General features: G+C 61.7%; 51 protein-coding genes and 2 pseudogenes (2 of these 53 cut by a window edge). 27 read left to right on the forward strand and 26 right to left on the reverse strand.

Annotated features, from left to right (window positions below):
- Window positions 1-355, forward strand: the 3' portion of a protein-coding gene (locus WFR25_RS13360; protein ID WP_056366771.1) for an ISNCY family transposase. Its footprint begins 1064 nt before the window's first position; 355 of the gene's 1419 nt are visible here — the last part of the coding sequence; its start codon lies beyond the left edge, outside the window; the stop codon is at window positions 353-355.
- Between the two features lie 200 nt (window positions 356-555).
- On the opposite strand, the gene WFR25_RS13365 is transcribed toward WFR25_RS13360, so the two are convergent.
- From WFR25_RS13365 to WFR25_RS13385, 5 genes and pseudogenes are all read right to left on the reverse strand, one after another.
- The gene (locus tag WFR25_RS13365; RefSeq protein WP_336971497.1) at window positions 556-1248 is read right to left on the reverse strand and encodes a TetR/AcrR family transcriptional regulator; all 693 of its coding nucleotides are present in this window, start codon (window positions 1246-1248) and stop codon (window positions 556-558) included.
- A gap of 47 nt (window positions 1249-1295) precedes the next feature.
- Complete coding sequence (locus WFR25_RS26615) at window positions 1296-1829, reverse strand: hypothetical protein (protein WP_419723207.1); 534 nt, start codon at window positions 1827-1829, stop codon at window positions 1296-1298.
- Window positions 1830-1961: 132 nt separating this feature from the next.
- Window positions 1962-2527 (reverse strand): annotated as a pseudogene (locus tag WFR25_RS26620) (thiamine pyrophosphate-dependent enzyme); the annotation flags it as partial.
- Window positions 2508-2786 (reverse strand): hypothetical protein, encoded by a 279-nt coding sequence (locus WFR25_RS13380; RefSeq protein ID WP_336971500.1) that lies wholly within the window; start codon window positions 2784-2786, stop codon window positions 2508-2510. The gene WFR25_RS13380 and the pseudogene WFR25_RS26620, both read right to left, overlap by 20 nt.
- Window positions 2787-2887: 101 nt before the next feature.
- Window positions 2888-3577, reverse strand: coding sequence for a histidine phosphatase family protein (locus tag WFR25_RS13385; protein ID WP_336971501.1), 690 nt, complete (start codon window positions 3575-3577; stop codon window positions 2888-2890).
- Window positions 3578-3770: 193 nt separating this feature from the next.
- On the opposite strand from WFR25_RS13385, the gene WFR25_RS13390 reads away from it, so the two are divergent.
- Genes WFR25_RS13390 through WFR25_RS13400 form a run of 3 tightly spaced genes read left to right on the forward strand, consistent with a single transcriptional unit; the run spans window position 3771 to window position 7987 of the window.
- Entirely contained in the window at window positions 3771-5057 is a 1287-nt protein-coding gene (locus tag WFR25_RS13390; RefSeq protein ID WP_336971502.1) for a cytochrome P450, read from the forward strand.
- Window positions 5054-6334: a cytochrome P450 gene (locus WFR25_RS13395; protein ID WP_336971503.1), complete on the forward strand. Its 1281-nt coding sequence runs from the start codon at window positions 5054-5056 to the stop codon at window positions 6332-6334. The genes WFR25_RS13390 and WFR25_RS13395 overlap by 4 nt, the downstream gene beginning before the upstream one ends.
- 15 nt (window positions 6335-6349) lie before the next feature.
- Window positions 6350-7987, forward strand: coding sequence for a GMC family oxidoreductase (locus WFR25_RS13400; protein ID WP_336971505.1), 1638 nt, complete (start codon window positions 6350-6352; stop codon window positions 7985-7987).
- Window positions 7988-8215: 228 nt separating this feature from the next.
- On the opposite strand, the gene WFR25_RS13405 is transcribed toward WFR25_RS13400, so the two are convergent.
- From WFR25_RS13405 to WFR25_RS13425, 5 genes are all read right to left on the reverse strand, one after another.
- Window positions 8216-8485, reverse strand: a complete 270-nt coding sequence (locus WFR25_RS13405) for a cytochrome C oxidase subunit IV family protein (protein WP_336971506.1) — start codon at window positions 8483-8485, stop codon at window positions 8216-8218.
- Entirely contained in the window at window positions 8478-9047 is a 570-nt protein-coding gene (locus WFR25_RS13410) for a cytochrome c oxidase subunit 3 (protein ID WP_336971507.1), read from the reverse strand. Before WFR25_RS13410 ends, WFR25_RS13405 begins: the two co-directional genes overlap by 8 nt.
- A complete protein-coding gene (locus WFR25_RS13415; protein ID WP_336971508.1) occupies window positions 9040-9765 on the reverse strand; it encodes a hypothetical protein in 726 nt (241 codons plus the stop codon). Before WFR25_RS13415 ends, WFR25_RS13410 begins: the two co-directional genes overlap by 8 nt.
- Window positions 9766-9788: 23 nt before the next feature.
- Complete coding sequence (locus tag WFR25_RS13420) at window positions 9789-10949, reverse strand: phosphotransferase (protein WP_336971509.1); 1161 nt, start codon at window positions 10947-10949, stop codon at window positions 9789-9791.
- 368 nt (window positions 10950-11317) lie between these two features.
- Window positions 11318-11674, reverse strand: a complete 357-nt coding sequence (locus WFR25_RS13425) for a phytoene desaturase family protein (protein ID WP_336971510.1) — start codon at window positions 11672-11674, stop codon at window positions 11318-11320.
- 72 nt (window positions 11675-11746) lie between these two features.
- Here WFR25_RS13425 and WFR25_RS13430 point away from each other — a divergent pair, with 72 nt between their 5' ends.
- Window positions 11747-11965 carry a hypothetical protein gene (locus WFR25_RS13430; protein WP_336971511.1) on the forward strand — a complete coding sequence of 73 codons (219 nt, stop codon included), beginning with the start codon at window positions 11747-11749 and terminating at the stop codon, window positions 11963-11965.
- Between the two features lie 71 nt (window positions 11966-12036).
- Here WFR25_RS13430 and WFR25_RS13435 read toward each other — a convergent pair whose 3' ends face one another.
- The 6 genes and pseudogenes from WFR25_RS13435 to WFR25_RS13455 all read right to left on the reverse strand — a co-directional run bounded on the left by WFR25_RS13435 (window position 12037) and on the right by WFR25_RS13455 (window position 20378).
- The gene (locus tag WFR25_RS13435) at window positions 12037-12228 is read right to left on the reverse strand and encodes a hypothetical protein (RefSeq protein WP_336971514.1); all 192 of its coding nucleotides are present in this window, start codon (window positions 12226-12228) and stop codon (window positions 12037-12039) included.
- Window positions 12229-12745: 517 nt separating this feature from the next.
- The gene (locus WFR25_RS13440; protein ID WP_419723208.1) at window positions 12746-14080 is read right to left on the reverse strand and encodes an oligogalacturonate lyase family protein; all 1335 of its coding nucleotides are present in this window, start codon (window positions 14078-14080) and stop codon (window positions 12746-12748) included.
- A 14-nt stretch (window positions 14081-14094) separates the two neighbouring features.
- Window positions 14095-15369 (reverse strand): exo-rhamnogalacturonan lyase family protein, encoded by a 1275-nt coding sequence (locus WFR25_RS26625; protein WP_419723209.1) that lies wholly within the window; start codon window positions 15367-15369, stop codon window positions 14095-14097.
- 3 nt (window positions 15370-15372) lie between these two features.
- Window positions 15373-16818: pseudogene (locus tag WFR25_RS26630) on the reverse strand (exo-rhamnogalacturonan lyase family protein); the annotation flags it as partial.
- A gap of 28 nt (window positions 16819-16846) precedes the next feature.
- The gene (locus tag WFR25_RS13450; RefSeq protein ID WP_336971519.1) at window positions 16847-17527 is read right to left on the reverse strand and encodes a DUF6250 domain-containing protein; all 681 of its coding nucleotides are present in this window, start codon (window positions 17525-17527) and stop codon (window positions 16847-16849) included.
- A 121-nt stretch (window positions 17528-17648) separates the two neighbouring features.
- Window positions 17649-20378, reverse strand: a complete 2730-nt coding sequence (locus WFR25_RS13455) for a TonB-dependent receptor (RefSeq protein WP_336971520.1) — start codon at window positions 20376-20378, stop codon at window positions 17649-17651.
- Window positions 20379-20915: 537 nt separating this feature from the next.
- Between WFR25_RS13455 and WFR25_RS13460 the strand changes: the two genes are divergently transcribed.
- The 9 genes from WFR25_RS13460 (at window position 20916) to WFR25_RS13500 (ending at window position 32024) form a co-directional block, all read left to right on the forward strand.
- On the forward strand, window positions 20916-22172 hold the full coding sequence (locus WFR25_RS13460) for a rhamnogalacturonan acetylesterase (RefSeq protein WP_336971522.1): 1257 nt from the start codon (window positions 20916-20918) through the stop codon (window positions 22170-22172).
- A gap of 8 nt (window positions 22173-22180) precedes the next feature.
- Entirely contained in the window at window positions 22181-23707 is a 1527-nt protein-coding gene (locus WFR25_RS13465) for a rhamnogalacturonidase (RefSeq protein WP_336971524.1), read from the forward strand.
- Between the two features lie 60 nt (window positions 23708-23767).
- Window positions 23768-24082, forward strand: coding sequence for an L-rhamnose mutarotase (locus WFR25_RS13470; protein ID WP_336971526.1), 315 nt, complete (start codon window positions 23768-23770; stop codon window positions 24080-24082).
- 11 nt (window positions 24083-24093) lie between these two features.
- Window positions 24094-27111: a glycoside hydrolase family 35 protein gene (locus tag WFR25_RS13475; protein ID WP_336971527.1), complete on the forward strand. Its 3018-nt coding sequence runs from the start codon at window positions 24094-24096 to the stop codon at window positions 27109-27111.
- Window positions 27112-28227 (forward strand): beta-galactosidase BglB, encoded by a 1116-nt coding sequence (gene bglB / locus WFR25_RS13480; RefSeq protein WP_336971528.1) that lies wholly within the window; start codon window positions 27112-27114, stop codon window positions 28225-28227.
- 82 nt (window positions 28228-28309) lie between these two features.
- A complete protein-coding gene (locus WFR25_RS13485; RefSeq protein ID WP_336971529.1) occupies window positions 28310-29845 on the forward strand; it encodes an MFS transporter in 1536 nt (511 codons plus the stop codon).
- The gene (locus WFR25_RS13490) at window positions 29842-30525 is read left to right on the forward strand and encodes a glycoside hydrolase family protein (protein WP_336971532.1); all 684 of its coding nucleotides are present in this window, start codon (window positions 29842-29844) and stop codon (window positions 30523-30525) included. The genes WFR25_RS13485 and WFR25_RS13490 overlap by 4 nt, the downstream gene beginning before the upstream one ends.
- The gene (locus WFR25_RS13495) at window positions 30525-30812 is read left to right on the forward strand and encodes a glycoside hydrolase family protein (RefSeq protein WP_336971533.1); all 288 of its coding nucleotides are present in this window, start codon (window positions 30525-30527) and stop codon (window positions 30810-30812) included. The genes WFR25_RS13490 and WFR25_RS13495 overlap by 1 nt, the downstream gene beginning before the upstream one ends.
- Before the next feature lie 24 nt (window positions 30813-30836).
- Window positions 30837-32024: an SGNH/GDSL hydrolase family protein gene (locus WFR25_RS13500; RefSeq protein WP_336971535.1), complete on the forward strand. Its 1188-nt coding sequence runs from the start codon at window positions 30837-30839 to the stop codon at window positions 32022-32024.
- A gap of 3 nt (window positions 32025-32027) precedes the next feature.
- Here WFR25_RS13500 and WFR25_RS13505 read toward each other — a convergent pair whose 3' ends face one another.
- The 7 genes from WFR25_RS13505 to rhmD all read right to left on the reverse strand — a co-directional run bounded on the left by WFR25_RS13505 (window position 32028) and on the right by rhmD (window position 38770).
- Complete coding sequence (locus WFR25_RS13505; RefSeq protein ID WP_336971536.1) at window positions 32028-32873, reverse strand: alpha/beta hydrolase; 846 nt, start codon at window positions 32871-32873, stop codon at window positions 32028-32030.
- A 2-nt stretch (window positions 32874-32875) separates the two neighbouring features.
- Window positions 32876-33940, reverse strand: coding sequence for a glycoside hydrolase family 43 protein (locus WFR25_RS13510; protein ID WP_336971538.1), 1065 nt, complete (start codon window positions 33938-33940; stop codon window positions 32876-32878).
- On the reverse strand, window positions 33918-34976 hold the full coding sequence (gene rhaT / locus WFR25_RS13515; RefSeq protein WP_336971541.1) for an L-rhamnose/proton symporter RhaT: 1059 nt from the start codon (window positions 34974-34976) through the stop codon (window positions 33918-33920). The genes WFR25_RS13510 and rhaT overlap by 23 nt, the downstream gene beginning before the upstream one ends.
- Window positions 34973-35887: an amidohydrolase family protein gene (locus tag WFR25_RS13520; RefSeq protein ID WP_336971542.1), complete on the reverse strand. Its 915-nt coding sequence runs from the start codon at window positions 35885-35887 to the stop codon at window positions 34973-34975. Before WFR25_RS13520 ends, rhaT begins: the two co-directional genes overlap by 4 nt.
- A gap of 76 nt (window positions 35888-35963) precedes the next feature.
- Window positions 35964-36713, reverse strand: coding sequence for an SDR family NAD(P)-dependent oxidoreductase (locus WFR25_RS13525; RefSeq protein ID WP_336971544.1), 750 nt, complete (start codon window positions 36711-36713; stop codon window positions 35964-35966).
- A complete protein-coding gene (locus WFR25_RS13530) occupies window positions 36710-37564 on the reverse strand; it encodes a 2,4-didehydro-3-deoxy-L-rhamnonate hydrolase (protein ID WP_336971545.1) in 855 nt (284 codons plus the stop codon). The genes WFR25_RS13525 and WFR25_RS13530 overlap by 4 nt, the downstream gene beginning before the upstream one ends.
- 12 nt (window positions 37565-37576) lie before the next feature.
- Window positions 37577-38770 (reverse strand): L-rhamnonate dehydratase, encoded by a 1194-nt coding sequence (rhmD, locus tag WFR25_RS13535; RefSeq protein ID WP_336971549.1) that lies wholly within the window; start codon window positions 38768-38770, stop codon window positions 37577-37579.
- Between the two features lie 185 nt (window positions 38771-38955).
- Between rhmD and WFR25_RS13540 the strand changes: the two genes are divergently transcribed.
- The 11 genes from WFR25_RS13540 to WFR25_RS13590 all read left to right on the forward strand — a co-directional run bounded on the left by WFR25_RS13540 (window position 38956) and on the right by WFR25_RS13590 (window position 48865).
- Entirely contained in the window at window positions 38956-39783 is an 828-nt protein-coding gene (locus WFR25_RS13540) for an IclR family transcriptional regulator (protein WP_336971552.1), read from the forward strand.
- Window positions 39784-39804: 21 nt separating this feature from the next.
- Entirely contained in the window at window positions 39805-40569 is a 765-nt protein-coding gene (locus WFR25_RS13545; RefSeq protein WP_336971554.1) for an L-rhamnose 1-dehydrogenase Lra1, read from the forward strand.
- On the forward strand, window positions 40566-41546 hold the full coding sequence (locus WFR25_RS13550) for an alpha/beta hydrolase (protein WP_336971556.1): 981 nt from the start codon (window positions 40566-40568) through the stop codon (window positions 41544-41546). The genes WFR25_RS13545 and WFR25_RS13550 overlap by 4 nt, the downstream gene beginning before the upstream one ends.
- Window position 41547: 1 nt before the next feature.
- The gene (locus WFR25_RS13555; protein WP_336971558.1) at window positions 41548-42312 is read left to right on the forward strand and encodes a (Fe-S)-binding protein; all 765 of its coding nucleotides are present in this window, start codon (window positions 41548-41550) and stop codon (window positions 42310-42312) included.
- Window positions 42309-43703 (forward strand): lactate utilization protein B, encoded by a 1395-nt coding sequence (locus tag WFR25_RS13560; protein ID WP_336971559.1) that lies wholly within the window; start codon window positions 42309-42311, stop codon window positions 43701-43703. The genes WFR25_RS13555 and WFR25_RS13560 overlap by 4 nt, the downstream gene beginning before the upstream one ends.
- Window positions 43700-44329, forward strand: coding sequence for a LutC/YkgG family protein (locus WFR25_RS13565; RefSeq protein WP_336971560.1), 630 nt, complete (start codon window positions 43700-43702; stop codon window positions 44327-44329). Before WFR25_RS13560 ends, WFR25_RS13565 begins: the two co-directional genes overlap by 4 nt.
- A gap of 106 nt (window positions 44330-44435) precedes the next feature.
- The gene (locus WFR25_RS13570) at window positions 44436-45371 is read left to right on the forward strand and encodes a 2-dehydro-3-deoxygalactonokinase (RefSeq protein WP_336971562.1); all 936 of its coding nucleotides are present in this window, start codon (window positions 44436-44438) and stop codon (window positions 45369-45371) included.
- Window positions 45368-46003 carry a 2-dehydro-3-deoxy-6-phosphogalactonate aldolase gene (locus tag WFR25_RS13575; RefSeq protein WP_336971564.1) on the forward strand — a complete coding sequence of 212 codons (636 nt, stop codon included), beginning with the start codon at window positions 45368-45370 and terminating at the stop codon, window positions 46001-46003. Before WFR25_RS13570 ends, WFR25_RS13575 begins: the two co-directional genes overlap by 4 nt.
- Window positions 46004-46057: 54 nt before the next feature.
- Window positions 46058-46897 (forward strand): 5-dehydro-4-deoxy-D-glucuronate isomerase, encoded by an 840-nt coding sequence (kduI, locus tag WFR25_RS13580; protein ID WP_336969288.1) that lies wholly within the window; start codon window positions 46058-46060, stop codon window positions 46895-46897.
- 175 nt (window positions 46898-47072) lie between these two features.
- Window positions 47073-47828: a 2-dehydro-3-deoxy-D-gluconate 5-dehydrogenase KduD gene (gene kduD, locus WFR25_RS13585; protein ID WP_336969291.1), complete on the forward strand. Its 756-nt coding sequence runs from the start codon at window positions 47073-47075 to the stop codon at window positions 47826-47828.
- Between the two features lie 17 nt (window positions 47829-47845).
- Window positions 47846-48865: a sugar kinase gene (locus WFR25_RS13590; protein WP_336969294.1), complete on the forward strand. Its 1020-nt coding sequence runs from the start codon at window positions 47846-47848 to the stop codon at window positions 48863-48865.
- Between the two features lie 41 nt (window positions 48866-48906).
- Here the strand turns inward: WFR25_RS13590 and WFR25_RS13595 are convergent, their stop codons facing one another.
- Window positions 48907-50472, reverse strand: a complete 1566-nt coding sequence (locus WFR25_RS13595) for an alpha-N-arabinofuranosidase (protein ID WP_336971566.1) — start codon at window positions 50470-50472, stop codon at window positions 48907-48909.
- A gap of 204 nt (window positions 50473-50676) precedes the next feature.
- Here WFR25_RS13595 and WFR25_RS13600 point away from each other — a divergent pair, with 204 nt between their 5' ends.
- Window positions 50677-51906 carry a glycosyl hydrolase 53 family protein gene (locus tag WFR25_RS13600; protein WP_336971567.1) on the forward strand — a complete coding sequence of 410 codons (1230 nt, stop codon included), beginning with the start codon at window positions 50677-50679 and terminating at the stop codon, window positions 51904-51906.
- Window positions 51903-52871 carry a glycoside hydrolase family 43 protein gene (locus WFR25_RS13605; RefSeq protein WP_336971568.1) on the forward strand — a complete coding sequence of 323 codons (969 nt, stop codon included), beginning with the start codon at window positions 51903-51905 and terminating at the stop codon, window positions 52869-52871. The genes WFR25_RS13600 and WFR25_RS13605 overlap by 4 nt, the downstream gene beginning before the upstream one ends.
- Here WFR25_RS13605 and WFR25_RS13610 read toward each other — a convergent pair.
- Together WFR25_RS13610 and glgX are read right to left on the reverse strand one after the other, a co-directional pair.
- A complete protein-coding gene (locus tag WFR25_RS13610; protein WP_336971569.1) occupies window positions 52868-55831 on the reverse strand; it encodes a TonB-dependent receptor in 2964 nt (987 codons plus the stop codon). The genes WFR25_RS13605 and WFR25_RS13610 overlap by 4 nt on opposite strands.
- Window positions 55832-56007: 176 nt before the next feature.
- Window positions 56008-57671, reverse strand: partial view of a glycogen debranching protein GlgX gene (glgX, locus tag WFR25_RS13615; RefSeq protein WP_336971570.1) — the 3' portion only. Its footprint extends 226 nt past the window's final position; only the last 1664 of its 1890 coding nucleotides appear in the window; its start codon lies beyond the right edge, outside the window; it ends in the stop codon at window positions 56008-56010.

A 57671-nucleotide genomic window follows, 5' to 3' on the forward strand; every position in this document is an offset into this window, starting at 1 on the left:
GGTCTGCGAATATCCCGACGGTCGACTGGAGATCGAGCATGAGGGCCATGTCCTGCCCTATCGTCAGTTCGACAAGATGCGGCAGGTGAACCAGCCTGCCATTGTCGAGAACAAGCATCTGGACGCAGCGTTGCTGCTGGCCCGGCAGATGCAGGCGATCATGCCGCATCATCGCAAACGCAACAATGACGCCCCTGCCCGCCGTGACCAACCCATGCATCTGTTCCCCGAGCCGGAACCACCCGCGAAGATCGATCGCCGCAAACTGGGCGGCTCGAAGCTCAAGCGCGGTCCCAGGCTCAGTGATGAGGCGTTGCACGAACGCGGCACGCTCAGGTTCGTGCAGAGGACATGACCGGGCCCACTGCAGGGCAGCGGGTCCATGGCCACTACCCCAAGATCAGCGCATCAGCAGGGTCTGCGCTGCGCTATCCCGAGGGCTCCACGCAGCCCCTGCTTTCCTCAACGTGTGACATTTCTATATGGCAGAAATTGTGACTTCTCTAAATGGCAGGAACATAATCCGTATTCCGGGATTATGGCAAGAAACCCCCTCTAAATCGACGCACCAGCCACATTGCCCAGCCCCGCCACCATCCGCGTCGACAATGTGGCTTTCAGCCGATCCCGAAACGCCCGGTCATCTGGTGGTGCCGCCGCGATCCGGCCCAACAGCGGACGGGTCGCCACACTGACGACGATCGCGCCATTGAGGGCCACGAACAGATAGTCGATGTCCGCATGCCCTCCATAGGTCGCGATATAGTCGGCTAGTATGGGTCGCAGCCGATCGTGGATCGGCTTTGCCAGCCGCGTATAACTGTCTTCCGACCGTTCATTCTCCAGCACAACCTCACGCAGGATGAAGGCGGCCAGTTCCGGAGCATCGCACAGTAAGTCGATGATCTGTCCGATCACCATGTCCAGCCGCCCTGCCGCATTCGTGTCCGGTTGGATCTCCATTGGCAGCCCTTCCAGCCCACTGACCAGCCGCTGCGACAACCGATCGACCACCGCTTGCCACAACTGTAGCTTTGATCCGAAATGATGCGCGATCATCGCCGCATCTACACCGGCTTCAGTTGCGATCTGCCGCACACCCACCGCGGCAAACCCCTTGGCTGCAAATTGTACCGTCGCTATGTCTATCAGCGTTTCGAATACCGAAGCGCCGTCTGTATTTTCCGCCCGCGGCCGCCCACGCCGCCGCGGTGGCCGGGATTCTACAGGCGCATCTCTTTCATTCATGCCGAGTATTTTTCATCAGGTGATGAATTTAATCAAGCCAAAGTGCCTTAATTATGCGTTATCGAGGCAATTACTGTCCCCACCGGCAGCACGATGTCGTCGACGTCGGGCAAGCGCATCGCCGATCCCCACAAGTTGAAATCTTCGAAGAACAGCACCGGATCGTCGTCGCGGATCGATGCTTTCAGCAATGCCTTGGCATCCTGCGCATCGGACGGCACCACGATTTTCAATCCGGGGATGCCCATGAACATTGCATAAGGCCGATCGCTATGCTGAGCCGCGCTGCCGCCATTGTAGAACATGCAGGCACGGATCACCATCGGCACCGAGGTCTGCCCGCCATAGATGTAGCGGGAATTGGCCGCGATGCTTATGATCTGATCGCAGGCCTGATAGAGAAAAGGCGAGATGGTTATGTCGACCACCGGCCGCATTCCTACCATCGCCGCCCCTGCCGCCGTGCCGACTACTCCGGCCTCCGCCAACGGCACGTCCAGCACCCGTTCGGCCCCAAACTCCTCCAGTAGACCACCCGATGACCCGTAAAGATTCTGCGTCAGGAAATTGACCCGCGGCATCAAAACCCCTCCGTCGTGCGATGATCGAGCGGCAAGATCGGATCGACAAAACACATGGTGGAAGGCTTCGGCCGGATCGGGATGAGGGCTTTCAAGACCAAAGCGCACGGCTGCGGCGACCTCTCCCCTTACCTGCCCGGCAATGGCGTCCAGCACTTCGATTGCAAAACTTCCTCCCGCGATCAACCGTTCGCGAAACAATGTCAGCGGGTCGCGGGTACGCCAAAGTTCGATTTCCTCGGCCGACCGATAGTTTAGATGGTTGAGGCCAATCGCATGCTCATCGAAGCGATAGGTTTTGGCCTCGATCAGACTTGGCCCCCACCCGCCCGTGCCCGCGCAACTGCCACCGCTGTGATATCATAGACCGCCATCACATCCTGCCCGTCAACGACATGACCGGGCATGGCATAGCCCGCCGCACGCACCGCAATGTCGGGGACGGAAACCGTCTCGCTCGCCGGGGTCGATATGGCATAGCCATTATTCTCGCAGAAATAGACGACCGGCAACTTCCAGATCGACGCAATATTGAGCGCCTCATGGAACGTGCCCTCGCTCGAAGCTCCATCACCAAAAAAGCAGAGCGCCACCCATTTGCTAGCCCAACGCCCGAATCCGGCATCATAACAGGCATAACTGGCGCTGACGGTGGAGGCCGCTGGCGCGCCACATCGATCAATGCAGCGCGCGCACATCCTTACGCGACAGCGTCGTCTTCACGCTGCCGTCCTCTACCGACAGCGTATCGCCTGGAATAACAACCATCTTGCTACCCAGGATCAGTTGCACACCGGTCACATTGTCGTTGGCGATAAGAACGCGGTCCACTTTACCCAGCGTCGCGCCATCCGAGGAAATGACTTTCGCATTGCGGGGAATATCCAGCGGTGCGGCAATGACGCCCCCGGCAGACAGGAGAGCAAGGGTAGCGGCAAGAAGAATATGGTGTTTCATACAGAGTCTCTCCATCAAGATTTGAAGCGACCCATGCTATAAATGGTATGCTAGCACAATATTAATTTGCAAGCCGTGAAATATAGACAGCCTCCTGCTGCTCACACCAACAGATGCGCTACTTCGTTGAAGCTGCGCAGCTTCCACTCCCCGTTCCGGCCGATGATGAGCCGCGAAATCGACGCATTTTCCGTGGCCATGAACGCGAAGGAGCGACTGCCCGTTGCCTGGCGACAGATTTCCGCAATTGTCGCGGCATGGCTGAAAACTACGGCCGTTTCGCCTGCGTCGACAATGGCACACACCTCACCCAAGCCCCGCCTGACACGCTCGGCGAAATGCATGCTGCTTTCAGCATTGGGAATGACGTCCCAGCTTTCCTCAACGAACATGCGGGAGACGAGCGGGTGCCCGGCGGTGGCATGATCGTAGAAACTATGTTCCCAATCACCCAGATGCACTTCGCGAAGATTTTCAATGCATTGCGGCGCGATGCCCGCCACTCGTGCCAGTGGAGCCGCCGTCTGCTGCGTGCGCTGCAATGGGGTAACGGTAATGGCCGTGATGGCCTCGCGTTCAAGCGCACGGGCCACGGCCTCGGCCTGTCGCTCTCCATCCTCGGTCAGCGGCGGATTGCTGATCGTCAGTTCGCCCAGTTCTACGACATGGGTTGTAGCTCCCGTGCTCGAACCATGACGGACCAGGATGACCTGACGCGCATCGGCGGGCAGGACAAAGCGCTGCTGCGCGCCTTGCGCCCGAAGGTGATGTTCGTCGTGTGCAGGATTCATGGGACGGGCGCCTTTAGGATGATATTGGCAGAGAAACTAACAATCAAACATATGGTATTGCAGCATACCATAGTCAACGCTAAGCTCTCTTCCGATAAGTGACCGCCAAGAGCGCGGTTCGGCATGAAGGTGGGCACGACCGGGTTATGCCTCGGACATATGCCTTCTTCAACGACTGACAGGAGAGGCCAAGATGCGCGCACAAACCGCCGCCCACACCTTTTACGATCGCGATACGCTGGCCAATCCGTTTCCTATGATGGCACAGATGCGCGTCGAAAGGCCGATCACGCGCACGGTCGATCCAGCCGGTCGCGAGATATTGATCGTCACCGACATCAAACTGATTGAACAGGTCGCGCGGCGGACCGAGGATTTCTCCAACCGCTTCGGCCATTTGCTGATGGCCGGCGGCGGCGCCGATCCGGAGGTCGCGAACATCCTGGCCAGCGCGCCGCTGGAAGCGACGCTCCTCCTCACCACCGACGACCCCGACCACAAGCGATATCGGGCGTTGGTGAACGCGGTGTTCGCGACGGGCCGGGTCGCGTATATGGAGGAAACGATCGGCCGATTGATCGATGAGTTGATCGACGACTTCATCGCGGATGGTACCGTGGATTTTGTCGATCGCTTCGCCGTCCTGCTGCCCACCTACATCATCGCCGACATATTGGGCCTGCCTCGCGACAAATATGACAAGGTCAAACTATGGTCGGATGCGGTCATCACCGTCGTCGGGCGCATGGGCACGCGCGAGCAGGAAGTGGAAGCTGCGTGGCTGATGGTCGAGTTCCGCCGTTACATCAAGGACATGGTCGCCGCCCGCCGGATCGAACCACGCGATGACCTGATCTCCAATCTCGTCACCATCCGTCTCGACGGGGTTGCTCCGCTGACCGATGACGAAGCGGCAGCCCTTGCCTTTGAAACGTCGGTCGCCGGGAATGAGACGACACGTAACACGCTGATGAGCGGCATGGTGCAATTGCTGCGGCACCCCGAGCAGTTGCAGGCGCTGATCGACGATCCATCGCTCATCGACAATGCGATCGAGGAAATCCTGCGCTACGAAACCCCAGCATCGTCCATGTGGCGGATCGCGCGGCACGACACGGAGTTGGGTGGCGTCGCCATTCCCGCTGGTGCGACCCTGCTGCTGCGCTATGATGGCGGCAATCGCGATCCCCAGCGGTTCGAGAAACCCGATCGTTTCGACATAAGGCGGAAAAATGCCCGCACGCACATCGCTTTCGGTGCGCCCAGCATGCATCGCTGTCTGGGCCAGATGCTGGCTCGCAAGGAACTGGCGCTGGCCTTCCCTCGCCTTCTGTCGCGTCTGAAAAATATCCGCATCGGTGCGGGCAGCCAGACCGACTATCTGCCGAGCCTGCTGTTCCATTGCATCGGCGGGCTGTCTCTGGATTTCGACCCCGGCGAACGCATTCTTGGTTCCTCTGGCGAAAAGGCCGTTGCATGACCGCGCGGCAGGGCGAAATCGCCACCTTCAACCCCTTCGATCCGGCGCATCTGTCCGATCCGGGGCCGGGTTGGTCGCTGATGCGGCGGGAGGCGCCCGTCATACGACTGCCCATCCCCAGCCCGGTTCCCGTCTTCGTCGTCTCACGCAAGAAGGATGTCGAGGCAATCGCGCGGGACACCGCTCTCTTCTCCAGCAATCCGGTTCCGTCCGTCTGGCGCTGGGGCCAGTTTGAACCCGCCATTGCGGACATATTCGCAACCAGCGGCTACAAGGTGGTCTATACGCTCCAGACCAGCGACCCGCCATCATCGCTGCAATATCGCCGCATCGCCGAAGCCGCCCTGACCCGCAAGCGCGTTGTCGACCTGGAGCCGGAGATCGACGCCATCATCGGCCGGTTGATGGCTGCCCTGCCCTCGGGCGAACGGGTCAATTTCGTCGAAGCCTTCTCGGTGCCGCTGACGCTCCAGCTCATCTGCATGATCCTGGGCCTGCCCTATTCGGACGCGACCTTCATCAAGCATTTCTCGGATGAGTTCACCTTTCTCGTCGATCCCACCCATTCGACCGAGCGGGCGATGGAGGCCACGCACACGGTGGTCGAGGGCTATCATTATCTCGCCGAGCATATGCACCGCTATCAGAGTGCGCCCGCAGATACGCTGCTGAGCGCCATCGCCCATGCCGATATTGATGGGCGTCCGCTGTCGATCGAGGAAAAACTGTCGATGGCGCATGTTCTGACCATCGCGGGCAACGAGACGACGCGTAACGCATTATCCTCAGCCATGTATGTGCTGGCGACCCGGCCCGACCTCTGGGCCGCGTTGAAAGCCGACCCGGCGCGTATCCCCGATTATGTCGAGGAAATCCTGCGCGTCCACGCCCCGGCCGTGACGACCCCGCGCACGACCACGGCCGACACGGAAATCGATGGCGTCACTATTCCCAAAGGGTCGGCGGTCTTCCTGCTCTGGGCCTCGGCAGGCCAGGACGAAACAGCGTTTGGGGACGCGCAGGTCATTGACCTCGATCGCAAGAACAAGCGATCCCACATCACCTTCGGCATGGGCATCCACCATTGCGTCGGCAGCTTTCTGGCGCGGGCCGAACTGGTGGCCGCCGTCCGTCACTGGATCGCCGATTTCGAAACCGTGGAACTGGCCGTCCCGCAGGCGGATGTCCGATACGATCCCCTCTTCGCCTTCCATGCGCTGAGCGACCTGCCGCTGCGCGTCACCCGAACCAGCGACAAGCAAACCGTCGCGGCCTGAGCAGAAAGACAAAGCATGACCGCCAGCTACGACTATATCATCATCGGCGCAGGGTCCGCAGGCTGCGTGCTCGCCAACCGCCTATCGCAAAACCCGGCGCATAAGGTGCTACTGCTGGAGGCCGGCGGAGAGAATAAGACCTTCCTCGTCAACATGCCCAAGGGCATCGGCAAGCTCGTCACTGACCCCGATTATGCCTGGACCTATCCCGTCGGCCCTGCCGAAGCGCCATCAGAAGTCTGGCAGCGCGGCCGTGGCCTGGGCGGTTCCTCCGCTATCAACGGCATGATCTATGTGCGCGGACAACCACAGGATTTCGACATCTGGGAGCGCGAAGCCGGGTCCAGCTGGTCATGGGCGCAGATGAAGCAAAGCTATCGCGCGATCGAGGACCATGAACTCGGTGATGACGGCGTGCGCGGGGTCGGCGGTCCGGTCCATATCTGCACCAACAAGCTGCGCTATCCACTTGCCGAAAAGGCGATCGAGGCCGGCGTCCAGATGGGACTGCCCCATCATCACGAAGACCTCAACCGCGAGGATCAGGAAGGCGTCGGCTATTATTGCTACAATATCAAGGACGGGCGGCGGCAAAGTTCCGCCATCGCCTTCCTCGATCCGGTACGCCACCGCCCCAATCTGTACGTAGTCACGAATGTCTATGTCGACCGCATCCGGTTCGACGGCAAGCGGGCGGCCGGGGTCGAATGCCGCGTCGCTGGCCACCCCGTCACCTATGCCTGCCACGGCGAAATCATCCTGAGTGCGGGCACCATCGGCTCGCCCAAGCTGTTGCAACTGTCGGGCATCGGTCCCGCCGCCTTGCTGCGTCAGCACGGGATAGAGGTGATCCACGACAGCCCCGATGTTGGTCGCCGCATCCTCGAACATCTTGGCATGATCGCCAGCTATCGCCTTAAGGGCGGCGAAAAGGGCATCAACCATCGCCTGCGTGGCTTGGGCCTTGCCGCCAGCGTCGCGCAATATCTGATGTTCAAGACCGGCCCGCTTTCCAACGGCGCCATGGAAGTCGGCGCCTTCATCAAGACTAATCCGGACGAACCTCGCCCCAATGCTCAATTGTATATCAGCGGCTGGACGCTCGACATCCCCGAGGAAAAGGACAAGGATACAGTCGCGCCGATGCAGGCGGTCGAGCGCGAACCGGGCGTGAGCTTTACTGCCCAGTTGATCGGCCTCGACAGCGAAGGCACGCTGGAAATCAGTGATGCCGATCCCGATGCGCCGCTCTCCATCACGCCCAACTGGCTGTCGAGCGACCATGACCAGCGCGCTGCGATCGAACTGGTCCGCTATATCCGGGCCTATGTTCAGCAGCCCGCGCTCGCGCCCTATGTCGGGATCGAAGTGTCCCCCGGCGCTGCTCATGTAACCGATGGGCAGATTCTGGCCATCATCCGTCAGATCGCGCTGTGCGGCACCCATGCGGTCCGCAGCTGCCGTATGGGCCGCGACGAACAGTCGGTGGTGGACGAACGCGCCCGCGTGCGCGGTGTCCATGGCCTGCGCGTCGTCGACTGCTCGATCATGCCGGGGTTGATTTCGGGCAACACCAACGGTCCCGCCATGGCGACCGGCTGGCGCGCAGCCGAACTGATCCTGGAGGATGCAGCCCTGCGCAACGCGGCGTGACAGCAGGCGATATAGAGGGGGAAGCACAGCATGAAATCGCAGATCTTTGATAATGAGTTAAGGGGTTAAGGGGTTAAGGGGTTAATCGAACGGCGTGACGATAGCGCCATTGTCGATGACGATTTCAGCACCAGTGATGAAACGCGACGCGGGCGCGCTGCCGGGATTGCTCGACTTCTTCCTGATGCGCGTGCCGAACGTCTATAAATTCGGCTATAACTTCAACTTCTAGGCGAAGACGCCATACCAGAGCGTCAGAATCGCGGCCCCGAGCGCAAGCACCCACAGTTCCAATGGTGCCCGCAATGCCAGGGGCGCCTCTGAAACCTCCATGAAGTACAGGATGACGACACGGATTTTGACGAGGGCGATGATAATGACGATGGCCGTCACAATGCCTGCCTGATCAAGCCATTGGACGCCACTTTCGAAAGAGAGCAGTGTCAGCACCAACAGTACGGCCCACCAGAATATGAGCCGCCGATCCCCCCTATCCATGGCTACCCGCCAGATAGAAGAGCGCAAAGAGCATAATCCAGAGCAGATCGACGAGGTGCCAGAAGATGGCGCCACATTCGATGATCATTGTACGGGTCGTTGAAGGGGGACGACCCATTGCAACGGCAGCCATATAGATCAGCCCTGCGGACCCGATCAGTACATGGGCGAGGTGGATGCCCGTAAACGCGAAATAGTATATGTAGAAATCATTGGTCAACGGCGTGATGCCGTGACCAATCTTCTCGCCATATTCGACGGCTTTGAGCGCTGTAAAAATCGCTCCGCACACAAGGGCGCACCGGAACAGTGTCGCCCCGCCTGGCCGGTCATCGCGTACCCGGCGGACGCCAAGAGCAACGAACAAGCTACTCGTGAGCAGGATGATGGTGTTGGCCAGGCCGATGCCGCCATTCAGCGTCTCATGGGACCGCGCGAACATTTCAGGCTGCTGCCCACGATAATGAGTGAAAATCAGGAAGAAGAGCGAGAAGACCAGCAGGTCGCCGCCAATGAGAACCCAGATCCCGGCTTCGCCCGGAACACGTTTGGCCTCAGCCATCGCTGGCGCTCATCGCCTCTTGCTGCCGGATCGCGCGAAGCAAGACCACCAACGTCATCGTCATCCAGATGCCAAAAATGGAAAAAGGTATCCAGTAGGTCAGAAGCCCGTTCCAGGCGAATGGCCCGGTGCGCGGCAGAAGGGCAAAGGCGCCGATCTCGAACATCAGGGCCGTCCAGACGACATAATAGCCGTACCAGCGCGGGAAGGGATTGAGCGGATGACCGCGCCGCGACAATGCCAGATAGGCGATCGGCACCATGTTGAAAATGAAGAACTGGTCGGTCGTCACCAGCGTCAAATTGGCCAGTTCATGCATCAACAGCGTGATTTCCGGCGGCCGATCAGGGCTGAACGCCGCCACGCCCCAGAACAGGGGTGGCAGCACTAGGAAGATCGTCATCATCATCCCGCCGCCGAACTGCAATATCGACCAGATCGGAATGCCCTTCTCCAGCCGTACGGATTGGGCGACGAGCACGACATAGATGGGGATTGCGAAGGCCGCGCACCATGAACAGATGACCGCACCAATCCGGATCGACAGGCTGTTTGCCTGATAGAAAGCGGCGACCTGCGCAGCCGTATCCGTTGCCGGATTGAGCGGCAGCAGGCGGATCAGCAGCCAGTAGGACAGGCCGAAAGCGATCATCATCACCCAGCCCCACCATAGCATGAAGCGTTGCGCCCTAGGACTGATCGTCGGATAAGTCATCATTTCCCCCTTTCACCAGCCGTCCTTCAGTTGAAAGCGGTGGCCGAACCGGCGTCGTCCATTGCGGTGCTGATCCGCGTGAGGAATTCAATCGTCGTGTCGCGCGGCTGCATGTCCGGCAGCCCCTCGGGTGGGCAGAGTGTCACAAGCCACCAACTCAGCGCCGTCCACAATTGCTGCCGACAGTGTAGCCAGGCTTCGTCCATCGACACTTTCGGTCCACCATGACGCGCCAGTTCTTCCAGATAATAGGAGATAAGGTCCCGTTCCCACTTCCGGCGATCCTCGATCGTCAGCGCGGTCGCGATCGTATAGATCAGATCGCGCGACCAATGCCCGATATTCGAGCACTGCCAGTCGCTCAGGCCCATTTCGCCGTTCCCGGCGACGTACCAGTTTTTCAGATGCACATCGCCATGGGTGATCGTGCGCGGAAACTCCGCGTGACGAGCCACCGACTGCATCATACGATCCCACATCCCGTCTTCACCCGTCGCATAGATGGATGCCGGCAGGACGTCGCGCGCCTCATGGAAGGCTTTTCGCACGCCCGATTCCAACCCGAAGTCGCAGGACCGACGATAGAAATTCTCCCAGGTCGGCATCTGGTCCAGGTTTCGCTTCACTTCAGCCTCGGCGTAGCCCGAGGCGTGAAGCCGGGCGAGCAGTCGCATCTGGCTCTCAGCCCTTTCCCGGCTCATAGCTGTCCTGTCGTCGCAGAAGGACTGCACTGTGTCGGTCAGATCGCCCAAAATGATGAGTGAATTGCACGATATCTCATTCCATGCCGCAAAATGGGCAACGGGCACTTCCATCTGCACATGGGGTCGGAAAAGATTGTAGAAATTAACCTCGCCCTTGGCGCCGCCAGATACGCCCAGCACCATGCGATTGGCGAGATCATGGGAAGCCTTGCAGAATATATGCTCAGGCAGGCCAGCGGCGGCACCAGCCGCGTTATAGCCGACCGTGATGCGACGCCGATTAGATGATCCATTGTCCGGTGGACCAAGCACAAGGGACGTGACCCTGGCACCGCTGACGCCGCTACACAGCGCCTCCGTCAACCACTCCTCCGTCAACTCCTCATAGCTGCGTGGCAGATCGGCGACGGTGGAAACCTTCTTGAAACCGCGCTCCTGGTCGGCGGCAAAGGCGGTCTGAATCTGTTCCAGAACCTCGGACATCGGCTCTCCTTACTGTTGTCGGCTCTGTCTGGCCGCGCTCCTTCGCGCCTATAGGATGCTTAAATATAATTCGCAAGCATACTGTATGCATTTTTGATGCGATACGAGGGTGCCGATCAAGCCTTCCGATCCTTGCGGAACAGCAGTGAGGCTATGAACAGCATCGTTTTCAGGTCCAGCAACTTGAATGCCTTGCGTGCTTCACCTGGTGTCAGGACGGCCCGAACCGGCGCGTACCCATGATTTCCCCGTGAATGATCAACTCGCTTCCCTCGCGCTCGATCTTCTCGACGGTCATCAGATTCTCATAGTCTTTGGTCAGAAGTTGCATGATTGCGGTTCCTCTCAAAATGTATCGCGTCGGCGGCTCACCAGCTCACGAAGCCCTTCTGGTACGGGATGCCGAAATCCTTGTAGATCTTCATCGCCGACGCCCGTCCGCCCAGCGTCGCCAGCCCGCCCGGATGGGTGGTGCAACCCGTCAGGAACAACCCCTCGATCCCCGGAATTTTATATTGCGACAATTCCGGCGTCGGTCGCGCGCCCATCAATTGGTTGGCCGTCATCGCGACGCCCATGATATAACCCTTTTTCATGATCCGGTTGTGCGCGGCATGATCCGGCGGGCATTCGATGAGGCGGCCGAGTATTTTTGAGTGGTCGATATTCTTCGTGAACTTGCTGAACCAATCGAACAGGGCATCACCGGCCTTTTGCTTGTCCACCGCCCAGCCATCCTTCGTCTCGAAAGGCGCAAAGCAGCGAATTGCTACCGGCACCTACCACGACAATATCATGTGACATTCGACATCTCTCTGTTCTTGTTGATCCACGAACACGCGCCGCCCAACGTCGGCAGGCCCCATGGAAAGAAGGCTACACTCGCCGCCGGCCTCGCGCCCGACACAGAACTTTCCGTCAGCAAGCCAGAAGAAGCCATCGATTGGAGACAAGCACTCATGACAAGCATTATTCAACAAGTGTTGAATTTGGTCAAGTGGTTCGCTTGCATATGACATCCTTGCAGATGCCCACAATCTCTATGATGCCGTTGTCATTTTCGCCCTTGCGCCGCTGGACGGCATATTCAGCTTGGCACGGGCGAATGAACCCAGGATGGAAGCGCTCGAGTTCCGTCCTTCGCATAGACGGGATTGCGGCATTCCTCCAATATGTCCAACCGATCGCCGCGCGGCGCCCAGCCCAGTTCTTCACGTGGTCGGGGCAGCGCTGCCGACTGTAACTGCACAGCGCGAAACCGGCCATGAAGGGGTTCCATATCTGCTGTCCCCCCCAATCGTCACGCTGCGCGTCGCTATGCCCAACGTGTCTGAGACAGCCCCGGCCATGACGCCATGGGACACCTCTCCCGACACGGAGAAATAAAGCGCTCCGGCTCGCCCCTTGGAAGCAGCCCGACCGCTGCGTACCAATTAGGTGGGGCGTTCGCTTTAAAAGAGATGGACGTAGGCGATGTAAGAAACGAATATCGCCGACATTGCGATGCAACACCGGTTTGCATATTCATCAATCTTTGACATGGCCTCTCCTCACGGTCTTGTGCCGTTACAGCCAGATAGCATTTCTCCGCTTCACCCGCCACAAAAATGATGTGCAAGCATATCATTCGCATTGCATCCAGCACTGAGGTAAAAGCGGACGAGCGAATGTGGATTGTGCGACCGTCGCATATCAACCAGAAAAAAGCTGCTTCCCAATGAGAAGAGGGCGCGGACCGTTTTGGTCCACACCCTCTTTCTGCACATCGCGTCGCTGTTGTTAAGGATGCATCTACATCAGTTGACCGCCGCTACGCCCTTGTTCACTTCCACAGCATAAATGTGGTTCTCCCCCTCCATGTTGGAGCGGAAGATCATCCATTTGTTATCCGGGGTGAAGGTGATGTTGGGTTCCAGGCGATAATCATGTTTTCGCATGTCGACGATCTTGTCCGCCTCGAATGTGCCGGGTGAGATCAGATGCTCGCTGTCGTCGGCATGGATACCGGCGACGTCGGGCACATCCTTGGGCGTAAAGAGGTAGAGATATTTACCATCAGGGGCATGGGCGACCATCTCACTGTCCCCGCCGTCGCCGGAAAAACGCTTCAGATCGGGCGACTGATAATAATGGACCGACCACATATTGCGATCGACATGGTACCATTTGCGCTTGCCGGTCGACAGTTCGTAGCCCGCCAGCCAGAAATCCTCGCCGCGTGGGGTTTGCAGATCGTACCAGATCCACTTGCCATCGGGCGAGAAGAACTCGTGGCCCGCAATTTCCATGTTCATCGTGCGCTTGTGGATCAGCATATTCTGGCTGCCGTCGGTGCGAACGGTCCAGATGCGATCAACCTTGTGCCATGGCCCTTCATGGCAATACATGATGAGCGTGGGATCGGTCGGTGAGAACTGGACATGGTTCAGCCAGTCGGTCGAGGCCACGACGACCTTGCGTGCGCCGGTGCGGATGTCGATGGTGAAGATCTCCATCGGAATTTTCGCCTCCAGCCGTTCGTTGAGGCGCACTTCCTTGGCCTCCGCAAAGCTCAATGGCTTTCCGTCCGGGCCATTGGCTGCATAGCTCGCCTGACCGAATTGCTGGCGGATTTCGGGACCGCCCTGCTTTTGTGTGCCGTCGGGCTGGAGAGGCTTGTCGCTCGCCGCCCATTGGCCCAGCAACAGCGTCTCGTCCGCGTTGATCGAACCGATCGAGCCACGGGCAACCGTTGCAATCTTGCGGACCTTACCGCTGTCGATGTCGGCAGCGAAGATGGTGGTCGCCCCTCCCCCGTCATTGCGGCCGTGGCTGGCGTAATAAGCCGTGCGCGTCTTGCGCCCAGTGAAGAGCAGTTGCAGATCCTTGCCCTTGACCAGCGGCGTCACGTTCCAGTCGGTCAGTGTCACCACTGAAATGCCATTGGGGACGGAGATGACCATCTTGTCACCCTGCGGCGTATAGCTGTTCTGGTGGAAATAGAGGCTGGCGCTGCCCGCTTCCCTGCTAATCCGCAGGATGCGGTGGCCGGTCAACTGATCCACCCACTGCTTTGCCGGTTCTGCGTGGAGCGCGGGTGTGGAGAGGGTCGTGGCGGTCAGGGCCAATGTGGCCAGGAAAGCATATTTCATGCGTGCTACTTTCGTCATGCCCCTGCCCCGTCGCCAAGGGCGTCCGGGATCAGGGCGAGATTTTCGATGGCGGCAAGGCCCCACTGTGCTGCCGCATTGGTCGAGACGTTTGGCCATTCGATGACCCGACCGTTGAGTCCCGCTCCCTTCACCTCGATCCGGGGATCGCCGGTAGAGAGGCCAAGCCCCGCTTCGCCGGAGAGGAATTCCTTCCATGCGCGTTGGGCCATCGCCTTGTCGCCCGTTTCACGGGCCAGAAACGCGGTGAGGCGCGAATGCCCCTCCTGAAGATTTCGACGGCCATAAGGAAGGTTGAACTGCACTTTCCACTCTTCAGGTGAGGCGTTGAACCAGCGGCAATAGTCGAGCCAGGCCGTGCGGTAGCGGGGTACGTCCAGCAGTTGGAACAATTCCGCATTCACTTCCACCGCGCCGAAAACGGCGTTGAGGTGCGAGATGGATATCTTGTCCCCCGGCCCCGTGAAACGCCCGGATTTCAGGTCATAGGGCGCGCTGCCTGCCAACCAGCCATATTTGAGCCGACCGATACTATCCATGCCCGCGATCAGCCGATCACGCCAGCGCGTGTCGCCTGTGCGCTCCCATTCCGTGAGCCAGGCCGAGGCGACCGAACACCACATGGTGCCAAAGCTGAGGTCGATGACGCCATCGGGCAGAATCTTCTTTTCCGCGCCCGGCACCTTGCGGCCGATTTCGACCGTCTGGAGCGTGTGATCGGAGGGGAGCAGCGTGCGCATCAGGTCGCCGACCCGCTCATCGCCGCCGGTGAGATAATAGAAGGCGCGGCGATACATGACGTTGCTGACGCGTGGTTGTTTGCTGCTGTCGCTCCAGTGTTGGACGCCGTGGCGGGTGCCCATGCCGACGAAGCGGCCCATATGATAGACGTCGACCTCTCCGGTATGCCGCGTCATCGCCTCGGCAAAGCGGAAGGCGGTGGCGTTCCCGGTCCGCAATACACTGTACCAGAGCCAAAGGTCGGGCGAGAGTTCGCTATTGTCCCACGCATAACCACCAATGTCGTAGCGCCACTGGTGCCGGTCGCTGTCATAGGTGTGCATGACGTCGCCATGGTTCCAGAAGCCATACCAGCTACGCCGATCGACCTCGCCCGCATAAAAATCGACGAGGTTAGCGTTCTGATCCTCGATCCGTGCTTTGAGCGGCGTCGAGCGATCGGGGAGCGCCCACGGACCCAATACCTGCGCCATGTGGATGCGTTCCGGCGTCACCATCAGTTGCGGCGGCGTGGCGTTCGCCTTCGCCATCGCTGCCAGCCTATCGGCGTCCGGCGTGGCATCAAGCGCCCAGAGGGTCAGTTCGCTGGTGCGGGCGACGCCGGTGGAACTGTCCCAGCCGGGCTCATAATCCTCATAGGTGATGTCCAGTCCTTCATTCTGGGCATCATATTCCTCCATTCCCATGACGTCGCGATAGGGGCGCATGTCCATCGGCGGCGCGTCCGGCGACCAGAGCCAGGCGGTGAGCGCAGCTTCGTCCGTATCGGCACGGCGGATGTTGATCTGCCCCGGATGCCGCTCCCAGAAATAGCGGGTGGCGAGCGCGACGCCGCCCTGCGGCCCGCCGATATAGCCAAGGCCCAGCGAGCGGATGCCAGCGGTGGAGTCGATCCATGCCTGCCCGTCCTGCGTGCGCTTGACGATGGTGAAGCCATCGGCGGTCGGCTGGCTGAGGGTGAAGTCACCCCAGGTCGGGATGCGATCAATCAGGCCCCGGACATTGGGAGATACCGCCTCCATCGGCACCGTGCGGCCTGCAATCTGGGCCTCGCGAACGGCTTTGCCCGGATCGCGACGCAGGCCGGTCAGCGGGCGCACCGCTTCGGCAAAAAGATGGCCTTCGGTAGTGGCGAGCCGCACATGGCGATCGTGGGGCGCGCCAGTCATCGGCACGGCGGCTTCCAGACCAATGCCGCTGACGAAATCCTTCGCTGGGTCGCCATCGAAGATGAAGCTGTGAACGACGCGCAGATGATCGCCACCCGCAAAGGCGTAGAGGCGGATGGTGAAGGGCAACCACTGGCGGCCTGCGCCCGCATGCACGCCCTCAATCTTCACGACTGCGCGGACGGGGCCTTTTTGCTCCACGGTCGCTTTGTCGATGCGACCGGTGAAGGCGGTACGCTTGCCCCCCTGCGGTGCATCGTCAACCTGGGCGACCAGCGTGAGCGCGCCCATGATACGGCGGCTACCGCGCGTGGCGGACCGGATAATGGCATTGCCGGAGCGGCCGATCGTCCATTGCAGGCGGCCAATGGTGATGCTGATCGCATCGGTAGTTTCGCGGATAAGTACGGGCGTATCCGGACGAGCGGGCGCGCCTGGGGCGACGCTGTAGCTACCCGCGCTGTCGGCGACTGCGGGAAGCGCATGGGCGGTCCATTTGGCGGAGCCGTCGGGCCAAGTGGCAAGGGTCCAGTGCTGTGAGGGAACGGCCTTGCCATCCGCGTCGCGCACCGTAAGCGCCTTTCCACCCTTCAGCATGCCACGCGGCCATGGCACACCGAAGGTCTGACCAAGCGATAGCGAGGGCGCGGCGTCATCGATCCAGCGAACCGGTGTCTGCGGCAACGGTCCACCACGTACAGCGGCTGCGCGCGCTGACGCTGGCAGTAGCGCAATCGCGCCGCCCAGCAGCCCGAGGCGCAGGCTGTCGCGACGGTTAATCCCACTGTTGACCGGGGTTTCCTTGTTCATCGCTGGCTCTCCCTTTTTGCTTTTCTGGTTAGATACTGGTGATGGTGAGGTTGCGGACCTGGATATGGCTCTGCGTGGTGCGAATGCCGAAATGGCCGCTTCGATAGGGGGTTGGGTCGTTCATCTCGAACAGCAGCGCGCCGTCGCGCTCCACGGTGATGCGGTGGCCATCGGCGATCAGGGCGAGGTGGAACCAGCGGTTGGGTTCCAACATATCGGCTTTTGCCGGACGGTCATGCTCGGGCAGCAAAGGGCGATCACCGGGACGACCGACATAGCGACGCATCCGTGTGGTCGTATTCCGGTTGCCGCCAATGCCAATATAATAAGTACGGAGTGTGTCATACTCCTCGAACTTGCCGCTGCGCGGACGAGCGAGGGCCGAGCCGCCGGGCGCGGCGGGATCGGTTGCCATCCAGAAGGCATTCACGTCGCTTACTTCATCATGCGGGCCGCCCGCAGAAACAACGCGGACGTCATAGGCAATGGCGACCCGACCTTTGAGGGATGTTTTGTACCAGAGCGTCAGCCCCCTGGGCGCGACGATGTCAAGCACCCCGCCCTGCGCGGTGACGGTCGCGGCGCCATCGGCCTCCAGTTGCCATTGGCCAAGACCGTCGCGAAAATCGTCACCCCTTGGCCGGGACCGCGCCTGAGCGGCGACAGGCATGGCGGCGAGTGAAGCGATCAACAGGCGTCTGTTCAACATCCCTTGGGCGAAGTCCTGTGGCCAAAAGGAAGCTGCGAAGCCGGTTAGACAGTGAATGTCGGGCCGAACTTCGCAGCCGCAGGAAATTCGGTCCGACACCGCCGGACCGAGGGAGGAACGATTAGAGCTTGAAGCGGATGCCGCCATAGACGCGGCGACCATAGGTTTCGATGATCGTGCGGCGATACACGCTGTTGGCATTTTCCTTGCGGGTGGCATCGAGCAGGTTGACGCCTTCAAGGAACAACGAGAGACCCGGCATCAGCGTGACGTTGAGCGAGGCATCGAACTGACCGAAGGCCTCGCCGAACTCTGGATTGCCGCCCCGGCCTGATGCCGCGATCAGATATTTGGATCGCCAGTTATACGACCCACGCAGGCTAACCACGTCATCCTCATAATAAGCGGAGAGGTTATAGCTGTGCCGCGACAGCCCTTGGAACGGCAGCGATTCCTTCGTGAAGGTGTCGACGCCGTTATAACCGCTATCCTTCTGGAAGGTGTAGTTGGCGATCACCCCCATATTTTTGATGACCGGCGCATTGATGAAATCAAACGCGATCTGCGTTCCGGCCTCCACGCCGTTGATCGTCACCTTCTGGTCGTTCGAGACGGGGAAAGTGATCGCATAGACCGTTCCGGTCGCGGGGTCCTGATATCGTTCAACGGTATTTTCGATGAATGAGCTGATTTCCTTTCGGAAATACGTCACCGATGCGAAGCTGGTCTTGTTGATGTAATATTCCAGGCCTGCGTCATATTGCCGCGCTCGATATGGTTGCAGATCGGGATTGCCACGCGACCCGGTCAGACCGACGACATCGAGCGTAAAGCGCGGCGCAAGCTGTTGCGGCAGTGGGCGTGCCATCACTTCGGTAGCGGTCAGGCGCGCTTGAAGCTTGTTGGGGATTAGTTCTGCTTTTAGATTGATCGACGGCAGGAACTCGGTGCTCTTGCTGCCGAACGCGACCGGGCTGATCACCAGCCCCGCGCTCTGGAAGCCCGACGTATCGACCTTCGTATTGACAACGCGTGCGCCAAACACGCCGCTGACAGGGATGGCGCCGACATCAAAGGCAAAGGCGGCCTGTGCAAAGCCGGCAATGTTCCGCTCCTTCACCTGCCACGTATCCGTGTAGGTCTGGCAAGTGCCATCCGCGCTGGTCGGGCAACCACCCGGCGCGAAGGGATCGGGGATGCCGACCGCATCGGCAACACCCTGGGTCATGTTCAGCCAGCCCGTGTAGCCGTTGCTGAAACCCAGATCGCCGGTGTTGAAGAAGGGCGAGGTGCCCAGCGCTGCGTTGCCGCCGACGATACCCTGAATCTGGTTGCGGACGGCAAGGTTGCTGAACCCGTCAAGCGTCGTCGTGCGATTGTAGAGTCGGCTCTTGACGGTCAGGTCGCGATATTGCGCGCCGACCTTGAACGACGTGAACGGGCCGCCATCCGGCGCGTATTCGGCATCCAGCTTCGCCATCTTCTCTGCCTGGTCATCGTAACGGGGACGACGCTGCACGGTAAGTTGGTTGATGCCGGCCGTGGTGGTCGGATCGTTCGGCAGGATGATCTGCGGCGCCTGCTGGCCGTTCGCATAATCGACGATCAGGCTGGACATGCCCAGAACAGAGGCGGTTGCGTTGATCTCGTTATTATAGGCCTTGGCCTTCGAATAGGAGATTTTCGGGGTCAACGTCAACTTGCCGGTCGTCCATTCCGCACCCAGCGCGACATTATAGGTGGTGCGGGTGATGTCGCCCAGAATGTTGCGATAAGACACACCGAGCTGCTGTGCGACGGGCAGCGCCGTATTGTTCGTCATTTCCAGATGCTGGACGGTGTTATCCGGTCCGATGACGGTCTTCGACAGGTCCAGCAAGCCGCCAGTGGTGCCGGTCTGGAGATATTGCGACGTTACCGACTGCTTCGAGCGGGTCCAGTTGCTTTCTACATAAGCCTTGAAATCATCGCTCGGACGCCATTCGAGAATGCCGTTCAACGCATAGCGGCGCGTTTCCAGCCGGTTGATGACATAGCGTGGAATGTCGGGGAAGAAATCGCCAACGCCATCGTTGTTCAGGTCATAGGGCTGGTTGCCCGGCGTCGATAGATCACTATCGATCTGCCGCCAACCGGTCGTCCGGGCATCATGCGTTTCGACATTGCGGTTTTCGAACGTACCGGACACCAAAACGCCGATGGTGCCGTTCGCGAAGGTATCGCTGCCGATCAACGCCAGGCGGGGGTCCATATGATCGCCGATGTCGGCATAGATCGCCTGGGCCGAACCCGCGAGGTAAGGCTTGCCGCCATTGTCGAACGGACGGCGCGTAATGACGCGCACGGTACCGCCGACGCCGCCCTCGGTCATGTCTGCGGTGGCTGATTTCACGACTTCCAGGCGGTTGACGAACTCGGACGGAAGGTCACGGAAGTCGACGTCGCGACCGCCGCCGACGGTAGTCGACAGCGCGGTGGTTCCGTTGATCTCGACGCGGTTGAGCGATGGCTCGGCACCGCGGATGGAAACACCTGTCCCTTCGCCACCCGACCGGGAAATCTGCACACCGGTAACACGCTGTAACGCTTCACCGACATTCTTGTCGGGGAACTTGCCGATATCCTCCGCCGAGATCGCGTCCAGAACCTGAGGTGCATTGCGCTTGGCAGTCAGTGCGCCCTGAAGGCTGCTGCGGATGCCGGTGACGACAATGTCCTGAGCGGCGCTGTCATCCGCCTGCGCGGCGACATCCTGCGCAAATGCAGCAGGCGTGATCGTCAGCGCGGCAATGACCAGAAGCGACGCAGCGGATGCCCGCGACGGCATGGAATGGAAACGAGAAACAGGCACGGTATTCTCCCAGAACACTAGATATTCGGCAGTCCGTTGCGATGGGCGGCCGACTCGTCGGCAACTATCTCCAGCGGATGCGGCACAATAGAAATGTTAGAAAGCCGTTGTTTTTGATCGACATGCGACCGTTGAAGGCATCCTCTTTTCTATATGTTGGGATGCTGTCGCGAAATATGAACATTGTGTCAAGGCCATTCGTTTCAAAGTGCGACGAGAGGCGGTGCCTTGCGCCGTCCTATTTTAACCGTCCATGCAAAGGCCATTGATCCTTTGACGTTCCCGATATATGAAATCCATCAATCACATAATGGGACATGGCGTTCGGCCTGCCGATTATCAAAAGGGGAGCACCTGACATGCCAATGTTGTCGAGGCTGCTGCGCAGGCGCCTTGTTCCGGCTGCGGCCTGCTTCCACACCGTTTTCCGCCGCCACTGCACTGGCTGCGCCTGGGGTCGCATCGCTTTTGCGGGCGACCCCATTTTTTCTCAATCCGCCGCCTGGCGGCCCACGCGATAGGGACGTCCGCATCCTCATGCCCATCGGTTCCGTCCTTGCCCTTATGCTGAGCGCCGCCCCATTGCCTGCCCAATTGCCCGCACTGCCGCCGCCCTTCCCCATGACCTTCACGCTCGCCACGGAGGCTGCACGGGCCGGTTCGCAAGCCGTGAGTCGAGCGCATCTTTACGAAGCGGGAGGGTATGGGTTCGAGCCGGGCGCGACAGATGCGGGGTTCCTCTTCTCGGTCACTGTGCCGGAAGGCAATTATCGGGTGACCGTGCGCCTTGGCGATCGCCGGTCGGCGGGATTGACCAGCGTGAAAGCGGAGGCGCGCCGCCTGATGCTGCGCGATGTCGCGACCCGCAAGGGGGCGTTTCGGGAGGTCAGCTTCCTGGTCAATGTCCGCACGCCGCTCCTGGCGTGCCCCCCTGAAACAGCACCGGGCGGCGTCGCCGTGCTGACCACGCCGCGCGAACAGGCAAGCTATGCCTGGGACGAGAAGCTGACGCTGGAGTTTCTGGGCCAGCCCAGGATTGCGTCGATCACGGTTGCGCCGGTTGAGGCGCCGACCCTGTATCTGGTCGGGGATTCGACCGTGACCGACCAGCGCTATGAACCGGCGGCCAGCTGGGGCCAGATGTTGCCTGCCATGCTGGACGACAAGGTCGTGGTCGCAAATCATGCGGAATCGGGCGAGACGCTCAAATCCTTCCTGACCGAGTTGCGGCTGGCGAAGGTGCTGTCGCGCATGAAGCGCGGTGACTGGCTGTTCATCCAGTTCGGACATAATGACCAGAAGGCGAACTGGCCGCAAACCTATGCCGACCCGGTGTTCACCTATCCCGCCTATCTGCGCACCTATATTGCCGAAGCGCGGGCGCGCGGTGCGAATCCGGTGCTGGTGACGTCGCCCGAGCGGCGCAATTTCGATGCGCAGGGCAGGATTACCGACACGCTGGGCGACTATCCCAAGGCGGTGCGCGCGGTCGCGCAGGCGGAGGGGGTGCCGTTGATCGACCTCAATGTTGCGAGCCGCGCCATCTACGAAGCGTTGGGGCCGGAAGTCGCGCCGCTGGCCTTCAACGATGGGGGGAAGGACAAAACTCACCATAATAATTATGGAGCGTGGTTGCTGGCCAGTGCGGTGACGGAACAGATCCGCGCGCAGATTGGCACGCTTGCCCCGCATGTGACGATGCCCGCCTTTGATCCCGCCCATCCGCCTCTGCCGGACGCGGTGAAGATTGCGCCGAGCATCGCGCACAGCAGTCAGCGGCCCGCGGGCAATTGAGCGCGCGGATGTCACGGCGGGAGATGGGGCTTGGTTTGGCGGCGGGCATGACCGCCCTGCCCTTTGTTGCCCATGCGGCGAAAATGGTCGGTATCCGGCAGCATGGCGCGCAAGGTGATGGACGCAACATCGACAGCGGGGCGATCAACGCCGCCATTGAGGCTGCATCGCGCGCGGGCGGTGGTACGGTGCTGATCCCGGCAGGACGTTATCTGTGCTTCTCTATCCGGCTGCGGAGCAAGGTGACGCTGATGTTCGCTGCGGGCGCGGTGATCGAGGCGGCGGACCCCGAGCGGCATGACGGGCATTATGATGCGCCGGAGGATGGGATCGACCAGCTATACCAGGATTTCGGGCACAGCCATTGGCACAACAGCCTGATCTGGGGTGATGATGTGTCGGAGGTGGCGATCGTCGGGCCGGGGCTGATCGACGGCGCGGGCCTGACCCGCGACGGGCCGGGTGCGCGCTGGAAGAAGCAGGCGGGCGAGCGGCCTCTGTCGATGCGCGGGATGAGCGAGGCGGATATTGCCCAACTGGAACCAGCCGCCGCCGCCATGCGGGGCAAGGGCAACAAGGCGATCGCGTTCAAGAATGGGCGGAACATAAGGCTGTCAGGCTTTTCGATCCTGAAGGGCGGGCATTTCGCGATATTGGCGACGGGGACGCAAGGGCTGGAGATTAGCGACCTCAGCATCGACACCGATCGCGACGGCATCGACCTGGACTGCGTGCGCGATGTGAAGGTCGAGCGGTGCCGGGTCAATTCGCCCAATGATGACGGGATCGTCGTCAAGAGCAGTTATGCATTGGGGCGCGCCGTCGCAGCAGAGAATATTCTGATCCGCGCCTGCGCCGTATCCGGCTACGATATGGGGTCGATGCTGGACGGAACTTTGCAGACGACCCAGCAGATCGCGCCGGATCGCGACCGGGTGACGGGGCGGATCAAGCTGGGCACGGAAAGCAATGGTGGGTACCGCAATGTGCGGATCGAGGATTGCACCTTTACCCGCTGCCGGGGACTGGCGTTGGAAACAGTCGATGGCGGTGTGATGGAAGACATCATCGTGCGCGGCCTGACGATGCGGGAGGTGACGACGGCGCCGCTTTTCCTGCGCGTGGGCGATCGGCGGCGCGGGCCTGAAGGAACCGGCATCGGCGCAATCCGGCGGGTGTCGATCAGCGATGTGCATGCGACGGGGATCGATCATCGTTTCCCGGCGAGCATCGCTGGCCTGCCGGAAAGTCCGATCGAGGATGTAACGCTGACGGACATCGACCTGACCTATCTGGGTGGTGGGACGGCGGAAGATACGGTGCGGCGCCCCGCCGAGCTGGCCGATGCCTATCCCGAACCCAGCATGTTCGGTGTTCTTCCCGCCTGGGCGTTGTGGGTGCGTCATGCGAAGGGACTGCATATCGACGGCTTTGCCGCGCGAACGCAGAGCGCGGATGCCCGCCCTCCCTTTGTCATCGAAAATGCACCGGGTCTTCGCGTCGAACGGACATCGCTTTGGTCCGTGCGGCGTTGACGGCTGCATTTATTCCATATATTATCACTTCATTCCATATAATGGTTTATCGGAGAGGTTATGACCACCCACGCTTTCAAGATGCAGCTAAAGCCCGGCGTGGTCGCGGAATATCGCAAGCGGCATGACGAAATCTGGCCGGAACTATCCGACCTGCTGCGCGAATCCGGTATCTATGATTATTCAATCTTTCTGGACGAGGACACGCTATCCCTGTTCGCCGTGCTGAAGCTGCGCGAGGATAATAGCCGCGACACCCTGCCCCAGCATCCGGTGATGAAGCGCTGGTGGGACTATATGGCGCCGTTGATGGAGGTCGAGCCGGGTAACAAGCCCCGCGAATGGCCGCTGGCGCCCCTTTTCCACCTCGCCTGACGGAGCCGGTCATGTTGCTGCGCGCCGCCGCCCTTCTTCTGTCGTCCACGCTGCTCGTTCCGCTGCCCGTAATGGCGCAGGAGGCGAAGCCCACTGCGAACCTGTCCGCGCCGGTCAAGACGTTCGGCCGTGTGTCCTTCGACGCGCGGTCGCTGATGATCGATGGCAAGCGGCAGATCATCTGGTCTGGGGAGTTTCATCCGTTCCGCCTGCCCAGCCCCGACCTGTGGCGCGATGTTCTGCAAAAGATGAAGGCGAGCGGGTTCAACACGGTTGCGCTCTATTTCGACTGGGGATTCCACAGCCCGAAAAAGGGCGTGTATGATTTCAGCGGCATTCGTGATCTGGATCGTCTGCTCAAAATGGCTGAGGAGGAAGGCCTCTATGTCATCACCCGCGCTGGGCCTTATGTGAATGCCGAACTGTCGCGAGGTGGCTTCCCCGGCTGGCTGGCGAATCAGCGCGGCAGGGCGCGGACCGATGATCCTGAATATATGGCCGCCGCTGATGAATGGCTGACGCAGGTCAATGCGATCATTGCGCGTCACCAGATCAATGGCGACGGCAAGGGCAACAAGGGCAGCGTCATTCTCCACCAGATCGAGAATGAGCTGTCCGTGACCACGGCTGCCCAGCGGCGTTATATGGATCATCTTTTTGCCAAGGCGCGGGCCGATGGCATCGATGTCCCGATTTTCCATAACGATCAGGGTCGCAACGGTTATTGGGTGCCTGAAAGCTCCAAGGTCGAAAAGGTCGTGCATGGCCCGAACGACATGTATGCGTTTGACGGCTATCCGGGTGGCACCTGCACCGTTCAGGGCGAACCGACCCGCAATGTCGCCGCGCCCGACTGGGGCTATTATGGTCCCGGCGGGGCGAAGGGTGGCGCATCGGCCTCTCCCGACACGCCCGGTTTCGCAGCGGAATTTGGCGGCGGCTGGTTCGATTATTGGGGTTCCAACGGCGGCTATGCGTGCAACGCAATCCAGCGGGGCAAGCGGTTCCAGCGGGTCTTCTACGGCACCAATCTGGCCAACGGCATCGGCATCCAGAGTTTCTACATGGTCTATGGCGGGACCAGTTGGGGATGGCTGCCCGCGCCAGTGGTGTTCACCAGTTATGATTATGGCGCGGCAATCTCCGAAGCGCGCGAGGTTCGCGGCAAGGCCGAGGAACTCAAGCAGCTTGGCGGACTGATCGCGGCGGTGCCCGATCTGGCGGGGATGATCCCGGCGGGTGCGGTGCAGATTTCCTCGCCCAATATTCAGGTCTATCATAATAAAAGTCCGGAGAGCGATGCGCGCTTCCTGATGGTGACGCACAAGCCGTCCAATGGGAAGACAGACGACAGCTTTACCATCACGGCGGATTTGCCGGACGGGCGCTATGTGCTGCCGATGCGGTTGAACGGCTTTGACGCCAAGTGGCTGGTCGCGGGCGTGACTATCGGTGGGCAGCGGCTGGTCTATTCGACGTCGGAGTTGCAGACGGCGCTGAGGATCGACGGCAAGGATCTGGCGCTGGTCTATGGGCGCGCGGGTGAGCCGGGCGAGACGGTGCTGCGCTATGCCTCCGCGCCCACAGTCACGGTGCTGGAAGGTGATGTGACGAGTGCGTTCGACGCGGCGAAGGGCGATTTGAAGCTGAATTATGCCCATAAGGGACGCTCGGTCGTGCGGATCGAGGGGGGCGGTCGCCCTGCCCTGACGCTGCTGATCGCCGATGAAGCCGAAGGCGCACGGTACTGGACACCGCAGATGAACATTCTGGTGCGCGGGCCTGCTCTTGTGCGAACGGCAAAAGCACGCGGCGGACAGTTGGCGCTGACCGGCGATACCACGAGCGAGGCACCGCTGGAAATCTGGGCGCCTGCCACGTTGAACAGTGTGAGTTGGAACGGCGCGAAGGTGGCGATGAAGGCCAGCGCCATCGGCAGCCTGTCGGCGACACAGGCGCTGGCCGGACCAGCGGACGTCGTGCTGCCGCAATTGACGGGCTGGCGCGTCGCCAAGGGATCGCCCGAGGCGGAGCCTGCGTTCGACGACAAGAACTGGCAGGCGATCGACAACCGCTCGTCCGCCAGCATCACCGCGCGGCCGGACGGGCAGCCTAATATGGGCATGGACTCCTATGGCTTCCATGATGGCGACGTCTGGTATCGCGGGCGCTTTACCGGGACGCCGGACGCTAAGGCGCTGGCGCTTTATTACGGCGCAGGCGGTTCGGGCATGGTGCAGGCCTGGGTCGATGGCCAGTTCATCGGTCAGGGCGAATTGCCCGGCGGCCTGCCCCGTCCGATCACGACCGGCACAGCGCGGTTCACCTTGCCCGCCAGCGCCCAGACGCCCGGCGAGCATGTGCTGAGCGTCATGGTCCGCAATAATGGCCATAACTGGGATCTGGACGTCGATGATTTCCACAAGGAAGCACGCGGCCTGATCTCCGCATCGGTCGAAGCGCCCGGTGGGCGCAGCTTCGGCGTGCCGATTGCCTGGAAAATTCAGGGCAAGCAGGGCGGCGAAGACCTGACCGATCCGGTGCGCGGCGTCGCCAATAATGGCGGCCTGGCGGGCGAACGGCAGGGTTGGCATCTGCCCGGCTTCAACGACGCCAAATGGGCGAGCGCATCGGTCCCGGCGGCAAAGGCGGAGGCGGGCACAAGCTGGTATCGCACCAGCTTCGACCTTGCCGTGCCCAAGGGGCAGGACGCGACCATCGCTCTGTCCTTTGGCGATACCGATACGCCGCGTTCGGTTGGCCACTATCGCGTGCTAATGTTCGTCAATGGCTGGAACATGGGGCAGTTCATCGCCCATGTCGGGCCGCAACGTATCTTTCCGATCCCCGAGGGCATTTTGAACCATCGGGGCATCAACCATGTCGCGCTCGCCGTCACATCCGATGGCGAGCCGGGTAACGCGCTGGAACAGGTCCGGCTCGTCACCCTTCGCAACGTCCGGGGCGGATTGCCGGTGCAGATGGTCGCCGCGCCCAACAGCCCCTCAGAACTCAACAGGAGACAATAATTGGCCGCCCTCAACCACGACATCCCGCGCGCAGACGTCAGCGCGGCGATTGCCAAGCTGATGCACAACCTCGTCAACATCAAGGACGAGACGGGGGAGTTCCTGCTCCATCTGGAAGATGGACGTATCATTGACACCAAGGGTTGGGCCGGGTGGGAATGGACCCATGGCATCGGCCTGTTCGGCATGTGGCGCTATTTTGAGCAGACCGGCGACGCGAATGCTCTGGCGATCATCAAACAGTGGTTTGAAGACCGCTTTGCCGAGGGCACGCCGACCAAGAATATCAACACGATGGCGCCCTTCATAACGCTGGCCTATCTGTATGAATATGAGCCGGACCCGCGCTACATCCCCTATCTGGATACATGGGCCGAATGGCTGATGGCGCCCGATGGGCTGCCCAAGACCGAGGAAGGCGGCTTCCAGCACATCGTCTTTAATGACGAGAATCCCGGCGAGATGTGGGACGACACCTTGATGATGTCGGTCCTGCCGCTGGCCAAGATCGGCCTGCTGCTGAACCGCCCGCATTATGTAGAGGAAGCCAAACGCCAGTTCCTCATCCACATCAAATATCTGTTCGACAGTAAGACGGGCCTGTGGTTCCATGGCTGGGATTTCAACGGTCGCCACAATTTCGCTGAGGCGCTGTGGGCGCGCGGCAATTGCTGGGTGACGATCGCGATCCCCGAGATCATCGAGATTCTGGATTTGCCGCAGGGCGACGCGATTCGCAGCTTCCTGATCGACACGCTGGCCGCTCAGGTGAAGACGCTGGCCGAAACTCAGGATGCCGAGACGGGCCTGTGGCACACGCTGATCGTCGATCCGACCAGCTATCTGGAGGCATCGGCCACCGCCGGTTTCGCCTATGGCATCCTGAAGGGCGTGCGTAAGGGCTATCTGCCGCGTCATTATGAGGAAGTCGGCATCAAGGCCGTGCGCGGCGTGCTGGCGAATATCGACGAGACAGGCGAACTGAAGCAGGTCAGCTTCGGCACGGCGATGGGTGACACCCAGCAATTCTACAAGGACATTGCGCTGACCTCCATGCCTTATGGTCAGAGTCTGGCTATCTGTGCCCTGGGTGAGTTCCTGCGGACCTACATCTGATTGATCGGGGCGGCGGGCATTCGGGTTCGCCGCCCTTCACCACCACGGGCGACAGGCAAGAGCTACGCCCAGGAGAGCGACTTTGAACCCAGCCCCCCCTGCCCCGGCCACCGGCGCACGCCCCGTTCGCCTGATCAATTATGTCGCCTATGGGTCGAACGATGTGCTGGGCGCGGGGTCGATGGCGGTCATTTCCGGCTGGGTCCTGATCTTCTATACGCAGTTCTGCGGCCTTTCCGCCGGACAAGCGGCGACGATCTTTGCCGTGGCGCGCGTGCTGGACGCCTTCGCCTCGCCACTGATCGGCTATATCTCTGACCATTTCGGCGCGACCTGGCTGGGTCGTAAATTTGGACGGCGGCGCTTCTTCATCCTTGCGGCCATCCCGCTACTCCCCAGTTTCGCGCTGATGTGGCTGCCGGGGCAGAGCTTCTGGTATTATCTTGTCAGCTATGTGCTGTTCGAACTGGTCTATGCGATGGAGATAATCCCGTTCGAGACGCTGGCCGCCGAAATGTCGAGCGATTACAAGACCAAAGCGAAGTTCGCCGGGTCGCGCATCCTGTTCGGGCAGGTTTCCGCGATCCTCGCCGGTTTCCTGCCGATGTGGCTGATTACGGCCCTTGGCCGGGATAGCGCCGACACTTTCTTCTACATGGGCATGATCTTTGCCGTGTTGTTCATGGCGACGGCGGCCTTCCTCTACTTCTTCTCGTGGGAACGGCATATGCCGGGCGCGGCGGCGCTGGAGGTGCAGGCTGCCCCCGGTGGCGGCGGCGTTGGGTCCGCGTTCAAGGCTCTGTATCGCAATCTGTTCTCGACCATGCGCATCCGGGCCTTCCGCCTGCATCTGGGCATGTATCTGGGCGGCTATATCAGTCAGGACATCTTCAACGCGGCTTTCACCTTCTTCGTGATCTTTGCGCTGGCCGGATCGACGGCGATCGCTTCAGGCCTGCTGGGCACCATGTATATCGTGCAGTTCGTGGCGGTCATCATCGCCATCAATCTGGCGCTGCGTGCGTCACCCAGCCTTGCCTACCAGATTGCGGCGACCTGCTTTGGCGCGGGCGTGCTGGTGCTGCTGGCCTTCTGGAACGGCGGCGTGACGGCGGCGAGCTGGCTGCTGTGGGTGCCGATCGCGCTGGCGGGGCTTGGCCGCGGGGCGCTCAACTATATTCCCTGGGCGACCTATAATTATATGGCCGATGTGGACGAGATCGTGACCGGCCAACGGCGCGAAGGCAGCTTTGCAGGGGTGATGACCTTCGTTCGCAAGGCGACGCAGGCCGCCGCCGTCGCCGGTGTGGGCTTCATCATGCAGGCGGGCGGATTTGTGTCGGGCGCGCCGGTGCAGAGCGCGGGCGCGATCCATACCATCGCGCTGCTGCTGGGCATCGGGACGATCGGCACGCTGGCCTTTGGCATCATCGTGTCCACGCGCTTCCGCCTGACGCCCCGGACGCATGACATATTGATGCGCGAGATCGAGCATCTGCGCGGTGGTGCGCGAGTGCCAACATCGCCGGAACATCGCGCGGTGGTCGAGGATCTGTCGGGCTGGCGCTATGAGCAGTTGTGGGGCAAAAATCCCGTCGCGCAGACGGCCGCATCGTGATCGGTCTGGCCGCGCTGCTGCTGGCGGGCGCTGCCGCCGGTAGCGATGTCGCACCCAAGCCACTGTTTCGTGATCCGGTCCATGACGGGGCGGCCGACGCATCGACCGTCTATGACCGCAAGAGCGGCGAATGGGTGATGTTCTATACCAATCGCCGGGCGAACATGCCGCTGGCGGATGCGAAGGACGTCCGCTGGGTCCACGGCACGCATATCGGCATGGCCCGGTCGCGCGATGGCGCACAGTGGCGCTATGCCGGCGTCGCCGACATTCCCAGATCCTGCTCAGGCGAAACGCAGTGGGCGCCCGAGGTTCAGCGGTTCGAGGGGCAGTGGCATATGTGGCTGACCGTCGTTCCGGGTGTGTTCAACGACTGGAATCATGAGCGGTTCATCGTTCACCTGACCAGCACGGACCTGAAAAGCTGGAGCTGCGGCGAGCGGCTGGAGCTTGGCTCCGACCGGGTGATCGACGCGAGCGTCGCGGCGCTACCGGGCGGCGGATACCGGCTATGGTATAATGATGAGCGGCAGAACAAGGCGATCCGCTATGCCGACAGCGCAGACCTGATCCACTGGACGGTGAAGGACCGGATTACCGATACGCCGGGCGAAGGCCCCAAGGCGTTTCGCTGGAAGGGCACTGGTGGCTGGTGTCGGATGCATGGAAGGGCCTGCTGATGATGCGGTCCGTTGATGGCGTCACCTGGACACGGCAGGACGGCTATTTGCTGCCCGATGCGGGTCAGGCGCCGACCGATGGGGCCAAGGGGCAGCATCCCGACGTGATCGTTGCGGGGAAGCGCGCCTATCTCATCTACTTTGTCCATCAGGGCGGTGAGGATGAGGCAAGGGCCAACCCCGACTGGCATCGCCGGTCGGTGCTTCAGATTGTCGAGTTGAAAGAAAAGAACGGCGTGATTACGGTCGATCGCAACGCGCCGGTGCATGTCCGGCTAAAACGCTGAACTAGACTATTAGGGGGGATATATATGATCAAGCGCCTGCTCTGCCTGCTGGCCGCTACGATGATGGCTGCGCCCGTTTCCGCGCAACATTGGTCGCGCAGTTGGGCCATCGCACCCGTGCAGTCGGGACGCGTTTCGTCCTCCCCTGACCTACGCGACAAGACCATTCGTCAGGTCGTTCGCCTGAGCAATGGCGGCAAGCAGCTTCGGATCAGGTTAAGCAACGAGATGTCGAGCGCTTCGTTGCGGGTCGGCGCCGTGAGGGTCGCACTGGCCGACGCGAATGGAAAGATTGTCCAGGGTAGCAGCAGGGTCGTGACCTTCGACGGCGATGGCACGCTGACCGTGCCGCCGGGCGCGCCGATGGTCAGCGACCCTGTCCCCATGGCCGTCAAACCGCTCACGCGCATTACCGTCAGCATCCATCTGCCCGAGGGCGCCGCAGCGCCGACAATACATGGCTATGCCGGGGCGACCGGCTGGATCGCTGGCGGCGATCAGACAAACGCGGTCACGCTTGCCAACCAAGTGACGACGATGCAGCGGATCATATTGTCAGGGGTCGATGTCGAGACGGCCCGCAGCGCGCGGACCATCGTAGCGCTGGGGGATTCCATCACCGATGGCGTGCGCGCCACCAATGATAGCGACCGGCGCTGGCCCGACCTGTTGGCGGAGCGTTTGCAGGCGGGTAACATGCGCGATGTCGGCGTCGCCAACCTGGGCATCAGCGGCAATCGCCTGCTGAACGACAGTGGCGGTGGCGGGATCAACGTGCTGGCGCGGTTCGATCGCGACGTGCTGACGGTGCCGGGGGTTAGTCATGTGATCCTGCTGGAAGGGGTCAACGACCTGGGCACCGCCGCGCGCGAGGGGGCAATCATGCCCAGCGCCGACGACATCATCGACAGCTATCGCCAGATGATCACACGGGCGCATGATCGTGGGGTGAAGGTCATATTGGCGACCATCCTGCCGTATAAGGGCGCCAGCTATTGGAGCGAGGCTGGGGACACTGTGCGCCAGCAGGTCAATGCGTGGATCAGGGACAATGACGTCGCCGATGGCGCGGTCGATTTCGACCGTGCGATAGCCGATCCCGCCGATCCGCTCCGCATGGCCAAGCCCTATGATATAGGTGACGCACTGCATCCCAATGATGCCGGATTCCGTGTGATGGCGGACGCCGTCCCACTCAAACTGCTGCGGTAAGGGTCAGTCGCGAAACCCCATCTGCGCGAGCCATGCTTCGCATAGCATGGGCCAGAGCGACACCGGTTTACCCACCGTATCCAACGCAAAGCCGTGCGGCGCGTCGGCGAAAATGTGCAGTTCCGCCATGCCACCTGCCGCGGTCATCGCGGCATGGAGACGGTGGGCATTGTCCACCGGCACCACGGCATCATTGCCCGCATAGACGATGAAGGTTGGCGGCGGATCGGGGAGCAACTGCACGTCGGGTTGCAGCCTGTCATACATGGCCTGTTTTTCGCGCGGGGGCAGCGGAGGTTTGTCGGCGATGATCGTTCGCCCCTTCGCATTGGTCGAAATGGGCGCATAGCCAACGACCAGCAGATCCGGCCGGGTGGACTGGCCGGAATGGGTCGATGTCGGCGGCGACCAATCGGACGGATAGTCAGCGGCAAGGCACGCGGCGAGATGGCCGCCTGACGAGAGGCCGATGACACCGAGGCCGCGCTCTGCAAGGCCGCTCGCACGGATGGTTCGCATGGCTTCCATGGCGTCATCCAGCGACGCGCTCACGCCATGATCGGCATTGGGAAAGCGGTGGATGAGGACGAAGGCGTGATAGCCGAGGCCGGTCAGCCATTGGGCGACCGCCACCCCTTCCCGTCCCGCCATCAGCGCGGTGTAGCCACCGCCGCCAAGGACCAGCATAGCGCGACCATTGGGGTTTTGCGGGGTATAGCCCAACAGCATGGGACAGGCGACCGCCGTCATGACCGCGCTTTCGGGCGCGCAGTTCACATCGTCGAGCGTGAATGCGCCGTCGGTCGCATCCCCTGCCCATAATGGCGAAACAGTGTCGGCTTCCAGCATGATCAGCAAGCTTTCTTGGGATTGGGATGGGTCGGGCAGCGTTCCCCATCGAGTTCGGTGATTTCCCGGACCACCTCGACCCGGTCGCCGGCATCGCGCATTTCGTAGAGCTTGCCGCGTGCGTCGGTAAAGGGACGATGGACGATCATCATCAACCGCCCGTCAAAGGCGTGGAAGAGCATTCCGTGGCCGCTGTCGCGCTCGACCAGTGGGCCGAGTTGCTCCCATGGCCCCTCGACCTCGCCGGAGCGCGAGCGGGCGAGCGCCTGCACATAGCCGGCCTTGCCATAGCTGGACCAGAGCATGAGCAAAGTGCCGCCGTTGGTGCGGAACAGTTCAGGGCCATCGGTCACATAAACAAGGTCGCCATTGGGCTGTTTCTGGCCCACCGCCCAGTCGGCTTCGTCGGCGCGAAACAGCATCTTCGGCTCGCCAGCGGGTGACAGATCGTCCTTGAGCGGGATCGCTTCGATCATGCCGATGGTGGTCTGAATCCACTCATGGGCATAAACGAGCCATGGCTTGCCCGCGGGATCAACATAGAGTGTGCCGTCCAGCGTCATCTGGTCCTTCGGTACGATCGGCTCGCCATTGCGGACGAGGACGTAGGGACCGTCGATCTTGTCCGACACCGCGAGGACGGTGGCGCGGCGATAGCCCTTCACAGGCAGTTTCGCATCCTCGTCATGGAAGGTGGCGAAGAGATAGTGGCGACCGCGCCAGCCATGCACCTCCGGCGCCCAACTGCCTGCCTTGGCCCAGGTGCCGGGCGGTAAGGCGAAGGCGAGTTTGGGCTTCGACCAATGTTTCAGATCGCGGCTGGCATAGACCATTATGCCAAGCTGGCGATCGCCCGTCATCACCGCTTCATTGCGGGTGAAGAGATAATAGATCCCGCTGGCCTTGTCCGCGACGATCCACGGGTCGTGCAGATGCATGTCGGGCATCTGGAACGGCGCGTCCGCCACCGGCCTTGCGGGCGCGGCGGCGGTGAGCGTGAGCGTGAGCAGCAACAGCGCGCCGAGAAGCGCCCGCATCGGTCGGTCAGGGCGCAATATAGTTGCCATAGCCGATGACGATCGTTGCAAGGATCAGGAGGCCGACGCCTGCCCACACCATGTTCCTGACGGCAGGCTTTGCGTCCTTCCACTCGTGGAAAGCAAAGCCCCAGAGCGTGCCGAAGATGATGATGCTGGCCATGTGAAGCGTCCAGCTTGAAAAGCCCAGCCGCCCCATCTGGCTTTCGCCCATCGTGTAGAAGAAGAACTGGAAATACCAGGTGATGCCCGCAAGCGCGCTGAGCAGGAAATTGGCGAGGAGCGGCGCCCCTGCCCCTTCACCCCGACCCAGCCATTGCCCGGCGGAACGGTTGCGCCGGATCAGCCACAGGCACCACAAGCCGTTGGTCACAAGCCCGCCGAACATGACAAGGCACAACACCGGCAGCCCGGTCCAGAGCGGGCCGGTGCCAGCCTGTGCAGACAACTGCTTGATTGGCTCACCCGCCGCCAGTCCGAAGGCGAAACAAGCGGACATGATGCCGGAGAAGATGGCGACCATGATCCCCTTGCGGAAATCGAACTCAGCCACGACGGCGCGTTTCTGCTCCGGGCTGAGCGCGCTGTCCTTGCGTGCGCCCGCAAGTGCGACGACGATGATGCCCGCCAGCGTGATGCCGAGGCCCAGCAGGACGATCCGGCCGGAGAGCGGCTCGATCAGCTTGGAGGCGAAATCCCCCTCGAATATCGGCGGGATCAATGTGCCGAACACGGTGCACAGGCCCAGCACCACGGCCATGCCCAGCGAGAGGCCCAGATAGCGCATGGTGAGACCATAGGTCAGCCCACCAAAGCCCCAGAGCAGGCCGAAGAAGATCGGCCAAAGCAGCGTCGGCAAGGGCGCGGCGCCGAGTACGCCCAACAGGTCGTTGGTCTGGATCGACGCAAAGAACCAGGGCGCGAACGCCCATGAGAAGATGCCGCCGGTCAGCCAGTAGATTTCCCACGACCAGCGCTTCACGCCACGGAAGGGCACATAGAAGCTGGCTGACGCAAGACCGCCCAGCCAATGGAACAGAACCCCGATGAGGGGATTGGGGGTCATAATGTCAGGCCCAGTCTGTAAAGGCGATTGGCGTTGCCGCCGAACATCGCGCGCTTCTCAGCATCGGAGAAGGCAGCGACGATGGCTTGATAGGTGTCGAGATAGCGGCCGATCGGCGCGAACAGCTTGTCGGTCGGCGCGTCGCTGGCGAACAGGCAGCGATCCGTCCCGAACAGGTCGATCGTTTCGAGAAGGAAGGGTTCGACCGTCTCGCGCGCCCAGTCGCGATGGATGAAACCCGCGCCGGAGATTTTCGCGGCGACATGCGGGAGGGCGGCCAATGCCTTCATGCCCGCGCGCCATTGCTCGACCCCATCAGGGTCAGTCAGGACGGGCATACCCATATGATTGATGAGAACAGTTATGTCGGGGTGCCGCTCCAATAGCGACACTAGCCCAGGCATCTGGCCAGGATAGCATTGCAGGTCGAAGGACAAGCCATATTTGGCAAGCAGCGCATAGCCCGCCTGCCATTGTGAATCTGCGGTCATGTCGCGCGGCGTATAGGTCCGCTTGGCGTCGCTATGCCAGTTCACGATCTGGCGGATGCCGCGTACATGCGGATGGGCGGCCTGCGCTGCGAGGATGGGTTCGACACCCGCATCGTCCAGCGGGGCGTAGGCGACGATGCCTGTGGGAAGCCCCCGGTCGGCGGCCAGATCCTCAAGCCAAGCGCTTTCATCGAGCGCCTGGGCCGCTGCGGCGCCCGCGTCGATATGGACAGCGCCAACGACGTTCCAGTCAGCGGTATCGGCAAGATAGTCGTCGATTCCATAGTCGCGCGCGATCGGTTCGGCGCTGCCGTTCGGACCGTCATCAGTGAAAGGGCCGGTCAGCCAGTCATAATGGATATGCGACAGATCCCAGAGGTGGATATGGGCATCGACGAAGGGAATGGGGCTGGCAGTCATCGGCCTCTCCGGCTGGACTATAAAATGGGGGTGCGTCGCCTCTTGCGGACGATCGCACCCTGTCTTTTTGGGAGGATCAGAAGGTGGTGCGGCCACCCGATGTGTCGAAGGTCGACGCCGTGGTGAAGCTGCACTCTTCCGACGCCATGAAGCAGACCATGGCGGCGCTTTCATGCACTTCGCCCAGACGGCCCATGGGAATCTTCGAACGCATATAGTCGACCTGGCTCTGCGGAAGCTGGGCCAGGATCGGGCTTTCGAAGGTCGCAGGCGTCAGGGCATTGGCGATCACGCCCTTGCCCGCCAGTTCCTTGCCCAGCGACTTGGTAAGGCCGATCACCGCCGCCTTGGTCGCCGAATAGGCACTGGCGTTGGGATTGCCTTCCTTGCCCGCCACCGACGCCACGTTGACGATGCGGCCATAGCCGTTCTTCAGCATCAGCGGCACGATCGCGCGGTTGCAGTAGAAGAGACCATTGAGGTTCACATTCACGACCGCCAGCCAGCTATCGAGCGGATATTCGTGGACCGGCGCGGTGGCCCCGGTGATCCCGGCGGAGCAGACGAGGATGTCGATCTGCTGCCCCAGTGCTTCGTAGCTCTCGGCCGCAGCCTTCTCGACCGCCGCCTGATCGGAAATGTCGAGGGCGACGACGTGGGTTGCCCCGACCTCTTCCCTCGCCTCTGCAAGCGCGGCGGCGTTCATGTCCCACAGGCAGACCTTGCCGCCCTCAACCACGATCCGCTTGGCAGCGGCGCGGCCAAGGCCGGATGCACCGCCGGTGATGACGGCGGTGCGGCCTTCGTAACGACCTGTGAAGCTCATCCGAGCACCTCGTCACCCAGATGACGCCATTCGACGACCGACTGCTGCTGCTCACCCAGCCCGGCGATGCCCAGCTTCATGACGTCGCCTGCCTTCAGGTAGATGGCGTTGGGCTTCTTGCCCTCACCCACGCCCGGAGGGGTGCCGGTGATCACCAGATCGCCCGGATACAGGGTAATGAAGCGGCTGACATAGGCGATCAGTTCGGCGACGTTGAAGATCATCGTCTTCGTGTTGCCGGTCTGCATACGCTGGCCATTCACGTCCAGAAACATGTCCAGATCCTGCGGATCGCCAACCTCGTCCGGCGTCACCAGCCAGGGGCCCACGGGACAGAAAGTGTCATGGCCCTTGCCCTTGCTCCACTGGGTGCCGCGCTCTTTCTGATTGAAGCGTTCGGACACGTCGTTCGCCAGCACATAGCCCGCGACATGCGACAGCGCGTCGGCTTCCTCGACATAGCGGGCGGTCTTGCCGATGATGAAGCCCAGTTCGACTTCCCAGTCGCCATGGGTCGCATCCTTGGGCAGCATCACCTCGTCATTGGGACCGGTGATGCTCGACACGGCCTTGATGAACATGACCGGCTCGGTCGGAATCGGCAGGTTGGATTCAATCGCATGGTCCTCATAATTGAGGCCGATGGCGACGATCTTGCCGATGCCCTTGGTCGGCACGCCGTAGCGGGGCGCGCCTTCGACCAGCGGCAGGGTTTCGGGATCGATGGACAGGCCGGCGATGCTGGCGACGGTCACATCGTCGATGACGCCCGAAAGGTCACGAATGCGGCCATCTGCGTCGATAAGACCGGGCTTCTCGCTTCCGCGCGAGCCATAGCGGCAGAATTTCATGAAAGTTGCTCCTTAGTGCTGGTACGGGCGATGCATGTCGAGATCGCGATTTAGCTCCACGCCAAAGCCAGGCTTGTCGAGCGCGCTCGCCCGCAGGCGACCCTTCTCGGGAACCGGCTCGCCGATCAGTTGGGGATGGAACATCGGAACGACTTCCGTCGGGCCGGGGTGCATCATCAGATATTCGGCGAAGGGCGAATTGTGGCGGGTGATGACGAAATGATAGCTGTAGACCGAGGAGCCATGCGGCACGACCATCGTCCCGCGCGCATCGGCAAGGGCGCTGATCTTCACCAGTTCGGTGACGCCGCCGCACCAGCCGACATCGGGCTGGATGATGTCGCAGCAGTCCATTTCCATGAGCATGCGGAAGCCCCAGCGGGTCGCTTCATGCTCGCCGGTCGTGACCAGCATGCCCTTGGGCACATTCTTTTTCAATTGGGCATAGCCCCAATAATCGTCGGGGCTGATCGCCTCCTCGATCCACTTGAGGCCATGTTCATGCGCGGCGATGGCAAGGCGCGTGGCATAGTCCACGTCCAGCGCCATCCAGCAATCCCACATTAACAAGAAGTCGGGACCGCACTTCTCGCGCATGTCGGCCAGTTCGGCGATATTCTTCTTCAGGCCTTCGATGCCCTCGGCCGGGCCGTGGTGCAGCGGCATCTTGCCGCCGATGAAGCCCAGTTCCTTGGCGACGTCAGGGCGTGCGCCGGTGGCGTAGAATTGCAGTTCGTCGCGCACCGCGCCGCCCAGCATATGATAGACCGGCTCCTGCCGCAGCTTGCCCAGCAGATCCCAGAGCGCGAGATCGACGCCGGAGATGGCGTTGATGACCAGACCCTTGCGGCCATAATATTGGGTCGAGAAATACATCTGGTCCCAGATTTTCTCGACCTCGCGCGGGTCCCGGCCTTCCAGAAAGCGGGCAAGGTGCCGTTCGACGATGTAGCAAGCGGGCTCACCGCCGGTGGTGACGGCAAAACCGATGGTGCCGTCTTCCGCCTCGATCTCCACGACCAGCGTGCCCAGCACGTTGATCCCGAAGCTCTGCCGCGACTGGCGATATTCGGGATAGCGCGACATCGGGGTCGCGATATGGTTGTCGATCCAGTGGCCTTCGCCCTGGTCATGATAATCCGCTCCGCCGCCACGCACCGTATAGGCACGAACATGTTTGATCTTGGACAAAGACGCTATCGTCACGCAACACGCTCCCGAATGTACACCAGAAACCCCGCACCACAGAGAATGATGCGGCCTTAAATGCCAATATGTGAAAAACTGCCCCACATATTATCGAATATGACATAAGAGTGGAACGCCCGGATTAACCGACACCCCTCCATAGCCTGTTTACTTTCTCACAATCTGGGATAGGATATTAGTAGATGAGACAGAATGCGTCAAACACAGAATCGGAACCGACCGAGGAAAAGTCGAAGGTGCAGGGCAGCCAGACGCTGCTGCGCGGCCTCGACATGCTCGACAAGGTGATCGATGGGCCGGTTAAGCTGGCGGAACTGTCGGCGCGGATGGGGCTGACGCGATCCACCACGCATCGACTCGCCAATGCGCTGATCGATCGGGGATTTCTGACCTTCCTGCCGCGTGAGGGCTATCAGCTTGGCCCCAAGCTGCTGCAATTGGGCTTTCTGGCACAGGGTCAGGCGGATGTGGTGCAGATTGCCCGCCCGCGCATCGAAGAACTGGCTGCGCATAGCGAGGATACGGTGCATCTGGGGCGGCTTGAGAATGAAATGGCGCTCTATCTGGACAAGATAGCGGGCCGCCGCCGCGTGGAAATTTCCAGCCGGATCGGCGATCGCCAGCATCTGACGTCGACGGGTCTGGGCAAGGCGCTGTTGCTGGACGACAGCGAGGAAACCTGGCGGCGAATCTTCGACGCGGATCAGGCGGGGGATGCCCCACGCGCGGATTATGCGGCCTGGCTGGATCGAATGAAGGGCTATGTGGAGGCCGGACGCGCCTTCGACCTGGAAGAGAATGAGGACCAGATACGCTGCGTCGCGGCGCCCATTCGCGATGCGTCCGGCGCGATCGTTGCCGCCATCAGCGTGTCGAGCGCCGCCCAATATATGGATGACGCGCGGATGCAGTCACTGAGCGATGACGTGTGCGACACCGTGGCAAAAATCAGCGGCGACCTGGGCTGGACCCCAGGCGTCCAACCACCCCGCCGCCCCGCGCGGCGTTAATCCAAAAGAGAAGGAAGCCCCGTGAAGCTGCTTGAAGGCAAGACCGTCCTCGTCACCGGCGCATCGACCGGCATCGGCCGCGCCGCCGCCATCGGCGCCGCGCAGCATGGCGCAGACGTCGTCATAAACTATGCCAGCAGCGATGGCCCGGCCCAGAGCTGCGTCGAAGCCATTGAGGCACTGGGCCAGCGCGCGATCGCGGTGAAGGGCGATGTCGCCGACCCGCAGACAGCGCAGGCTTTCGTGGCGAAGGCCGTCGATGCCTTTGGCAAGGTCGACGTGATGGTCAGCAATGCGGGCATCTGCCCTTTCCACGCCTTTCTCGACATGCCGGTCGAAACGGTGGAGCGCACCTTCCGCGTCAACCTGCATGGCGCGTATTTCATGGTACAGGCCGCCGCGCAGCAGATGGTGAAGCAGGGCCATGGCGGCTCCATCGTCGCCGTCTCGTCCATTTCCGCGCTCGTCGGCGGTGAATATCAGACCCACTACACCCCGACCAAGGCGGGCGTGCATTCGCTGATGCAGTCCACCGCGATCGCGCTGGGCAAGCATGGCATCCGTTGCAATAGCGTGCTGCCAGGCACCATCCTGACCGAGATCAACAAGGATGATCTGGCTGACGTCGAGAAGCGCGAATATATGGAAAAGCGGGTTCCGCTCGGTCGCCTTGGAGCCGCTGAAGACCTCGCCGGTCCCATCGTCTTCCTTGCCTCCGACATGGCGGCCTATGTCACAGGCGCGGCGCTGTTGGTTGACGGCGGCATGTATGTGAATCTGCAATGAGCCAGAAGGGCCTCGACCGCCGCAGCGTGATCGTCGCAGCTTCCGGCCTTGGGCTGGGGCTGATGACCGCGCCTGCTCTGGCACAGGGTTTTCCTGTGCCGCAGGGCTTTGTGCGCTTTCCCCTGTGGAAGGGGAAGGCGCCGGGAAGCGAGCGCGTCACCGTCAAACAGGAAGAGGGCCTGCGCACGCCTGCCAGCCCGGTCGACGACACTTTTTTCGCGCATATCGTCACGCCCACCCTGACGATGCTGCGCCCCGCCCGTCCCAATGGCGCGGCCATGTTGCTCATTCCGGGCGGCGGGTATCGCCGGGTTGCCATAGGCAAAGAAGGCTACGCGATTGCGCGGCGCTTTGCGCAAGCGGGCTATACCTGCTTCATCCTGCTCTATCGCTTGCCCGCCGATGGCTGGGCGGCGGGAACCGAAGCGCCGTTGCAGGACGCCCAGCGGGCGTTGCGGATGGTGCGCAACATGGCCGCCAAGGAAGGCTTCGACGGCAATCGGATCGGCGTGATGGGCTTTTCAGCGGGCGGGCATCTGGCCGCCTGGCTGACGAGCCGCGCGCCGGTGGAAACCTATCGCCCTGCTGATGCGATTGACAAGGAGCCGCTTCACACGAATGTCGCGGCGCTGATGTATCCAGTGATCCAGATGGAGGGCGGGTTCGTCCACGCAGGATCGCGCACCGAATTGCTGGGGGCCACGCCCTCCGTCGATCGGATGAAGATCTACTCGATGGACCAGATGGTGGCGCAGCAAACGCCCCCCACCTTTCTGGCGCACGCGATCGACGACAAGACAGTGCCAGTCGAAAACAGCCTGTCGATGCTGGCGTCATTACGCGCGGGGGCGATCCCCGCCGAATGTCATTTGTTTGAGACTGGCGGACATGGTTTTGGTCTGACGATGGGGCCGGAGGCAGCACCCGCGCAATGGCCCGAGCTGTTCCTGGCCTTCGCCAAGCGTCACGGGGTCTGACATGACGCTCGATCACCCGCGCGTTGCGTTGTTCGTCACTTGCTTGGTCGACCTGATGCGTCCGCGTATCGGCTTTGCCGCGATCCGGGCGCTGGAGGCAGCCGGGTGCGAGGTGGTAGTGCCGACCGAACAGACTTGTTGCGGGCAACCCGCGCTCAATTCGGGCGACCGGGCGACGGCGATCGATCTGGCCAAGCGTGTGATCGCGATGCTGGAACCCTATGACCATGTGGTCATTCCATCGGGATCCTGCGCGGGAACGATCCGCTGCCATTATCCCGAGATATTGGAAGATGATCCTGAATGGGGACCGCGCGCTCATACGGTGGGCGCGAAGACCTATGAGGTCATGGCCTATCTGGACGAAGTGCGAGGCTGGCGACCAGAAGGCGTCGCCCTGCCCGTCCGTGCGACCTATCATGACAGTTGTTCGGGCCTGCGCGAACTGGGCATCAAGGCGCAGCCTCGTCGCCTGTTGGACGCAGTCGAGGGGCTGTCGCTGGCGCCGCTGGCGGGCGAAGAAACCTGCTGCGGCTTTGGCGGCACCTTTTGCGTGAAATATCCGGCCATCTCCAACGCTATCGTCGGCGAGAAGGCGGCGGCCATCGACGCGAGCGGCGCGGACATGCTGCTGGCGGGCGATCTGGGATGCCTGATGAACATGGCGGGCAAGCTGCATCGGGAGGGATCGCGTGTTCGCGCCTTTCACGCGATCGAGCTAATCGCTGGTATGGGCGATGGTCCGGCGATCGGGGAAGAGGCATGAGCGCCTTTTCTGATCGCGTCGATCTGGCGCTGGCGGACCCGATCCTGAAGATTGCGGTGGAGCGCACCGCCGGCACGGCCGAGGCCAAGCGCGCCGTTGCCGTCGACGCCTTTCCCGACTTCGATCGCGCGCGCGACAGGGCAGCGGCGATCAAGGATCATGTGATCGCGCATCTGGGCGAATATCTGGAGATGTTCGAGGCGAATGCCATTGCCGCCGGGGCGAAGGTCCATTGGGCGCAGACCGCCGACGAAGCCTGCGCCATCGTAATCGACATCTGCAAGGCGGCGGGCGCGAAGAGCGTCGCGCGGTCGAAATCCATGCTGGGCGAAGAAATCGGCCTGCCTCATGCGTTGGCCGAAGCCGGGATCACGCGGGTCGAGACGGACCTGGCCGAACATATCATCCAATTGGCCGATGAGCGCCCTTCGCACATCATCTGGCCCGCGATGCACAAGACGCGCGAACAGGTGTCAGCCTTGTTCAAGGCGAAGCATCGCTCTCCGCATGAGGAAGAGACGATCGCCGCGATGGCCGAAAGTGCGCGGCGCGAATTGCGTAGCGGGATGCTGGGCGCGGATGTCGGCATTTCGGGCGCGAATTTTCTGGTGGCCGATACCGGTGCCATCTGCACCGTGACCAATGAGGGCAATGCCGAACTGTCGCTGGTGCCGCCCCGCGTCCATATCGTGACGGCGGGGATCGAGAAGATCGTGCCGTCCATGCCGCACGCCGTGCATATGTTGCGGATGCTGGCGCGGTCGGCAACGGGCGCGGCGCTGACCCAATATACGACCTTCTATACTGGCCCCAAACGCACCGGCGACCATGATGGACCGGAAGAAATGCATATCGTGCTGGTCGACAATGGCCGCACGACGATGCGCGAGGAAGGGCTGGCGGAGATGCTGCGCTGCATCCGTTGCGGCGCGTGCATGAACCATTGTGTCGTCTTTCGTCAGATCGGTGGCCATGCCTATGGCGGCACCTATCCCGGCCCGATGGGCGCGGTGCTGACGCCCGTGCTCGACGGACTGGCCGCAAGCCGCGACCTGCCCAACGCCTGCACGCTGAACGGCAAATGTCAGGAAGTATGCCCTGTGCGCATTCCCCTCCCGACGTTGCTGCGCGGGTGGCGGGAGAAGAGCTGGCGCGAGGGGCTGGAGCCAAGGACCATGCGCGCCGGGATTGGTATCTGGGCGGCGGTGGCGCGACGGCCGCGCCTGTATCGACTGGCGAGCGGGATGGCGGTGCGCGTGATGCGGATCGTGGGCCATGCAGGCTGGATCAAAAGCCTGCCGTTGGCGGGTGGCTGGACACGCCATCGCGATCTGCCCAAGCCAGCGTCACGCAGTTTCATGGAGCAATACAGCCAAGAGAAGCGCAGATGAGCGCGCGCAACGCCATATTGTCGCGCCTGCGCCCGACCGACGGTGGACCACTGTCCTTGGAAGCCGACGCGCTGCTGATCGCGCCCGAACGCCCGGCCGTGGATGAGAACGCGCTGGAAGAAGCTTTCCTAGCCAAGATCACCCTGCCCAGCCTGGCGGGAACCCATGATGCCATCGACACGCTGGCCGACCTGCCCGCTGCGATCGGGCACTATCTTGGCGGCCATGGCTTGCCGCCGATGCTTTGCCTGCCGCCCGATCCACGCCTGACGGCTTGCGACTGGTCCGGCTTCGCGCTGCATGAGAGCGCCGCGCCGGATGAGGCCGCCGCACTCGCCATCGCCCGCTGTGGCGTGGCCGAGACGGGATCGCTGGTTCTGGAGACTTCGGCAGCCGCACCGATGCTGCCCAATTTCCTGGCCTTGCATCATATTGTCCTATTGAATGCCAATACCATCGTGGCGCATCTGGAAGAGGCCGTGCTGGCTGGCCCGCAACCGCGCGCCCATTACTGGATCACCGGCGTATCGGGCACGACCGACATTGAGGGAACCTATGTCCGTGGCGCCCATGGGCCGCGCTTCCTGCATGTCATCCTGCTGCGGGGACCGGATCTGGGCCAATGAATGTGCAGTTTGGCAAACATGGATGGACACCGTATATTTATCTTATAAATACCGTCACGCGACGCACGATGGTCGATTCCCGGAGTTCTGACATGATGATCCCAGCATGCACCATGGCTGGCGCGACCGGATTCATTGTGCCGATCAGGACAATGGCGGCATGATGGCGGGCAGCGCTTTTCTGGCGGTCGATTGGGGCACGACGAATCGCCGTGCCTATCGCATCGCCGCCGATGGTTCGGTCGAAGCGACAGAACGCGACGATCGCGGTATCCTATCGATCGAGCAAGGCGGATTCCCCGCCGAGGCTGCCGCTATTCGCGCGCGCATGGGCGACCTGCCGATGCTGTGCGCTGGCATGGTCGGGTCCAACCGGGGCTGGGCTGAGCTGCCCTATGCCCCCTGCCCTAACGGGATCGAGCAATTATCAAGCGCAGTGCAGTGGGTCGAGCCGGACCGCACCGCAATCGTCCCCGGCGTTGCCTGCTTCCGCAACGACCGCGCGGACGTGATGCGCGGCGAGGAAGTGCAACTTCTGGGCGCGGTGATTGGGGGATTAACGCCGCGCGATGCGCTGCTCTGCCAGCCCGGCACCCATTGCAAATGGGCCTGGATGGTCGATGGTCGGATCGATCGCTTTGTGACCGCCATGACCGGCGAGATATTCTCGCTGCTCCAACGCCACAGCCTGCTGGCGGTGCAAATGGATGGTCAGGTGGAGCCAAATGCGGCCTTCCTGCGCGGTGTCGCCGATGCACGGGACGGCGACCTGCTTGTCCGCCTGTTCGGTGTGCGCGCCGACTTCGTGACCGGACGCGCCGTGGACGCCGACGCGACATCCTATGTCAGCGGGCTGCTGATCGGCACGGACGTAGCCGCGCGGCTTGGCGAGGGTGCGCAGCCCGTCTATCTGCTCGCCGACCCGATGCTGGGCGCTCTTTACAGTGCCGCCATCGAAGTGGTTGGCGGAACGGCCATACTGGCCGACAGCCACGCTGCCTTCATCCACGGCATCACGCATATCTGGAGAACCCTGTCATGAGCCTGCCATCGGATTTTGCAGAGGCCTTCGCGCGCTGCCCGCTGGTCGCAATCCTGCGCGGTGTGCGGCCTGATGAGATTGAGCCGATCGGCGAGGCGCTGGTGGATGCCGGCTTTTCGCTGATCGAGGTGCCGCTCAATTCGCCGGAACCGCTTGTGTCGATCGATCGGCTGGCGACATTGCTCGACGGACGCGCTCTGGTGGGCGCAGGCACGGTACTGACGCCCGACCATGTGCGCAGCGTCGCGCAGGCAGGTGGGCGGATCATCGTATCGCCCAACACGAACCCGGACGTGATCGCGCTCACCGCGTCGATGGGGCTGGCTTCATTGCCCGGCTGCTTCACGCCCAGCGAAGCCTTTGCCGCAGTGGCGGCGGGCGCCCACGCGCTTAAATATTTCCCGGCCGAAGCGATCAGTCCTGCCGTATTGAAGGCCCAATGTGCGGTGCTGCCACGTGAGGTGCCCAAACTGGTCGTGGGCGGCATCACGCCTGACAATATGGCGCCATGGAAGGCGGCGGGCGCAGCAGGCTTCGGTCTTGGTTCCGCCCTCTACAAGCCCGGCATGACGGCGGACAAGGTGGGTGCCGCGGCGCGCGCCTTTGTCGCCAACTGGGCCGCGCTGGCCTGATCCCAACACTTTCCCGTCGGCCCTGCACGGCCGCATTTTTGAATGGAGATAACCATGTACGAGAAGACATTTTACGGGACGCATCCGGATATGATGGAGTGCGTGAGCAATGAGGAGTTGCGGGATCGGTACTTGATCCAGGGGCTGTTCCGGACAGGCGAATGCGTGTTGAACTATACGCATGCGGAGCGGTTCGTGATTGGTGGCGTGGCGGTTGCGGACGGCGCAGTGAAGCTGCCTGATCAGACCGAGCCTGCGTCGGCGGCGGGGCATCCGTTTTTGGAGCGGCGTGAGCTTGCGGTCGTCAATGTGGGCAATGTCGAGGGCACCGTGACCGTCGATGGCGAAGTCTTCACGATGGGCAACAAGGATTGCCTCTATGTGACGATGGGTGCGAAGGACGTACAGTTCTCCGGCGCTGGCGCGCGTTTCTATCTGGCCTCCTGCCCGGCGCACAAGGGGTTCGCGACGCGCCTGATCTCGGTCGCCGACGCGACCGCGCTGGAGCGCGGCAGCCTTGAGGAATCGAACGAGCGGACCATCTACCAGATGGTCATTCCGGGCATTTGCGACAGCGCGCAACTGGTGATGGGCCTGACCGTGCTCAAGCCCGGTTCGGTCTGGAACACCATGCCCCCCCACATCCATGAGCGCCGCAGCGAGATCTATTTCTACTTCGAGCTGGATGGCCCCTCTGACCGCGTCTTCCATTATATGGGCGAAGGCGAGGCCATGCGTCACATCGTCATGGGCAATGAGGAAGCGGTGATCTCCCCGCCCTGGTCGATCCACATGGGGTCAGGCACCAAGGCCTATGCCTTCATCTGGGCGATGGCCGGCGAGAACCAGGACTATACCGACATGAATGTGCTGGACATCTGCCAACTGGCGTAAGGCCTTCTTTGTTCCCCTCCCTTTCAAGGGAGGGGTTGACCGGAGGCACGTGTCTCCAGTCAAGGTGGGTGCGCGCGGCCTTCCGCGCGCTTCACCGCCAGCGTTGAGCGCCCCGCTTCGCGAGGCGCACCCTCCCCCAACCCCTCCCTTAAAAGGGAGGGGGGAAAGTAAGACCATGACCAATCCCTTTGATCTTTCCGGCAAGGTGGCCGTCGTCACCGGCGCCAACACCGGCATTGGCCAGGCGATCGCGCTGGCGCTCGCCGGGGCTGGCGCGGACATTGCCTGTGTGGGCCGCACGCCTGCTGAAGACACCGTGACGCAGGCCCGCGCGCTGGGCCGCCGGGCAGAGATCGTCTCGGCCGACCTGTCGAGCATCGAGCCTGTGAACCGCATCATCGACGAGACGGTAGAGAAGCTGGGTCGCATCGACATATTGGTCAACAATGCCGGGATCATTCGCCGCGCCGACAGCATCGACTTCACCGAGGAAGACTGGGACGCGGTGATCGACACCAATTTGAAGAGCGTCTTCTTCCTGGCGCAGGCCGCGGCCAGGCAGATGCTGGCCCAAGGCTCCGGCAAGATCATCAACATCGCCTCGATGCTGACCTTTCAGGGCGGCATCCGCGTGCCCAGCTATACCGCGTCCAAGAGCGGGATCGGCGGCCTGACCAAGCTGCTGGCCAATGAATGGTCGGCCAGGGGCATCAATGTGAATGCGATCGCGCCCGGCTATATCGCCACCAACAACACCACCGCCTTGCAGGCCGATGAGGTCCGCAATAAGTCCATCGTCGACCGCATCCCGGCGGGCCGCTGGGGCAAGGCGTCCGATCTGGGCGGCGCGGCGGTGTTTCTTGCGTCGTCCGCGTCGGACTATGTCGATGGGCATATTCTTGCCGTCGACGGCGGCTGGCTGGCGCGTTAAGCGGAAGGATCCTGATCGTGACCCAGAAGCCGACCCTTGCTTTCTTTGGTGAACTGCTGGTGCGCCTGTCGCCGCCCGACAAGCTGTTGCTGCGTTCCGCGCGCAGTCTCGACATCCATGTCGGCGGGGCGGAGGCCAATGTCGCGATCGGGCTGGCCAGCCTTGGCCATGCCACCCGCATGGTCAGCACGGTGCCCGACAATGCGCTGGGCCAGATGGCGCGCGGGGCGTTGATGGGCGCGGGGGTCGATTGCACCCATGTCGCGGCTGCGCAAGAGGGGCGGATGGGCCTTTACTTCCTGACGCCCGGCGCCGGGCTGCGGGCGTCGGACATCGTCTATGACCGGGCCGACAGCAGCTTTGCCCGCGCCAGCGAGGCGGATTTTGACTGGGACGCGGCGTTTGATGGCGCGACCCATCTCCATCTGTCGGGCATCACGCCTGCGCTGGGGCCGCGCTCCGCCGCCGCTGCGCTGGCCGCCGCCAAGGCCGCAAAGCAGCGGGGCATGACCCTGATCTTCGACGGCAATTATCGCGCGCGGCTGTGGGAAGCGTGGGACAGCGATCCCAAGGCGATCCTCACCCAACTGGTGAGCCAGGCCGACATCCTGTTCGGCAACCATCGCGACATGGCGCTGCTGCTCGACAAGCCCTTCCATGGCGACGGATCGGACCGGCGGCGCGAAGCAGCCCAAGCCGGGTTCGCGGCCTTCCCGAACCTCAAGCTGATCGCGTCCACCGCCCGCCATGTCGAGGACGCCGACCGCCACCGCATCGCCGCGCGCATCGACACGCCGGATGCGGCGGTCCAGACTGACGAAATCGCCGTCTCCGGCATCGTCGACCGGATCGGCGCGGGTGACGCCTTCGCCGCCGGCATCCTCCACGGCATCCTGTCGGGCCAGAACATCGAGGACGCCGCCAACACCGGCCTCGCGCTCACCGCCCTCAAACACTCCCTCCCCGGCGATGCCTCCCTCTTCACCCAGCCCGACATCATAGCCTTCCAGCAAGACGGCCTCGACGTCAGACGCTGAAAGGAAACGCGCCCCTTAAACGAGGGGCGCGCGTTTTGCTCTTATTTGAGATCGAGCATCACCACTGATTTAGCCGGAAGCCTCGCTGTAAGAACGCCACCCTCCACTTTCGCGTCGGAGAAGGCGACCGGCTTGACTGCCTCCGGTGCGTTGAAGTCGTTGAGGGCGTTCATGGCGGGGGCGGTGATGACCCGGCCTGACACGCTGCCCGCCGACAGGCCTTCCAGCCGCGTCGTCACCGTGATCGCCGCGTTGGGGTTGAGGTTGGCGAGGCCGACATGGACCTGTCCCGCCTTGTCCCGCACCGCCGAGGCGCTGACAGCGGGCATGTTCCACTCGTCCTTGGCATACCATGGTCCCTTGACCGTGATCGGCAGCACTGTCCCGTCCATATAGGGCTTGTACATCTCAAACACATGATAGGTGGGGGTCAGCACCATCTTTGGTCCGTCGGTCAGGATCATCGCCTGAAGCACGTCGACCATCTGGGCGATGGCCGTCATGCGGACACGGTCGGCATGTTTGGCGAAAATGTTGAGGTTGACCGCCGCCACCAACGCGTCACGCAGCGTGTTCTGCTGGCGCAGGAAGCCGGGATTGGTGCCCGGATCGCCCGCATACCAGGTGCCCCACTCGTCCAGCGCGAGGAAGATCCGCTTGGCCGGGTCATATTTGTCCATGATGGCGCTGTGCTTCGTCAGCAGCTCATCGGTCTTGAGCGTCAGGGAGAGGGTTTCGGCCCAGCCAGCCTCATCAAAATCGGTCGCAGACGCCTTGGGCGGCCAGCCATTCTTGCCCGGCACCGTGTAATAATGGAGCGACAAGCCGTCGAGCGATTTGCCCGAATCCCGCATGAAGGTTTCGGTCCAGTTATAGTCGGGACCATTGGCGCCCGAGCCGATCTTGAGGATTTTCGCGCCCTTGGGCGCTTTCACGAAGGTGGCGTAGCGGCGCGTCACGTCGACCGCATAGTCCGCGCGCATATTGCCCCCACAGCCCCATAGTTCATTGCCGATGCCGAAATAGGGAAGTTTCCACGGCTCCTTGCGGCCGTTCTTTGCGCGCTCATCCGCCAGCGTGCCAGTGGGCGAGGTCATATATTCGACCCACTCGGCCATTTCCTGCGGCGTCCCATTGCCGACATTGCCGGAGATATAAACCTCTGCTCCCAGTTGATCCATCAGGTCCATGAACTCATGGGTGCCGACGGTGTTGGGTTCCGTCACGCCGCCCCAATGGGTGTTGATCTTGACCGGGCGCTTTTTCTGCGGACCGATCCCCTCCCGCCAATGATATTCGTCGGCGAAGCAGCCGCCGGGCCAGCGGACCACCGGTACCGCCAGTCGCTTGAGCGCCGCGACAACGTCGTTGCGGAAGCCGCGCGTGTTGGGAATGCGCTTGTCATTGCCAACCCACAGGCCGCCATAGATACCGGTGCCCAGATGTTCGGCAAACTGGGTGAAGATACGGCGGTCATAGACCGGGCCGGGCTTGTCAGCCTGAAGGATGGCCATCGCGGCTTGCGGCGATGCCGTTTGTGCGTTGGCTGTCAGTGGAGTGGTTGACAAAAGCAGCGCAAGGGTCGCGCGTGCAAACAGGTTGGTCATATAGGCTCCCTCCATTAGTCTGACTTATTTTGCGACCCGCTTCACCGATTCAGGCGGAAAGGGTCTTTGCCAGCGTGATTTTACGTGCAATATTGTGAGACACAATCCCATATATAGAAAATATTGACGGCATTAATGTCCGACAAGCCAGGAATAGCGGGGGATTGGAGCGCTTTTCCGACAGGAACGGGTGGTAGCACTGAAATGACGATCATCGACAGACGCTCTACCCTTGGGCTTGGGCTTGGCCTTGGCTTTACTGCGCTGAAGCCCGGCGCGACGCTGGCGAAGGCTGCATCTACGGGCGCACGGCCCGGTCCCACCATGATCGGCGCAGATATAAGCTGGATTCCAGAGGATGAGGCAGCCGGGGCGCGTTACTTCGTGGGGAGTGCTCAGAAAGATCCGATCCTGCTGCTGCGCGATGCGGGGTTCAACTATATTCGACTGCGGATATTCGTCGATCCGGCGAAGGGCTATTCGAGGCGTGAGCCGGACAAGGCGTGGGCCGGGATGGCACAGACAATCGCGCTGGGCAAACGGGTCAAGCAGGCGAGCATGGGTTTGGCGTTGAGCTTTCACTATTCCGACATCTGGGCGGACCCCGAGCATCAGGGCGTACCGGCTGCCTGGGCGGGCATGGACCTTAAGGAACTGGCGCAGGCGGTGGAGGCCCATACGCGGAACTCGCTGGCGGCAATGCGCGCGGGCGGCGCGCCGGTGGACATGGCCGTGATCGGCAATGAGATTACGTTCGGGATGCTGTGGCCGATGGGCCGTGTGCGGCTGGCGACGTCGACGGGCAATCCTGTGACCGATGCGACCCAGCAACGAGCGGGTGTGGTTGGCGGCTTCGACAATCTCGCGGCATTGTTGCGCGCGGGCGTTGCCGGGGCGCGCAAAGCCGAACCGGAAATCGCCATCCAACTGCACAACCATCTGGGTCGCCACTGGCCGATCGTGCAGGAATGGACCGACGCACTGATTGCGCGCGGGGTGGATTTCGATGTGCTGGGGATGTCTTGTTACCAGCAGCAGGCGCAGGGCGACTGGGCCACGACCTTCGATAATTTCGTGAAACGCTATCCGGACAAGGGCTTGCTGGTCGCGGAATATTCGAGCCGGAAACGCTATCTCAACGATCTGGTGCATGATCTTCCGGGCAAGCGCGGCTGGGGGACGTTCATCTGGGAGCCGACGCGGCATCAGGAGGCGCTGTTCGACAAGGACGGTCGCAATGCCGGAGAGGGACCGAAGCCGGACCTGTTGTCGCAAGGGTTGAACAGCGCGGAAGCGCCCGGAGGGACGCTCGCCGGGGCGCCGCCGCCTGCGCCAAAACCCGAACCGACCGGGCCTATGGGGCATGGCGGGGATTATGTCGCCAATTCGCTTCTCGACCTCTACGCGCAGATGGCGAAGGATTATGGCGCATGATTGGACGGCGATCCGTACTGGGTGGGCTGGCGACCCTTGGCCTTTCCGGGTGCGTGACGCGGACGGCGAGGCGCGACGGCGAAGTGCTGCTCTTTGCTTATTTCGCGACCGGCAAAGGTGAGGCCGATGGGCTGCGACTGGCGGTGAGCGAGGATGGGTTTGCCTTTCGCCCGCTGGCGCAAGGGCGCAGCCTGCTGGTACCGCAAGTGGGCGAGAAGAAGTTGATGCGCGACCCCTTCCTGTTCCGTGGAGAGGGGCGCAACGCGCCGTGGCATATGGTGTGGACGACCGCCTGGGAAGGCGTGACGATCGGCCATGCGAGCAGCACGGACCTGATCCACTGGTCGCCGCAACAGGCGATCCCGGTCATGGCGTCGGTGCCGGGTACGCGCAATTGCTGGGCGCCCGAGGCGATTTATGACGTTGCGATGGGACGATACCAAATTTTCTGGTCAAGCACGGTCGAGGGGCGCTTTCCTGAGACGGCTGCGAGTTCGGAATCGGACTATAATCATCGGCTGTGGCGGACGACTACACGCGATTTTCGGACATTCGATCCACCCAACCTGCTCTATGATCCAGGGTTCAGCGTGATCGATGGTAGCTTTGCGCGAGGGCCGGATGGCTCGCTATATCTGATCGTCAAGGACGAAACGTTGAAGCCGCTGCGCAAGACCTTGCATGTCGCCAAGGCGGAGGGACCAGGTGGGCCGTTCGGGCCGCTCTCCCCTGCCCTGACCGAACCATGGGTTGAAGGGCCGATGACGGTGAACGTCAAGGGCCGGACCATTTGCTATTATGATGTCTATCGCGAAGGGCGCTGGGGTGCGATGGCGACGTCCGATTTCGGGACATGGGAGGATGTGAGCGGGCGGCTTTCCATGCCCGCAGGCGCGCGGCATGGATCGCTGCTTTGGGTGTCGCGGGCGACCGTCGATGCGATCGAGGCCGCCCGATCCGCCTAAAGGCGGAAGTTCACGCCCACCGTCACCGTCCGACCGATGCGCGTTTCAAACAGCGTGTCCTGACGATTGCTGTCGATATACAGGCGGTTCTGTTCGTCGGTGAGGTTGGTGCCTTCCACGATCAGCTTGATTCGATCGGTGACGTTGAAAGAGGCCGAGGCGTCGACATAGAGCGTCTTGTCATTGCCCTGAAGATCGCTGCCTGGAGACGCCGGAATGCCGCGAATGAAGCGATCGCGGAAGTTCGCGGTCCCACGGATGCTGAACCTGTCATCCTCATAATAAAGCGTGCCAGACGCCGTGTTCTTCGACAGGCCGACAAGATCCGCCGTGCTTGTGACCGTAGGGACGCCATCCACGCTTGCCAGGATATATTCAATCTTGGATGTGACGCGCGTGTAGTTTGCCAGCACCCCGAAATTACCGAGGAAGCCGTTCATGAAATTGAACGGGATCTGGGCGTTGACCTCAAACCCTTTCAGCGGGCCGCCGGGCGTATTGAACGGCTGTGACACGGTGAACAGTTCGCTGGGCAAAGTGTTGCTGTTTTCCAGCAATGCGTTGGGCAGGCCCAGTTCACTGAACGGGATCTGGCTGTTTACATTCTGGACGTAGCTTTTGATGTCCTTGTGGAAATAGGCGACCGACAGCAGCGAACCCGGCCGGAAATACCATTCCAGCGCGACATCGAAGGTGTTGGCGCGGATCGGCTCAAGGAACGGGTTGTTGACGTTGCCCACGCGCGTCACGGGATTGACGCCGCTGGTCGGGGTAAGGAGGCCGAGTTCAGGTCGGGCCAGAACCTTTGCAGCCGACAAGCGAACAAGCAGGTTCTCCACTGGCTCTACCACGAAGTTCGCGGAGGGCAGCCAATCGTCATAGGAACGGCTGGCGGAGGCATATTGTCCGACAAGATTGGTTGGCGATGTCGTTCCGGCGCGCGGCGCGACGGCGATATAGCCCGAACTGAACTGGTCGGTCTTCACATAGCGGACGCCCACGTCACCCCGGACGCCAAAGCCGATCTGCTCCTCAAGGTCGAACGTGCCCATGATATAGGCGCTGCTGACCTCTTCGCGGACACGGCTGCGTCCGCCACCGCATTCTACGCCGCAATAGCGCACATCGTCGAAGCCGAACGTGTCGGCCCATTTATCTGGGTCGATCGCTACCCAACTGGCCGGTGCGCCATTGCCCCACAGCTTGTCGACGCCGGTGATGTTGGTTGTGATGCTGGCCAGCGTCGTGCCCGCCGGAAGCGCGCGGACGACCGTGTCGGCATTGTAGGGGCGCAGGAAGCTGGAGACGAAATCGCTCTGCCGATACTGACCACCGACCTTGACGACGAAGCCGGGCGACACCGTCCAGGCGAGATTGAGTTCGCTGGTCAGATTGTCCGTTACATTCTTCGACGGCTTGCCCTGGTAGCTGAAGCCGCCCAGCACGGTGCCGTCGGCAAGCGTCGGGGCGTAATTGAAATTGGCCGGGTTGTTCACATCGACGCCGAAACCGACGACCGGAGTGCTGCCGCCATCCCGGAAATCGAGCGAGAAATTGTCAGTGTCGATCGCGTCGATGAAGGTCTGAAGCCGCTTCTTGCCGTCCCAGATCGACCGATTCATGCCGAACAGGCCGGTAATCTCCAGATTGTCGGTGAAGCGATGACGGAAGTTGAGGTTCGCCTGTTTGAAGGTCGAGACAAAATGATCGACCAGTCCTTCCGATCGGACATCGACGCCATCGAACACGCCATAGACCAGCGACCCCTTGTCATCGAACTGTGCTTCACGCACCGACGTCATCGGCTGGCCATTATTGGCGATCGACCGGGCGAAGGAGATACCTGCGATATAATTGTCGCGCCGGGTCACATCGAACCGCGAATAGAGCGTGTCGATCGAAATATCGGTGTCGTCATCAGGCTGGAACTGGAGCGTCAACGAACCGCCGATGCGTTCCTGATCCTGCTCCGAGTTCAGGTAACGAGGGATACGCGGCAGAAAGGCGCCGCTACCCGCGACGCCCGGAAGGTCTGCGCGGCGCAGGTTGACGATGTTCTGATAGGCAGAGGTCGTGCTGGTACGCGGGTTGCCTGTGCTGCAATTCGTGGCGGAAACACCGCGAAGGACCGTGTCACCAGTACCACGCGAACCGTCGTTCAGTGGATTTTGAGGAGAGAAGCCAAGTGGCGAGCAGAAGCCGCCATTGGTGTTGGCCGACAGGATATCCACCGCCGAATAGCCGACCTCGCGGATGTTGCGTTTTTGATAGGCGAGCGAGGCGAGGATGCCGAAACGCCCATCGTCGAACTTCTTGGCGATCAGCAGCGAGGCGCGGGGATCAACCTTTTTCGACAGTTCATTGTAGATGCCGCGCGCAGTGGCGGTGAGGACGAAATCCTCTTTCTGGTCGAGCGGCTTGGGCGCGGACAGGTCGACGGTCGCACCGAGCGAACCTTCCTCGGTATCGGCCGAAGGAGTTTTGCGGACCGACAGGGCGGAGAAGATTTCGGTCGGGAAGACGTTGAAGTCGAAGCTGCGACCATTATTGCCTGCGCCATAAATGTCCGACGAGCCGGTCTGAGCCGATCCTTCCATCCCGTTGATACGAACGCGGGTGAAACCGGCGCCAAGGCCGCGGACAGAGATGTTGCGCCCCTCGCCGCCGTCGCCGCGGGCGAGCGCGACGCCGGGAACCCGTTGCATCGATTCCGCCAGGTTGGAGTCGGGGAATTTGCCAATATCCTCGGCCACGATGCTATCCACGGCGGCGGCTTCGCGGCGCTTCTGGATCAAGGCGTTGTTGAGCGACGCGCGAAAGCCGGTAACGATGATGTCCTGTTCACCCGATGGGGGTGACGCGTCCTGTGCCGGAGCGCTCTGGGCCAGGGCCGACGTAGCCGCGAATGCCAGCGTCCACGCAGCACAACCGCACGCAATTCTGGCTTTAAATGAGATCATCAGACATCCTCCCTGTAGCACCCGCCCCCGCGGGTATTGTTCCGTTATATGGAATTGATTATCACATAATAATGGAACGGAAAGATATTGACTAGCCCTATAGTTCATTTTGTAGGATATGATTTCACAAATCGGTTGCCTTGTGAAACTTCCTGTCTCTTTATCCTTTATATTCCCTAAGATGGAACCTTGCACATAATGGTCCGGGCGGGCACGACCACTTCACCTCCCGGCGTGGCGAAACCGATGTCGCTGTTCCATCCGTTGAAGCACAAAGTGACGCCGGAGCGGCGGTAACGGAGCATCAGGGTGCAGGCATCGGGCGCTTCCCAACGGTTCGGGGTCATCGGCTGCCCGCCAGGATCGAGCCAATCCACCGCCCCTTCTTCCAGCAGCGCGATGTCGTGAAGATCAGGCGTAGCTGCGCGCAATGCCCCCAGCGCGAACGCATGGGCCTCTATATCCCGATTCCGTCCGGCCCAATCAATCCAGCCCACCGCATTGTCCTGTGCATAGGCATTGTTGTTGCCTTGCTGGCTACGGCCGAACTCGTCGCCTGCCGTCAGCATGATCGTACCACGCGACAGGAAAAGGGTGGAGAGTAGCGCCTTGACGTCACGCACACGGGCGGCCTGGATGGCGGGGTCTTCGCTATGCCCTTCCACTCCATTGTTCCAGCTATGGTTTTCGCCATGACCGTCGCGATTCTGCTCACCATTCGCCTCATTATGCTTGTGGGCATAGGCGGTGAGGTCGGCGAGGGTGAAGCCATCATGGGCGGCAAGGAAATTGACGGTGCGGGCGACTGAACCCTGGCCCAACAGGTCCGTCGATCCGGCAAGCCGTGTGGCAAAAGCACCCAGCATATGGGGCGCTCCGCTCCAGAAACGGCGCATATCATCGCGATAGCGGTCGTTCCATTCCAGCCAATTCTCGCCGAAACTGCCCAGTTGATAGCCGCCGGGTCCGATGTCCCAGGGTTCTGCGATCATGATGCGGTCGGCGAGCAGAGGATCAGCGCGCATCTCCGCCAATAATGGCGCATCGGCGTGGAAACCATCCGCCAACCTCCCAAGGGCCGGGGCAAGGTCGAAGCGAAAGCCGTCTATTCCGGCCTGCGCAACGAACCAGCGGAGCGAGTCCAGGATCAAGCGACGGCTGACCGAGTGGTTGCAATCGATGCTGTTGCCCGTGCCGGTGTCGTTGATCAGGCTGCCATCAGCCGCGTGGCGGAAATAGTGGCGGGCATCCAGCCCTCGAAGCGACAGGGTTGGCCCCAGCATGTCACTTTCGCCGTCATGGTTGTAGACCATGTCGAGGATGACGCCGATGCCCGCAGCATGAAGCGCCGCGACCGTATCGCGCAGCTCGGCAATCCCGCCGGGCGCAAGGCGCGGGTCCAATGCGAAATAGCTGACCGGATTATAACCCCAGGCGTTACGGAGGCCCAGCGGCGGCAAATGCCGCTCGTCGATCCAGGCGTTGATCGGCATGAGTTCGATCGCGCCGACGTGCAGGCTTTTGAGATGGGCGATGATGGCGGGATGAGCGAGCGCGGCTATGGTGCCGCGCTGCTCTTGCAGCACGTCGGGGTGGAGCATGGTGAAGGCGCGGACCTGCACTTCATAGATGAGGCCGCCGGGGGTGAAGAGTGGTGGTTTTGGAGGGAGGGCAGGCGCTAACGCTTCTACCATGCCTTTGGGCATCAGCGATGCGGTGTCGCTCCCCTGCCCGCGCGGGGCAGCCAGTGCGGGATCATGTTCGAAGGCGCGGTCGATCGCTATCGCATAGGGATCTAGCAATAGTTTGTCGGGGTCGAACCAGAGGCCCGCAGGCGGAT

The organism is Sphingobium aromaticiconvertens (assembly GCF_037154075.1).
Taxonomy (GTDB): Bacteria; Pseudomonadota; Alphaproteobacteria; order Sphingomonadales; family Sphingomonadaceae; genus Sphingobium; species Sphingobium aromaticiconvertens.

Coding starts and splice junctions, on each gene's coding strand:
- WFR25_RS13550 (WP_336971556.1), top strand. CDS start 40,566: ATGAGCCAGAAGGGCCTCGACCGCCGCAGCGTGATCGTCGCAGCTTCC.
- kduD (WP_336969291.1), top strand. CDS start 47,073: ATGACCAATCCCTTTGATCTTTCCGGCAAGGTGGCCGTCGTCACCGGC.
- WFR25_RS13465 (WP_336971524.1), top strand. CDS start 22,181: ATGTCACGGCGGGAGATGGGGCTTGGTTTGGCGGCGGGCATGACCGCC.
- WFR25_RS13530 (WP_336971545.1), bottom strand. CDS start 37,564: ATGAAATTCTGCCGCTATGGCTCGCGCGGAAGCGAGAAGCCCGGTCTT.
- WFR25_RS13450 (WP_336971519.1), bottom strand. CDS start 17,527: ATGTTGAACAGACGCCTGTTGATCGCTTCACTCGCCGCCATGCCTGTC.
- WFR25_RS13475 (WP_336971527.1), top strand. CDS start 24,094: ATGTTGCTGCGCGCCGCCGCCCTTCTTCTGTCGTCCACGCTGCTCGTT.
- WFR25_RS13470 (WP_336971526.1), top strand. CDS start 23,768: ATGACCACCCACGCTTTCAAGATGCAGCTAAAGCCCGGCGTGGTCGCG.
- WFR25_RS13540 (WP_336971552.1), top strand. CDS start 38,956: ATGAGACAGAATGCGTCAAACACAGAATCGGAACCGACCGAGGAAAAG.
- WFR25_RS13400 (WP_336971505.1), top strand. CDS start 6,350: ATGACCGCCAGCTACGACTATATCATCATCGGCGCAGGGTCCGCAGGC.
- WFR25_RS13500 (WP_336971535.1), top strand. CDS start 30,837: ATGATCAAGCGCCTGCTCTGCCTGCTGGCCGCTACGATGATGGCTGCG.
- WFR25_RS13520 (WP_336971542.1), bottom strand. CDS start 35,887: ATGACTGCCAGCCCCATTCCCTTCGTCGATGCCCATATCCACCTCTGG.
- WFR25_RS13395 (WP_336971503.1), top strand. CDS start 5,054: ATGACCGCGCGGCAGGGCGAAATCGCCACCTTCAACCCCTTCGATCCG.
- WFR25_RS13420 (WP_336971509.1), bottom strand. CDS start 10,949: ATGTCCGAGGTTCTGGAACAGATTCAGACCGCCTTTGCCGCCGACCAG.
- WFR25_RS13385 (WP_336971501.1), bottom strand. CDS start 3,577: ATGAATCCTGCACACGACGAACATCACCTTCGGGCGCAAGGCGCGCAG.
- WFR25_RS26625 (WP_419723209.1), bottom strand. CDS start 15,369: ATGGCGAAGGCGAACGCCACGCCGCCGCAACTGATGGTGACGCCGGAA.
- WFR25_RS13565 (WP_336971560.1), top strand. CDS start 43,700: ATGAGCGCGCGCAACGCCATATTGTCGCGCCTGCGCCCGACCGACGGT.
- WFR25_RS13525 (WP_336971544.1), bottom strand. CDS start 36,713: ATGAGCTTCACAGGTCGTTACGAAGGCCGCACCGCCGTCATCACCGGC.
- WFR25_RS13390 (WP_336971502.1), top strand. CDS start 3,771: ATGCGCGCACAAACCGCCGCCCACACCTTTTACGATCGCGATACGCTG.
- WFR25_RS13495 (WP_336971533.1), top strand. CDS start 30,525: ATGATGCGGTCCGTTGATGGCGTCACCTGGACACGGCAGGACGGCTAT.
- WFR25_RS26615 (WP_419723207.1), bottom strand. CDS start 1,829: ATGCCGCGGGTCAATTTCCTGACGCAGAATCTTTACGGGTCATCGGGT.
- WFR25_RS13605 (WP_336971568.1), top strand. CDS start 51,903: ATGATTGGACGGCGATCCGTACTGGGTGGGCTGGCGACCCTTGGCCTT.
- WFR25_RS13440 (WP_419723208.1), bottom strand. CDS start 14,080: ATGAAATATGCTTTCCTGGCCACATTGGCCCTGACCGCCACGACCCTC.
- WFR25_RS13435 (WP_336971514.1), bottom strand. CDS start 12,228: ATGGAACCCCTTCATGGCCGGTTTCGCGCTGTGCAGTTACAGTCGGCA.
- WFR25_RS13415 (WP_336971508.1), bottom strand. CDS start 9,765: ATGATGACTTATCCGACGATCAGTCCTAGGGCGCAACGCTTCATGCTA.
- WFR25_RS13560 (WP_336971559.1), top strand. CDS start 42,309: ATGAGCGCCTTTTCTGATCGCGTCGATCTGGCGCTGGCGGACCCGATC.
- WFR25_RS13600 (WP_336971567.1), top strand. CDS start 50,677: ATGACGATCATCGACAGACGCTCTACCCTTGGGCTTGGGCTTGGCCTT.
- WFR25_RS13610 (WP_336971569.1), bottom strand. CDS start 55,831: ATGATCTCATTTAAAGCCAGAATTGCGTGCGGTTGTGCTGCGTGGACG.
- kduI (WP_336969288.1), top strand. CDS start 46,058: ATGTACGAGAAGACATTTTACGGGACGCATCCGGATATGATGGAGTGC.
- WFR25_RS13365 (WP_336971497.1), bottom strand. CDS start 1,248: ATGAATGAAAGAGATGCGCCTGTAGAATCCCGGCCACCGCGGCGGCGT.
- WFR25_RS13405 (WP_336971506.1), bottom strand. CDS start 8,485: ATGGATAGGGGGGATCGGCGGCTCATATTCTGGTGGGCCGTACTGTTG.
- WFR25_RS13510 (WP_336971538.1), bottom strand. CDS start 33,940: ATGGCAACTATATTGCGCCCTGACCGACCGATGCGGGCGCTTCTCGGC.
- WFR25_RS13570 (WP_336971562.1), top strand. CDS start 44,436: ATGCACCATGGCTGGCGCGACCGGATTCATTGTGCCGATCAGGACAAT.
- WFR25_RS13575 (WP_336971564.1), top strand. CDS start 45,368: ATGAGCCTGCCATCGGATTTTGCAGAGGCCTTCGCGCGCTGCCCGCTG.
- WFR25_RS13460 (WP_336971522.1), top strand. CDS start 20,916: ATGCCCATCGGTTCCGTCCTTGCCCTTATGCTGAGCGCCGCCCCATTG.
- WFR25_RS13380 (WP_336971500.1), bottom strand. CDS start 2,786: ATGAAACACCATATTCTTCTTGCCGCTACCCTTGCTCTCCTGTCTGCC.
- WFR25_RS13505 (WP_336971536.1), bottom strand. CDS start 32,873: ATGCTGGAAGCCGACACTGTTTCGCCATTATGGGCAGGGGATGCGACC.
- WFR25_RS13595 (WP_336971566.1), bottom strand. CDS start 50,472: ATGACCAACCTGTTTGCACGCGCGACCCTTGCGCTGCTTTTGTCAACC.
- rhaT (WP_336971541.1), bottom strand. CDS start 34,976: ATGACCCCCAATCCCCTCATCGGGGTTCTGTTCCATTGGCTGGGCGGT.
- WFR25_RS13410 (WP_336971507.1), bottom strand. CDS start 9,047: ATGGCTGAGGCCAAACGTGTTCCGGGCGAAGCCGGGATCTGGGTTCTC.
- WFR25_RS13555 (WP_336971558.1), top strand. CDS start 41,548: ATGACGCTCGATCACCCGCGCGTTGCGTTGTTCGTCACTTGCTTGGTC.